The following is a 57,223-nucleotide window of genomic DNA, read 5'->3' on the forward strand; positions in this document are numbered from 1 at the left end:
CCCCCCCCGGACGGCGCCGAGGTGGTCCGGCGGATCGAGTCCGGCGTGACGCCGCAGGACGCCGCCGACTGGTATTTCCGGGAGTACGGCGAGCGGCTGGACATCGAGCACATCGTGGGCGCGCTGGATGAGCTCGGGTTCGTGCGCGCCGCTGGTGACATCGGGACCGTGCCGGTGCGCGGCCGTCGCCTGGGTGCGGCGCTGTTCTCGCCGGTCGCCTGGGCCGGTTACGCCGCGCTGGTCGTCTGGGCGGTGGTGGCCGCGATCCGTTCGCCGGATCTGGTGCCGACTTATCAGGCAGAGCGGGTTGCCGGCGCTGAGCTGATGCAGCATCCGCCGCCGCCCGGGCGGCTCGGCGGGCAGGAGGCCGGCGACGTCGTCGGCGTTCAACGGGCGCAGCGGTAGCGTCGTCACCGGGACGGGCAGATGGGCGAGCGCGTCGGCGAGCCGGGGCGGGCACTGCCCGGAGCGGAAGGCAAGGACCGCGGTCACCGGGCCGTGCGGCGGGTGCCGGAGCACGTAGGCGAGCAGGTCGTCGGACGCGTCATCGGCCCAGTGCACGTCGTCGAGGATCAGCACGATGCCGGTCCGGCGGGCCAGCGTGGCAAACAGGCCGCGCACCCGCCGATGATGCCGGTGGCGACCGTGGCGCGGCAGCTGCGGCGCGGACAGCGTGTCGAAGAGGGCGTCAAGGTCGCCGTGGTCGTCCGGCGCGGCCGAGGCCGCGTCGAGCACGATGCCGTACGGGACCGTACGCTCGAACTCGGTGGCCCGGCCGGTCAGCACCAGCTGTCCCCGGGCGGCCGCCAGCCGGGCGAACTCGGTGATCAGGCGGCTCTTGCCGATGCCCGGCTCGCCGTGCACGACCGCGTACCGTCCGGCCGGTTCCGGCGTGTCGAGGAGCGCGGCGAGCCGGGCGATCTCGGCGGTGCGGCCGATCAGCGGCCGAGCGGCAACGGGCGATGGGGGGCCGGGCACGACGTTCCCCCCGCAGCTCGGTGACTTTTGGTATCCGTGAGATAACAGTGGGTTTGGTTTGGGCGCCAGGCCGCGGCGTAGCATTTATGTTGAATGAGACTTCTGTTGACAGAATGATGTCGATCGATTAAATGCCTGCCGGTAGAACGCCGATCGGCGCTGGTCAGCGGGCGATGCGGTGATTCGTGTAGACCTTTATGGTATGAGGTGCGATGCCTGCTTTGTCGGCGATTACGAATGCCCGGCCCGTGCGTCCAGTGACTAATGCGGACCGATGCCAACGCTCCCGATAACCGGCACCATCCGCTCGGGCCCGGCTCCCGCGGGTGGCCGAGCGCGGGGAACAGTTACTCGGCCTCCGTCCACGCGGTCCGCCCGGCTATAGCTTGGCACCGCAGTCAATGCGAACTACGGCTACGACAACGCCAACCCCATGGTCTTCATCGGCCCTTACGGCACCCGGGTCATCAGCCTCAACGACATCCACGACTTCGCCGACACCGTCAGCGCCGTCGCCGGAGGCGCAGCGCTCCTACTCACCGCCGCCGGAGTCGGCAGCGCCCGCAGCAGGCGTACTCGGCGCAGTGGCGCTCGTAGGAGGTGTCGTTACCGCCGCGACATCCGTCGCATCGGCGTACACCACCTGTACCGCAGGAGGCAAAGGATCCTGTTCCGACGCCATCATCACCGCATCCCTCGACACCGCCGCAGCCTTTTCCCGGTCAGGTACGCCGCCTGCGAGATCAACGCAGCACGCCCCACCCGAACAGCTGCCGGACGCTTTTTCAACAGCTTCTCCGGCGATGGGCGAACTGCGTGATGGTGTATCGATGCGAAGCTCGCTGAGATCACCTCACTGCCAGCGTGCCGGAACTCGCATGCCTGGACGGTGCCGGCCAGCCGTTACGGCCGGAGCTGACCGAGTCGGCAGCGACGGCCTGAACCTGCCACGACTCCGATCTTGTATCTATAATGAGAGCCGACCGGCATCGGGATCGTCCCCACCCCGCCTGTGACTTGAAACACGTGCCTCCGGGGGTGGGGCAGCGTCGGTTGATCGCGTGGTGATCCGGTGGTGATCGAACGTAAGAGCACGACCCAGCACGACGAAACCTTATGCAACACGTTGGCGGTATCGAGCCGCGATCGCGGATATGACTTGCTTGACGCGGCGCGCGGAACCCGCATGACGCAGCAACACGCGCTAACACGAACTTGATATGTGGCAATACGGCCGCGCCTGCGGGTCCTCGAATCACTCTTCGCGTAGAGCATGTAACTACGGATCAGAAGGTTAGGGGTTCGAGTCCCTTCGGGCGCACAAGCATTAAAGGCTGTGATCTGCGGAAACGCGGTCACGGCCTTTTTGCTTTCTCAGGTCCGACTCTGACTGTCCCGCATGATGGGACCGTGGTGATCGGATGGTGATCGCGTGTCGCAGGCGTGTCGATCCCTTTTGGAATTCGTCCGATCGGGCTTTGAATCCATCAATCCTGTGGGGGCATGATGAGCGCCGGAGCCGTGGGCGCGGGAATGCCGACCCAGGTGACTCTGGACGACCTCGCCATGATGGCGGCGACCGATGAGAACCATCGCTACGAGCTGAGCTCCGAGGGCGTGCTGTCCGTCGGGCCATCCGCGGATCCCGAACACGCGCTGCTCGTGTCATGCATGTTCGCCTGGTTCCTGACCAACGGCTACGGCCCGGAGCAGGTGGTTACCGACTGCGGCATCGACGTCGGCGGTGGCCGAGTTCCGGATCTGACGGTCTGGGCTGACGGTATGCCGCCGCGGCCGGCCCGGTCGAGCTATGCCGGCGTGGCGGGTCTGCTGCTCGCCGTCGAGGTGGTTTCCCGAGGCTCCGAGATCGTCGATCGCGTGATCAAGAAGGTGGAGTACGCGAAGGCCGGCATCCCGCGCTACTGGATCATCGAGCGCGACACCGTCGTCACCGTGCACCGCCACGTCCTCAACATCGATACCGGAGAGTATGAGTCTGACGAGAACGGCCCACAGCCGATCACCTGGCTCCTGACCACGGTGCCCGAACTTTCCTGATCTTCGAGGGCGGCGCCGGTGCCCGGCCTGCGACTCGTGCGGGTCGTGCTGGTGGCGGGAGAACGCCGTGGTGATTTTCTCCCGTACCTTGCGGTTACCTATACGCCACCCGGGCGCGAAACGGCCCGAGCTGTCAGATGAGGCGGCGCTGGTCGTGCTCCTGGAAGTGGTCGAGTCGGTCGAGCGGGGACTTGATGAGGTATCCGGCCGGATGCGAGAGACCCTGACAGCCATCCATGCCGGGCGGGCGGCCCGACTCCGCTGACCGCCGCACCGGCGGCTCCCCCCATCGTGCCGCATTGCCGTCCGGCCTGGTGGATGTGGTTTCGGGGCGATGAATAGTGTGGCGGTGCCGGAGAACCTGATGCCCTTGATCTGCTCGCCGTGGCTCTACCTGATCGTCTTCGCCATGGTCACTGTCGACGGGTTCCTGCCGATTGTTCCGTCCGAGGCCGTGGTGATCGCGGTGAGCGCGCTGTCGGCCACCGGATCGCCGAACCTCGTCGCGTTGATCGCCGCCACAATCGCCGGGGGGATCGCCGGTGACCGGATCGCCTACCTGCTCGGGCTGAAGGCCGGCCACCGCGTGACGACCGGCAAACTGGCCGTGGCCAGGGACAAGGCGGGCAAGGCATTGCTGCGGTACGGCGCCGTAGCGATCCTGGTCGGGCGGTTCCTTCCGGGCGGGCGTGCGGCGACCACCTGGACGTCCGGGTCGGTGGCGCTGCCGTTGAGCCGATTCGGTCTGGTCAGCGTGCTGGCAAGTGTGGCTTGGGCGGCTTACATGATCAGTCTCGGCCGTGTGGGTGGTTCGGTGTTCGCCGACATGCCACTTCTGGGAGCCGCGATCGGTCTGGCCCTCGGTACGGTTCTGACCGCCGTTTACGGGCTCGTGGAGAAGCGTCGAAGCCCATCCGGCCCGGCGGATGCCGGCGCCGCTGCGCCGCGGTATCGGGAGGCGTCTTCGGACGCCCGGCCACTGGCTGGCCAATCAGTCGGATAGGTCACTCGATGTGACGACGTCCATTCCTCATGCTGTCGGGTGATAGTCATCAAGGACGAATCCGGGGAACGATCTCCGAACGGACTCTATGTATAGACCGCCCTAAAATTGCGCAAGCATCCTCGGTGAGAGTTCGCCGATTAGTGGGCCGACAGCTCCATGATGGAGGTGGTACGGTGATCGATCTCAGCCGGGCAGTCGTCTCGCTTGGCTGACGAGATCTCATCCAGCCTCCCGGTCGTGGGGCAAAAGTCTGTTTCGGTCCGAAACCTACTCAGGCAGACAAGGTGAACAGTGGAGGAACCTCCGGGAAACTGAAGGATGTGTCACAGTAAATATAGATTGATTGCGTTGCGTTGCCCTGCATATGATTCGCTCATCGACCGGCATAAATCTGCCAGAAAAATGGGGAATTCTCAATGAGTCGCAAAATTCATGCTGCGCGTCTATTCGCCGTTCTGGCGGTCGCGTCAACGGGATCGTCGCCGAGGTCAGCCTGAGCCCGGCCAGTCCCGCATTTGCTTACACCAGGCACGACGGAAACTGTGAGGGCGGGGAAGTCTGTCTCTGGAAGGGCTCTGGTTACACGGGCTGCGAGGACAACTACGGCGGCAACGTCAGCAACTACGCGGGTCGCTACTACGTCGACTGCGCCTCCACGATCCTCAACGACTCCGTCCGCTCCCTGAACAACTACGGAACCTTCTACGACGTCACCGTCTACGAGAACTCCGGGTACAAGGGAGCCGAGATCACCACTGCCGCCGGCAGCAGCCGTGGGGCGAGCCTCGGCGTTCTGCGGGAGGAAATCAGCTCTCACTACTGGTGAGCTGATTCGCTGAGTTAGTTTCTTGAGCCTCCGAGGTGGCGCGAGCGCCTCGGAGGCTCGTTTCCAGGAAAAGGATCGATATGGATTGGCCCATCTGGCGGGTCGGCGCAATGCTGACGGCGGCGATGCTCCTGACGGCCGGTTGTGATGCGGGAACCGAGTCGGCCTCCGGCTCGGAACCTGCCGTGCAGCCCACGACGGTGGTGGATGTGCGCACCCTGACGTTGCCGCTGGACCCCTATCGGCCGGACCGTAAGCAGGAGCGCCAGCTGGAGTACGGCAGGATGCTCCTCGCACTGAAGTGCCTACGGCAGTACGGATTCGACGTCAGTGCGCCGCCGATCGCCAAACCCTTCGCTCTCGCCGTCAACGAGCGGCGGTACGGCGTGACCAGCGAGGCCGAGGTTGCGGTGTACGGCTACCGCCCGCCGTTCGAGGACGGTGAGCGGCCGGAGGAGCCGGAAATGAGCAAGGCGGCGTTGTCGGTGCTCACCGGCAAGGACGTGCAGATCGCGGATGTGCCGGAGGGCGGTTGCCGAGGGCAGGCCAACCGGGAACTCTCCGACGGCCTGGACCCCGATGCGGTCGATTGGGATCTCGCCCAGATGCTCAGTGCCAAATCGCTCAAGCAATCGGAAGCGGACAGTCGTGTGCAGGCCGTTTTCGGGAAGTGGAGCGAATGCATGAAGCGTTCCGGCTATTCGTACAAGAATCCGGACGCCGTGGACGATGATCCGGTGATGAACTCCGGGTCGTTGACCGAGCAGGAGATCAAGACTGCCGTCGCGGACGTGAAATGCAAAAAGGAAGTCGACTTGATCGACACCTGGGTCGCGGTCGACGTCGCCTATCAGAATCAATTCCTTGAGAAGAACGAAGAAGGCCTGGCTGCGTTGAAGGCTCAGTTGGACACCCGCCTTCGCGTAGCAGCCGCCGTGGTGAGTGGAAAATGAACCGAAAAATCATCGCTTCGCTTGTCTCCGGCGTTGCCGCTGTGATGTTCCTGGCGGCCTGCACGGCGAACGAGTCGCCGTCGGCTGACACCGCCCCCGCGGTTCCGGTGCCCGGGCGCGGATTGATTTCGGCGGAAGGCGAACTCGTCAAGAGCTATGCGTCCTGCCTCCGTACCAAAGGCGCAGAGGTGACCGATGTCATCGGCGTCTACGTGGTCGCGAAAAAGGGGTCGGGCGACGGTCTCAAGAAGGCCGACGACGCCTGCCAGGACGAGCGGACGGCTCTCTACAAGAGCCTGGAGGACGGACACGACGTTCTCGACGACGACGGCAACCGCTTCTGGTACTTCGTACGCGGTTGTATGGAGACCGGACTCGCGAGCTATCCGCGAGTCGCGGAAGACCTGCTGGTCGTCGCCGATGGTGACGAGCAGTACGCAAAGGACTTCCGTGAGTGTGTCGAGATCGCACGCGGATGGCCAGGGGAGACGCCCGGTCCCGGACAGTCGGAATGGCCGGTCTATCCGTCGAGGTCCGCCAAAGGCACACCGGGATGAGTGACGCCTCCCGGACGGGTGTCTCGTCTCGGCGCACATGGCTGTTGATCGCCGTTCCGGCGGTCGCAGTGATCATGGGTGGTGGAGGCCTGCTCGCCTCCGCGTTCATCCGTTCACCGGAGGAGCAGCGTGCGGACGCTGCTCCTCCGGTCGCTACCGTATTGACGGCACCGGTGGAGCGCCGGGTGCTCACCAGCACGCTCGTCACCCGAGGCACCGTGGTCGCCGCCAACCAGGTGACCATCACCCCGGTCGTCGAGGAAGCAGCAGCGCAGGTGGTGACCGCGCTGCATGTCAAAGCCGGCGATGTCGTCCGGAAGGGGCAGGTGCTCGCCGCTGTCGCCGGTCGGCCGCTGATCGTTCTTCCGGGAAGATTGCCGGCTTATCGGGATCTCAAGCCGGGCGACAGCGGTTCCGACATCAGTCAGTTGCAGAAGGCGTTCCGAACTCTCGGGTTGTACCGCGGTGGGGACGACAGCGGATACTTCGGGTCCGCAACCAAGAGCGCCGTGAGCAAGCTCTATTCCAACAGCGGATACGACGCGCTACGCACTGACGGCGCCGACGGACGGACCGATGCGAGCGCCATCGCCGGCGCCGAGGACGCGGTGGACGAGGCCGAGGACGCCATAGCCGATGTCAATGCTCAGCTGGCCGCCTCCGGCATCACCGCGACCGAGCGAGCTACGCTCAAACGGCAGAAGGCACGTCTGGTCAAACAGCTCCAACGAGCGCGGGATGCGCACCGGCTGCTGATCGCCACCACTGGACCGTTGCTGCCGCACAGTGAGTACGTGTTCGTGTCGGCTCTACCCTCCCGGGTGGCAGCTGTCTCCGCGAAGGTCGGCGAGACCGTACCGGACCCCTTTCTCACGCTGGCCGTGGGGAAGTTGGCGGTGTCGGTGAAGATTCGACCCGACCAGGTCGATCTTGTTCGTGCCGGCATGGAGGTGGAGTTGGCGTCGGAGACCTTGGGCAAGGAGGCCAAGGGAACGGTGGGCAGTGTCGGCTCACTGGTCAGCGACCCGAAAGGCGTGGAACCCGCCCACCACTTGATGAGGGTGGACGTCGAGGGAACACTCGACGCGTCCTGGGCCGACCTCGAGGTCCGGGTCCGCGTGGTGTCGGCGGAGACCGAGGACGAAGTGATCGTCGTGCCGGTGTCGGCGGTGTCCTCCGGCGCGGATGGAAGGACCACGGTTTCGGTCCTCGCCAAAAACGGCACGGTGACTCGGGTGGAAGTACGAGCCGGCATGTCCGGTGACGGATATGTCGAAGTCGAACCACTTTCGGGCACTCTGTCGGAGCAGGACGAGGTCGTGGTGGGCAAATCCTGATGGACCCCGTCATCACACTGGACGACGTGGGCCTGACCTATCCCGGCCCGCCACCGGTTCGCGCTCTATACGGCGTCGAACTCGAGGTGCAGCGGGGCGAGTACGTCGGTGTGGTCGGTCCGTCCGGATCCGGCAAGTCCACCTTCCTCAACGTCGTCGGCCTCCTCGACCGCCCGACCCACGGCACCTATCTTCTCGATGGCGTCGACGTCTCCACGATCAGCGAGCGTGACCGGACAGCACTTCGTGGCCAGCGCATCGGATTCGTCTTTCAAGCCTTTCACCTCATGCCGTACCGCAACGCCGTGGAGAACGTCGCGTTGGCCACCCTCTATGCGGGCGTCCGCAGAAAGGCTCGGCTGGCAGCGGCGCGGGATGCCCTCGACCGTGTCGGGTTGGCGCATCGGGCTCACGCGCTGACGAACATGCTCTCCGGCGGAGAACGGCAACGGGTGGCCATCGCACGAGCGATCCTTCACCGGCCGAGCCTGCTGCTGTGCGACGAACCCACCGGAAACCTGGACAGCGACAACGCCGCGGCGGTGCTGACCCTCTTGGATCAACTCCACCGTGACGGAATGACGATCATGGTCATCACCCATGACTCCACGGTGGCGGCCCGCGCCGAGCGACTGGTGACGATCCGGGACGGTGCGCTGTGCTGATCCAGCCGTCGCGATTTCGGCTGCGTGATGTCGTCGAGGAATCCATCGCCGGTCTGCTGCAACGACCAATGCGATCCGCTCTGACGATGCTCGGCACCATGCTCGGTGTCGGATCCTTCGTGGCGGTTCTCGGCCTTACCGCCTCCGCGGGCGGCCAGATCGACAAGAGGTTCACCGAGATCGCTGCGACCGAGGTGACGGTCGCGGACATCGGCGTCGTGGGTGCCGCCGACAAGGCGATGTCGTTCCCCGGCGACGCGTCGGACCGGGTCGAGGCGATCAACGGTGTGGTCCACGCCGGCCGGTGGTGGCAGGTCCCGTTGGAGGATCCGACCGTGAGCAGCGCGCTCGGCCTGGACTCCGACAGCGGTGATATCCAGATTCTTGCGATGGATCCGTCGACGATCGATGCGACGCGTCCTGTTCTGGGCCTGGGCCGGACATTCGACGCGTTTCATGTCGGTCGGCACGAGAAAGTCGCGCTACTGGGCTCGGTAGCCGCCGCGAATCTCGGGATCACACGGCTTGACGGGAACCCTGCTGTCTTCATCGACGGAACACCCTTCACCGTGCTGGGAATCGTCGACAGCAACGCCAGGATGCCCGAACTGCTGTTCGGAGTCGTGATCCCGGCGGAGACCGCCCTGGACCTCTACGGGCCGCCGACCGAACAACGGGCCGGAATGTTGATCGAGACTCGCGTCGGAGCCGCCTCTGTCGTCGCGGATCAGGTCCCGCTTGCCCTGCGCCCGAACGCTCCGGACCTCTTCCAGGTAACGGCCGCGCCCGAGCCGAAGGCACTCCAAACCAAAGTCGGTGGCGATCTCGACGTCCTGTTTCTCGCGCTTGCCTCCATCTCGCTCGTGATCGGCGCGATCGGGATCGCCAACACGACTCTCGTAGCGGTACTCGAGCGGACTCATGAGATAGGACTACGCCGTTCGCTCGGCGCACAGCCGCGGCACATCGCCGTGCAGTTCCTGTCCGAGTCGACAGTCCTGGGGCTGCTCGGTGGCATGATCGGGGCCGCCGTCGGCATCGTCGTCGTTGTCATCGCCGCCGTCGTGCAGGGATGGACACCGCTCCTGCAGACCTGGGCTGTTGCGCCGGCCCCTGCCGTGGGCGCTCTGATCGGGCTCCTCGCGGGCGCCTATCCGGCCCTGCGGGCAGCCCGGATCGAACCCGTCGAGGCCTTGCGCCGATGATCTGGAGTTGGCAGCCGTGATCATCGCCTTGGCGTCGGTCGCGCTCACCGTTGACGTCGCGTCAACGTTTCCCCTGGTCGGCGAGGCTCGGCCTGCGGATCGACGGGTCCGTTGCAGGTGTTGCCAGGTCGGTCGGGGTGAACCCGGAATGCAGGTGCTCTGGCCCAGCGGGACCTACCGCGGAGCCGGGCGGAAGGTTTCGGGGGATCTGGCCGCGTTGGGGGTCGGTTGCTGGCATCGTGAGAGGTAGGGATCAAGGACGTTCGGGGGAGTCGTTCGTGACGGACCGGGTGCTCACCGGCATCGAGGGATTGGACGAGATCCTTCACGGCGGCCTGCTTCGGCGGCGGGCATACCTCGTGCGAGGTGGGCCGGGCAGCGGCAAGACAACCGTGGGGCTGCACTTCCTCACCCAGGGTGTCACGGCCGGCGAGCCGACGCTCTTCATCAACCAGGGTGAACCCGAGGACGAGGTACGGGCCAACGCCGCGTCGATCGGCCTGGACGTGAGCGGCGTGAAGTTCCTCGATCTGGCGCCGTCGGGGACGGTGTTCGCCGAAGGCGAGTCCTACGACATCTTCCACCCGGCCGAGGTGGAGTTGGAGCCGACCACCCAGTCGATCGCCGAGGCGGTCCGGGAGGTCCGGCCCACCCGGGTGCTCCTGGATGTGATGACCCAGCTGCGGTACCTGTCGCTGGACCAGACCCACTTCCGCCGGCAGGCGCTGTCGCTGCTGCGTTTCCTGGTCACCTCCGGCGCCACCGTGGTGTGCGTGTCGGAGAGCCAGAACACCGACGGCGACGCTGACCTGCAGTTCATGGCGGACGGCGTGATCCACATGGACAACCGCGGCGGCCTGCGTACGATCGCGGTCTCGAAGTTCCGTGGCTCGGAGTTCGTCGGCGGCGGCCACAGCCTCAGCATCGACGCCGACGGCATGCACGTCTATCCCCGTCTGACCCCGCAGGACCACGGCAAGCCGTTCGTCGCCGAGACCATCTCCTCCGGTGTGCCCGAGATCGACGAGCTGATGGCCGGTGGCATCGAACGCGGTACCGCCACCATCCTCACCGGCCCCAGCGGGGTGGGGAAGACGACGCTGGGCCTGCAGTTCATGAAAGAGGCCGCGGGGCGTGGCGAACGCTCGGTCATCTACAGCTTCGAGGAGGGCGCCGACGCGCTCGCGCACCGCTCGCAGCTGGTCAACATCCCGATCGGCAAGATGATCGAGGCCGGTACGTTGTCCCTGGTGCAGGTCGAGCCGTTGCGCTTCACCGCCGACCAGTTCGGGCACATGGTGCGGGACGAGGTGGAACGCGCCGACGCCCGGATCGTCATGATCGACAGCATCTCGGGGTTCGGGATGTGCATGCGCGAGGACGACCCTCAGGTCTATCTGCACGCGCTGGCGAAGTACCTGCGCAACATGGGCGTCACCACGATCCTGATCAACGAGACCACCAACATCACCGGAGACTTCCGGGCCACCGACAACGAGATCAGCTACCTTGCCGACAACATCGTGTACCTGCGGTACATCGAGATCCACGGCGAGCTGCGCAAGGTCATGGGTGTGCTGAAGAAGCGGATGAGCGACTTCGAGAAGACCATGCGCGAGTTCGAGATCACCAGGTACGGCGTCAAGGTGGGCGGCGCCCTGACGAACATGCGCGGCATCCTGCAGGGCACCCCGACCCTGCTGGAGCCGTCACCGCGATGACATCGGCGCCGGCGCACCGCCGCGAGCACGAGGAGCGCCGGTGAGCCGCATCGGTCTGCTGCTACCCGCCGGACGTAATCGCCAGATCATCGAGGACGCCCTAACCCACAACAACTTCGACATCGAGGTCGTGCCGGCCACCGAGATCAGCACCGCCTCGGTCGACGTCCTGCTGGCCGAACCTCGATCGCTGCTCGAAGCGCTCACCGCGGCGGCCCGGGCCGGATTCGAGGCCGGGTACGCCGACGCCGCGCGGGCTCAGCGGCCACCCATCATGCTGCTCACCCGGGCCGGTGACCGCCCGGCGCTCCCGCCCACGGTGGTCGACGCGGTGGACGAGATCGTCACGGTGCCGGCACCCCAGCGGGAGCTGCTCGACGGCATCACCCGCCTGGCGAGCCGGCGTCAGCAGGTCCATGAGGAACGCCGTCTCATGCGGGAGCACGTCGCCTACATCAGCCACGAACTGCGAACCCCGCTTCAATCCGTGCTGGCGTACGCCGAGATGCTGCACGACGAGAGCCTCGATCCCGACCAGGACGAGCTGCTGGGCAGCCTCATCCGGGGTGGTCAGCGCATGCTCGACCTGGTCAACAAACTGCTCGACGACGGCCGTGCCGAAGCCGGCCACCGGCCCGACTGCACCGCCGTGGTCGACCTCGCCGAGACCGTTCAGGCGGCTCTGGTGGTGGTCCGCCCGCTCGCCGACCAGCGCCGCCTGACCGTCACCGCACGGGTGGCCGCCGATCCGCCGCCATCGGTACGCGCCGACCCGGCCCACCTGCACCAGATCCTGATCAACCTGTTGTCCAACGCCGTCAAGTACAACCGCGAGAACGGCGCGATAACCGTCGACCTGCGCAGCGAGCCGGACCACGTCGAGCTGGACGTCACCGACACCGGAGCGGGCATCTCCGCCGACGAGCTCGAGCAGATCTTCGAGCCGTACCGGCGGCTGCCCGGATCCACGGCCTCCGGCACCGGCCTGGGCCTGCCCTATGCGCGCCTGCTCGCCCAGCGCATGCAGGGCACGATCACCGTCTCGTCCCGTCCCGGAACCGGCAGCACCTTCACCCTCACGCTGCCCCGCGCCTGAGGCTGTTGACTTTCCAGCCGCTGCAAGGTTCAGGATTCCCCCATGGATCCGAACGCCGGGTTGTTGACCATCGGGCAGCTCGCCCGTCGTACCGGGGTCAGTGCCCGGACTCTGCGGTTCTGGTCGAACGAGGAGGCGCTGGTGCCTGTCGCTCGTTCAGCGAGTGGCTACCGGCTCTACGACGCGGACTGTGTGGCCCGGGTCGAGCTGGTGCGGAGTCTGCGGGAGCTGGGGCTCGGGCTGGACGAGGTGCGGCGCGTGCTGAGAGGCCGGGCGACCGTCGCCGAGATCGCCGAAGCGCACGTGGCGGCTCTGGAGGCGCAGATCCGGACCCTCAAGGTCAGCCGGGCGGTCTGGTCCACCGTGTCGAAACGTCAATCCACCGCCGAGGAGGCGACGCTGATGAACCGGCTGGCCCGGCTTTCGGTCACCGAACGCATGCAGATCATCGACGACTTCAAGAGGGAGGTGTACGGCGGTCTCGAACTCGAACCGGGGCTGCACGACCGGATCCGCGACATGCGCATCGACCTGCCCGACGATCCGACCCCGGAGCAGGTGGACGCCTGGATCGAGTTGGCGGGGCTGCTGCAGGATCCGGAGTTCCGCGCCCGGATGCGGGCCTTCCTGGAACTGAACATGCCCACACCGGGGCAGAGTGTCCCGCCCGGAGCCCGGATCTGGTGGGCCCGGCAGGTGGTGGAGTCCGTCGCGCGGGTCCGGGCCGCCGGTGTCGGCCCCGAGGAGCCCGCCGCGGCCGAACTGGTCACCACCCTGTTCGGCGAGGCCGATCTCGGCACCGTCTCGGACTCGCTGGAAGCGGGCCTCGAAGCGGGTGCGGAGCGTTATCGCGGACTGGTCTCGCGGGTTCGTGGCGGGCCCTCCGCGCCCGATGCCACCGCGGATCTGCGCTGGCTGGCGACGGCTCTGCGCCACGCCGCCGGGTAATCCTCAGGGTGACACCGAGAAAATCTGGTCTCTGGAGACTAGACATCCTCACCGAGGCTGGTTAGATTAGGTCTTGTTGACGACAGAGATCTGTAGAAGACGCAGACGTGGCGGACCGAGCGTCAAGCAGGGCCCGGAAGTTCGTGGCTCGCTCGGCAACCGCTAAGAAGTGGAAGTAAGAGCAGGTGGGGCCGGTGCAGGTTCAGGGCTCCGCCTGACGCAAGAAGATCCACCGCACGTGTGCGGGGCCATGAAGTCGCGTGGGGCTCCGACACCGGTGGACAGCACCACCGAGAAATGTAAGAAGAGGAAAGGGAGGGTTTGACGCCGTTGGATCGCCCGCCGTCAGGACGTCAGACCAGTCCTGTGGTGGACACCGTAGTCTCATCGAAAGTGAGGTGGTCTCCGGTCACGCTTACGCGATCCTCGCGCCTGCTGATAGTGGCACGGTGCGGAAAAGAGAACCCGACGAACCTGTCGGTAGATGGTGTTCTGAACCCGTAACCCTGGGCCCCGGCGTCTTCTGCGCCGGGGCCCTCGTTCGTGACGAGGAATGTATGGCCCCACCCAACGACATGTTCAACGACGACGACTACCCCGCCTACACCATGGGCCGCGCTGCCGAGATGGTGGGCGCTTCGCAGGACTTCCTGCGCCGCCTCGACGAGGCGAAACTGTTCACCCCGTTCCGTTCCTCGGGCGGGCACCGTCGCTACTCCCGCTACCAGTTGCGCCTCGCGGCCCGGGCCCGGGAGATGGTCGACCAGGGCACCGCCCTCGAAGCCGCCTGCCGGATCATCATCCTCGAGGACCAGCTCGAGGAGGCGCTCCGGCAGAACCGTGAGTACGAGAGCCGGCACCGGAGCGAAACCGAGTGAAAACCGCGCGGTACGCGCCGGAATCGATTTCTGTGATACGGTGACCGGGTTGCAGTTTTGATTTCCGTAGACGTTTTCGGCGCCTGATGGATTTTACGATCCGTCCGGCGCTTTTTCGTTTTTTGCGTGTCGTTCCCGACGCGGGTGATCAACGCGGCGGCGTGTGGGGCCGCACCGAGCGGTCCCATCAGCCTGCGAAGGAGCAGACATGGTTACCGGCACTGTGAAGTGGTTCAACGGCGAAAAGGGTTTCGGCTTCCTGACCCAGGACGACGGCGGTCCCGACGTCTTCGCCCACTTCTCCGCGATTTCGGCGAGCGGTTTCCGCAGCCTCGAGGAGAACCAGCGGGTGGAATTCGAAATCACCCAGGGCCAGAAGGGCCTGCAGGCCGAGAACATTCGCGTGATCTGATTCTCGATCTTCGAACGGCGGTCCGACTGGTTCAGCGGGCCGCCGTTCGGCATTTCCCCAGCCGGGCCAGGTCCGCCGGAAACCACCGCGCCCCGACTGCAGTCCGTGACGTCGTCGACGACTGGCTCTCCGGCCTGCACGCCGGTGGGGACGACCGGATCGCTTTCACGCACGCCGCCGTCGAGTTGGTCACCAACGCCTTCGAGCACGCCCGCCCGGATTCCGCCGGCACCACCGAGGAGATGCGCTCCGAACTGGACAGATATACCCTGGGACGCACCCATCCGCTGATCGTGGATCTGATCGCGGTCACCCATCTGGCCAGCGCCGCCGTCACCGCGTTGTACCGCACCCCGGCCGGCACCGCACTGACCCTGTACGCGCCGGCGGGCAGCATCGCCCATCACGTCCTGAGCCTGGTAGGCCTGCCGCACGTCACCGACGACCCGCACCACGGGAGCAACACCGGTACCGCATCAGGCGTATGAACGACGGCTACCCGCGTAACGTCGGTAGCTGACTCGACGGTCGAATCCAGGCGGTGGCTCATGGAAGAAGACCGGAATCAACAGGAACTCATCGACGCGGAGATGCGGGACACCCGCCGGGTCGTGCTCACCCAGTTCCGGGAGCAGTTGCGCCTCACACCACAGACGTTGACCACGGCGGATTTCCTGCGGGTGGCCGACCGGCCGGTGGTGCTCACCGCGATCACCATCGCCGCCGGTGCGGTGGCCGGCGGCTGCGTGCTGCACACCGTCCGCCCGGCCACCCGGATCCTGCGGATCGCCCGGCATCACGGGCTGCCGGCCCGGTTCGTGGAGCACTTCGCCTCGGTCGACGAGTCCACCGCCTCGACGTGTGCCGTGGCCCTGCGGACCGGGCTTCCGGTGCTTGTCGACGACGTCACCACCAGCTCGATCTTTCGGGGCCGGGGTACGTTGCGGGTCCTGCTCGACGCCGGTTCCCGCTCGGTGCACTCCTATCCGTTGCGTACCGGCCACGACGCCCTGCTCGGTGTGCTCTGCCTGCACCATCGGGTGGCCGGCCGACATCCCGGCCGGTACGAGCTGGCCGAGGCCGCGTCCCATGCCCTGTCCCACGTCGCGGCCCGCCCGTCCGCGCCGGACCGGACCGAGCCGGATCCGGTACGCCCAGCGATCACCGTCTCGCGGACCGGCGACGTGGTCACGATCGTGGTCCGGGGCACCCTCGACGCCCTCACCGTCCCGGACCGCGCCGCCCGCATCCACGAGACGATCAACGGTCTCGCCGAGGGCCAGGTGCTGATCGTCGATCTGAACGAGATGGACTTCCTGGCCGTCGCCGGCGCCCGTGCCCTCACCGCGGCCGCGGAACTGTGCGTCGCCCGGGGTGTGCACCACTACACGCTGATCGACCAGGACCACATTGCCCGGCGGGTGCTGACCACCCTCCGCATCGCTCCCCGCCTCCGTTTGATCACCGACGCCACACCGGTGCTGGCCAGCCTGCTCCCCTGAGCGGCGCGGCGTACAGCCGACGTACAGCCGAAGTAAAGGCGGCTTCGAATACTCATCTCGAGATCGAAGGACCGCTATCCGGTACGCCGGTGGAGACAAGGATGTGGACCATGCGTGACACCTATCGTCTGGGCGCCGGAGTCGTGGCACTGTGCGCGGCGGTTCTGCTGCCGAGCACGCCGGCTCTGGCCGCGGACAACGGTGGCGGTACGACGGCGGTGGCGTTCGCACCGACCGTGTGCGAGCCGAACTTCAAGGCGTACAAGGTGACGTCGGTGAAGACGCCGTGGACGGTCACCCACGCGTCGATCCACGAGAACTACAGCGGCTCCACCGAGAAGCGGACCGCGAAGGCGAGCAAGCAGACCGTCCTCAAGGCCTCCCTCAGCGTCACCTCGGGTGTCGAGGCCAAGGCCGGGGTGATCTTCGCCAAGGTGGACAGCAAGGTCGAGTTCACCGTCGCGGGTGAGGGCCAGAAGACGAAGTCGTCCTCGGTGACCGTCACCAGCACCATGAAGTCGGGGCGGCGCTACGTCTTCTTCGCCGGCCGCCGCAAGGTCACCGGCGAGTGGACCATGACCCAGTGCAACTCCCGGGGCACCGCGTCGTCGGTGAAGGGCCGTGGCAAGGTCGCCACCTTCGACAAGGTCGAGGGCACCGGCTCGGTGTGGTGCGGCGCCAAGCCGAAGGCCGGCACCCTCGCCGCCAAGGCCAAGAAGCTCTACTGCTGATCGGCTGCTCATTCGTCAGCGGCAACCTGGACCGGGCCGCCGCCGGACACTCCGGCGGCCCGGACATCAGGGGGACAGATGGATCTGCAGCTGACAGGCAGGACCGCGTTCGTCAGCGGATCCCGGCGCGGCATCGGTTACGCGATCGCGAAGGCACTGGCCGCCGAGGGCGCCGGAGTGATCCTCAACGGCCGTGATCCGGTGCTGCTGGACCGGGCCGTCGGGGCGTTGCGTCACGAGGTGCCCGGTGCGTCCGTCCGCGGTCTGGCCGCCGACTTCGCGGTCACCGGGGACGTCGACCGGTTGTGCGAGCAGGTGCCGGACGTCGACATTCTGATCAACAACGTCGGCCTCTTCGAGGTCAAGCCCTTCGACCTGGTCTCCGACGACGACTGGCGGCGCTACTACGAGGTCAACGTGCTCAGCGGTGTCCGGCTGGCCCGGCGGCTGCTGCCCGCGATGCTGGACCGGTGCTGGGGACGGATCGTGTTCGTCAGCAGCGAATCGGGGGTCGACGTGCCGGCCGACATGATCCATTACGGCACGTCCAAGGCGGCGATGCTCGCGGTCGGCAACGGTCTGGCGAAGCTCACCCGGGGCACCGCCGTGACGGTGAACTCGGTGCTGGGCGGCCCGACCTACTCCGACGGCGTCGCCGGCACGGTCCGGGAGCTGGCGGCCGCCCGGGCGATCCCGGAGGAGCAGATGAAGGCGGCGATCATCGGCGCCAACCGGACCTCCCTGCTGGAACGCTTCATCGAGCCGGCCGAGATCGCCGACGCGGTCACCTTCCTCGCCAGCCCCCGTGCGTCCGCGATCAACGGTTCGGCGGTACGCGTCGACGGAGGTGTGCTCACCACCCTGCTCTGACATCCACGCTGCTCTGATCTTCCGGAGTAGCGTGACGGCGTGATCCGATTCGGCGTTCTCGGGCCGGTGGCCGCCGAGGACTCCCGGGGCCGGCCGGTCGCGCTCAAGGGCCCGATGCACCGCGCGGTGCTGGGCCGTCTGCTGGTCGCGCGCCGCCGGGTCGTACCGCTGAATGATCTGATCGATGATCTCTGGGTCTCGCCGCCGGAGGGTGCGGTGGCCGCGGTGCGGACGTTCGTCGCGGCGCTGCGCCGGGCGATCGAACCCGATCGTCCGGCACGGGCTCCGGCGACGCTGCTGGTGACACAGGGCCTCGGGTACGCCTTGCGATGCGAGACCGACCAGGTGGACGCGTGGCGGTTCGAACAGGCCGTCACCGCGGATCCGGGCGCGGATCCGGACCGGCTGGACGAGGCGCTCTCCTGGTGGCGTGGTCCGGCGTACGCCGATTTCCCGGACGCCGCCTGGCCCCGCGCCGATCGCGCCCGTCTCGCCGAGTTGCGCCTGCAGGCCGTGGAGCAGCGGGCCCGGCTGCGCATCGACCGGGGACGCGCCGCCGAGGCCGTCCCGGACCTGGACGAGCACGTCACCGCCCACCCCTGGCGGGAACGGGGCTGGCATCTGCTGGCTCTGGCGCTGTACCGGTCCGGTCGGCAGGGTGACGCGCTCGCCGTGCTGCGCCGGGCCCGGGAGCTGCTCGCCGGGCGGCTCGGGGTGGAACCCGGCGCGGACCTGCGCACCCTGGAGACCGGCATCCTGCGGCAGGACCCGCGCCTGGACGCACCGGCCGAGGACCCGGCCGGTGCGGTGCTGCGGCGGGCCGCGTCCGCCTACGGGCAGGTGGGCGCCGGGGTGCGCCTGGAATCGGCGATCGGGCTGCTGCGCAACCTGGCCGTCACCGGCCCCGGCGGCCTGGAGGTGGCCCGGGAGCAGCGGGCGGCGGCGGTCGCCGCGGCCGAGCAACTGGGCGACCCCGGGCTGACCGCGCGGGTGATCGGCGCCTACGACGTGCCGGCGATCTGGCCGCGCGCCGACGACGCCGGGCAGGCCGCCGGAATCGTCGCCGCCGCCGAACGGGCCCTCGCGGTGCTCCCACCGGACGGCCCCGGCCCGATCCGGGCCCGGCTGCTGGCCACCATCGCCCTGGAATCGCGCGGAACCCGTGACCCTCACCCACCGGACTGCGCCCGGCGGGCCGAGACGATCGCCCGGGCGGCCGACGACCCCGCGCTGCTCGCGTTCGTGCTGAACGGCGTTTTCATGCAGAGCTGCCGGTCCGCCGGTGGATCGGTGCGCCGGGATCGGATCGGGGCCGAACTGATCGGGTTGGCAGCCCGGCACGGGATGGCCACGGTGGAGGTTCTGGGCCGGCTGATCCGGCTCCAGTCGGCAGGCGCGGTGGCCGCTTTCGATCACGCCGACGAGCACGCGCGGGCCGCCGACGACCTGGCCGCCCGGCACGGGATCCCGCTGGTCGGCGTGTTCACCCAGTGGTACCGGGCGCTCCGTGCCGACCTGGCCGAGCGGGTGCCGGTGGAGCGGGCCGAGGCGCTGTACCGGGCCGCGGCGGTCCGATTGGAGAACGCCGGGATGCCCGGCCTGCGCGACGGTCTGCTGCCTCTGGCGCTGCTGGGTCTGCGGCTGCGGCACGGGCTGCGAGCCGACGCGGGGGACGACGACTGGGGGCCGTTCGAGCCGTGGGTGCGGCCGCTGCTCGAACCCGGCCGGATCGTGCTCGCCGAGGTTCCGGATCCGCCCGCCGACCTGCTCGCCGAGGCGATGTGGTGCCTGCTGGGGCGGGCCGCGATCACGGCCGGCGACCGGCCCGCGATGATCCGGGTCCGGCGGGCCCTGACACCCGCCGCGGCGGAGTGGGCCGGGGCGGCGAGCGGGATGCTGACGGTCGGATCGGTGGCTGATCACCTGGCGGCGCTGGACGAGGCTCTCGGATCCGCCGCCGTCTATCCTGGTAGGAGTTGACCAGCCGGACCGCGCCACCGGCCGCCGACGAGACACGTCTCGCCGACGGCCGGGCGGTCCCGATCTGCGACCCCCCGTACCGCCGCAGAGAGGGAGACCGTGACCAGGATGAGGCATGGTTGTCCGCACGTGACCGGGCCGTTGCCTGTCCGTTTCCGCGTACCGGCAGGTCATCGGGGTTGTTCCGATCGTCCTGCACAGGACAACCGACGTGAACACGTGACGGCATGACCGGCCCGGGATCGGCGAAACGGGAGCTGCGGGACCGATTCGCCGAGTTGTACGAGGCCGCCGGGAAACCGCTGTACGCGACGGTCGCCCGGCACACCCGCTTCAACCTCGAGGAAGCCGGAACTCCGGCCGCGAACATCGACAAGCAGCGGATCTCCAGTTGGCTGTCCGCGGCGAACCCGATGACCCCGGACACCTTCGCCAAGCTGGAGGCGTTCGTCGCCGCCCTCGGTGAACTGGCCGGGAAACGGCGGGCCACCGTGCCGACCTGGAGCCAGCAGGACTGGCGGTCCTGCTGGGAGCGGGCCCGGCGACGGCAGCGGACCAGACCCGCCGAGCACCGGGCCGACGGGCCACGCGCCCGCTGGGCTCTGCCGCCGGACACGCTGGCCTTCACCGGGCGTACCGAGGAGATCGATCAGCTCGTCGCGTCCGCCACCGGCGGCGTGGTCTCGATCCACGCCGTCGACGGGATGCCCGGCGTGGGCAAGACCGCCCTGGCCGTGCACGCGGCGCACCGGTTCGCGGACCGGTTCCCCGGCGGCCGGATCTTCCTCGACCTGCACGCCCACACCCCCGGCCAGACCCCCACCGATCCGGCCGACGCCCTGGCCACCCTGCTGACCGCGGACGGGGTCGACCCGCGGTACGTCCCGGAGTCGCTGGACGGCCGGGCCGCGCTGTGGCGGGACCGGTCGGCGGCCAAACGGATCCTGCTGGTGATCGACAACGCGGCCAGCAGCGAGCAGATCAACCCGCTGCTGCCCGGCAACCCGGAGTGCGCGGTGCTGGTCACCAGCCGCCGCCGGCTCGGTGACCTGCCCGGCCGGACCAGGCACGTCACACTGGGTCTGCTGCCGCCGCGACAGGCCCGGGCGATGTTCCTGAGCCAGGCGCCGCGGGCCGCCACCGAGCCGGTCGAAGAGGTCGACGAGGTGGTCGCGCTGGCCGGGCGGCTGCCGCTGGCGATCTCCCTGCTGGCGAAGGTCTACACCGCGCACCGGGTGTGGACGCTCGCCGACCTGCGCACCGAGATCCGGGCCCGGCTGCTGACCCTGACCGCCGAGCACGCCACCGTGGCGGCCGCGTTCGACGTCTCGTACGACACGCTGCCCACCGACCGGCAGGAGTTCCTGCTGCACCTGGCGTTGCACCCGGGCACCGACGTCGACCCGTTCGCGGCGGCCGTGCTGACCGGCCGTGATCTCGACGAGGCGGTGGCGCAGCTGGACGCCCTGCACCGGGAGAACCTGCTGATCGAGGTCGGTTACCGCCGGTACGGGGTGCACGACCTGATCCGCAGCTACGTCGAGACACGGTCCGGTGATCTGCCGGAACGGACCCGGCAGGACGCGCTGAACCGGCTGCTCGACTTCTACCAGCACACCTCCGGGATCGTCAGCCGCCACCTGCTGCCGTACATCCAGTCGTCGCCTGCCGACATCACCCCGGACTGGGCCGGGCCCGAGCTGACCAGCAGCACGTCCGCGCTGGCCTGGGCCCGGACCGAACGCGCCAACCTGCTGGCCGCCCTGGCCGGGGCGCGCACCGGGGATCCGGCCCGGTTCATCGGGTTCGCCGCCAGCCTGGCCGGTCTGCTCCGGATGGACGGCCCGTGGACCGAGACGCTGGCGACATACGAGGCGGCCGCCGCCGCGGCGCAATCCCGGGACGATCGGTGGGCGTACGCGTACGCCCTGCTCTGTCTCGGTGACACCAACCGCCTGCGCAGCGACTACGACAGTGCCGACGCGAACCTCGCGCAGGCTCTTGATCTCTACCGGGATCTGGGCTCGCGCCTCGGTGAGGGCAACACCCTGCTGCAGCTCGGCATGGTGCGGTACTGCGTCGGCGACCACCCGGCCGCGGTGACGCTGCTGGAACAGGCCCTGGAACGGTACGTGGAGCTGGGCGACCGGCGCGGTGAGGCCAACGCGCTGATGAACCTGGGCGTGGTGCGCTACATGGGTTCCGACCTGTCCGGCGCGGTCGATCTGCTGAACCGGTCGCTGGGCCCGTCGCGTGAGCTGAACGACCTGCCGACCACGTCGTCGGTGCTGATGGTGCTGGGGTACGTGTACCGGATCCGCGGCGAGTACGCGGCTGCCGAAGCGGCGCTGACCGAGGGGCTGGCGCAGAGCCGGGAACTCGGCGACCGGTGGCGGGAGTCGAACACGCTGAGCTACCTGGGTGACGTCCTGCACCGCATCGGGGACCGGGCCGGGGCGGCCGAGGCGCTGGCCCTCTCGGTCGAGCGCAGCCGGGAGGTCGGCAGCCGGCTCGGCCTCGCCACCGGGCTGGTCTTCCTCGGCACGCTGCTCCGGGAGAACGGCGATCCCACCACCGCGATCACCACCCTGACCGAGGCCATCGAGCTGGTCCGTGAGCTGGGCATCCGCGGCGGCGAGGTGGAGGCGCTGAACGCTCTGGGCGCGGCGTACCGGGATCTCGGTGACCTGGAGTCGGCCGCCGATCATCACCAGCGGGCCCTGGCTCTGGCCCAGGAGATCGACAGCACCGTCGACGAGGCGCACTCGTACGCCGGGATGGGCCGGACCGAGCTGGCGGCGAACCGGCGGCACCTGGCGGTGGAGCATCTGCGGACCGCGCTGGCCCTGCTCACCAAGGTCGGCGCGGGGGAGGCCACCGAGGTCGCCGAGGAACTCGGCCGGATCGAGACCCTGCCGGATGAACCGGGCGATCGGCGGCAAAAGTGACGAATGCTGTCGTTAACGTGCGGTTATGGCTACCAAGAGAAGACTGGCTCTGATCTGGCTCACCGCCGCTCTGATCGCGCCGCAACCCGCGTTCGCCGCGATGCCGGAACCGGACGACGTCCGGCCCCGCGCCGTCGTGCCCGGGGAGAACGGGCGCATCGCGGTACGCCCGGACGGCAAGGTGTTCGCCACCGTGACCGCCGGGACGGTACGGCAGTGGAGCTCGGTGACCGGCGAATCGGCCGAGCCCGCGATCACCGGGATCACCGGAACGGTCCACGCCCTGGAGTACAACTCGGACGGGAAACTGCTGGCCGTCGCCGGTGAGAGCGGGGTGTCGCTGTGGGAGTCCGACTCCGGGAAACGGTCCGGGACGCCGCTGGTCGGCCACGTCGGCGGGGTGCGCTCGGTGGTTTTCAGCGCCAACGGACTGTGGATGGCCACCGCCGGTGACGACGGGACGGCGCGGGTGTGGGACTCGTCCACCGGGCGGGCGGCGTACACCCTGACCGGGCACACCGGCGGCGTCCGCTCGGTGGTCTTCAGCCGGGACGGGAAACGCCTGGTCACCGCCGGTGTCGACAACACGGTGCGGCTGTGGGATCCGGCCACCGGCCGGGCCGTCGGTGACCCGCTGACGGTGAACCCCGGCCCGGTCTACGCGACGAGTTTCAGCCCCGACGGGCGGCTGCTGGCCGCGTCCGGCGGCAGCAACGTGGTGCGGTTCTGGAACCCGGCCACCGGCGAACCGGCCGGCGAGCCGATCGTCACCAACTCCGGCCCGGTGTACGCCCTCACGTTCAGCATCGGCAAGAAGCTCCTGGCCACCTCGTCCGGCGGGAACCACTCCGTCCAGCTGTGGAACACCAGGACCCGGGAGCCGGCCGCCGCGACCCTGGCCGGTCACACCGGGCCGGTGCGCGCCATGCGGTTCGGCCGGGTCGGGAACCTGCTGGTCACCGGCAGCGACGACGGCACCGTCCGGCTGTGGGACACCGCGACCGGACGGCTGGAGGGCGACCCGTTGACCGGGCACGACGGCAAGGTCTGGGCGCTGCGGATCCTGCCCGGTGGAAAACGCCTGCTCACCGCCGCCGCCGACGGCAAGGTCCGGCTGTGGCGGACCGCCGACGTCACCGCACCGCGCGCAGCCCGGTCGCCGGGAAGATGAGGGACCGCAACGCCGTCTCGGCGGCCGCGTCCGCCGGGGTGACCACCGAGAGCCGCTGACCGGAACCGTCCTGGACGGCCAGCACGTCGTAGCGCACGGTCATCACCCCGGCGGTCGGATGCAGGATGCGCTTGGTGCCGCTGACCCGCTCCTGCACGGTCTGGTCGTCCCACCAGGCCGCGAACTCGGCACTGCGCAGGCGCAGGTCGGCGACCAGGGCGAGGAGCCTGGGGTCGTCCGGGTGCTTGATCAGATTGGCCCGCAGGTTGCCGACGTGCTCACGGGCGATCCTGCTCCAGTCCAGCTGGAAGTCACGGACGCCGGCATCGAGGAAGAGCGGGGCCGCCGTGTTCGTCCCGGCGGCGAAACCCGGGCCGAACAGGGCCGTCGCCGCCGCGTTGTGGGCGAGCACGTCGAACCGGAAATCCACGATCCAGGCCGGGGTGGCCGTCATGCTGTGCAGCAGCACCCGCAACGACTCGCTCGCCGGCGCCGGCACGTGCCGTGCGGGCGGGGCCTCACCCCGGGCGATCAGGTGCAGATGGTGCCGCTCCGCCTCGGACAGCCGCAGGGCCTGCGCCACCGCGTCCAGCACGGCGGTGCCGGGGACACCGACCCGGCCCTGCTCCAACCGGATGTACCAGTCGATGCTGACCGCCGCGAGCTGCGCGACCTCCTGCCGCCGCAGGCCCGGGGTGCGGCGGCGGCCCAGCTCCGGCAGGCCGGCGTCGGCCGGGCGCAGACGCGCTCGTTTCGCCCGCAGGAACGCCGACAGCTCGGGCCGGTTCGTGACTCGGGGCGCTGACACCAGCCCAGTCTGCTCCCCGGCGGAGCCGGTCGTCGACCGGGCAAGGTAGCACTCCGGATACCAGCATCCCGAGGATCTCCCTGGCCGTCGTCACCTGCCGCAGGCTTCTCGGTGTCAGCAGGACACCACCGGAACGGAGCACCATCCCATGACCGTCGCCAACGACCCGTTCGCCCGCCTTCCCCGGGTGCCGGACTTCCAGGTCACCAGCACCGTCGTCACCGACGGCGCGCCGCTCGCCCTGGCGCAGATGTCCGGCGCCTTCGGGATCCCCGGCGGGCAGGACGTCTCGCCCGACCTGACCTGGTCCGGGTTCCCCGAGGGCACCCGGAGCTTCGCGGTGACCATGTACGACCCGGACGCGCCGACGATGTCCGGCTTCTGGCACTGGGTGGTCGCCGACATCCCGGCCGGCGTGACCACGCTGGCCGCCGGCGCCGAACTGCCGGCCGGCGCGTTCGCGCTGCGCAACGACGCGGGCCAGGCCGGGTTCGCCGGTGCGGCCCCGCCCGCCGGGCACGGCGCGCACCGCTACTTCATCACCGTGCACGCCCTCGACGTGGCGACCATCGGGGTGCCCGCCGAGGGCACCCCGGCCTACCTCGGTTTCACCATGGCCGGGCACATCCTCGCCCGCGCGACCATCGTGGCGACCGCGGAGATCCCGCAGGACTAACGCGCCACCGGGGCCACGGCCCGGAGCTCGGCGGTCAGCCGGTTGGACAACTGGATCGCCGACTCCGCCGGGGCCGGCGGCGTGGGCTCGAAGAACGTGACCTTCAGGCGCGGGCGGCGCGGGAAGCGGACGATGTCCACCACCCCGGAGACCGCCGCGCAGACGACGCGGGCCTGCGGCACGGCGTGGGCGAGACGCCCGGCGCCGCTGCGGGCCCGCAACTGCCGGCCCTGGGACCGGGTGCCCTCCGGGAAGATGCCCAGGCAGCCGCCCTGCTCGAGGCACTGGATCGCGGAGTCCAGCGCGCCGGTGTCGCCCTCGCCGCGCCGGACCGGGATCTGGCCCATGCCGTCGAGCACCCGGCGGAGCACCGGGTTCTTCCAGAGCGACGCCTTGGCGAGGGCCCGGATGTGCCGGCGCTTGCGGGCGGCGACGGCGATCACCACCGGATCCCACGCGCTGTCGTGGTTGGCCACCACGATCGTCGCGCCGTGCGCCGGCAGCAGCTCCAGGCCGGTCACTTCGAGGCGGCCCCACCAGCGGACGATCGGTTCCGCCGCGGCCATGACCGCTCGATAGGCCGCCGGGATCCGGCCGGTGTCGTGTTCCATGACTCATTCTCCAACAGGCGCGCGAGTGTTGCCGAGGGGCAGACGGTACGTCTCACGGACGAAGTCCAGGTGCACCCAGGTGCAGATGCCGGTGACGTCGGGGGAGGATCGCACCTGCTCGGCGACCCGTTGCAGGGCCGGCAGCGAGTTGCCGGAGACGGTGCCGATCATGTCGTAGTTCCCGATCGTGGTGGCCAGGAACTCCACCCCGGGAATCTCCAGGATGGTGGCCACCAGATCATCCGAGTAGCCCCGCACGTGCAGGCCCAGGCCCATCGCCATGTTCCTGGTCCGGGCGCCCCGGCGGGTGATCGTCGAGATCCGCATGACCTCCCGCTCCAGCAGCGCCAGGGTGCGGGTACGGGCGGTGGACTCGGAGACGCCGACCGCCTCGGCCAGCTCCCGGAACGGCATCCGGCCGTCGTCCTGCAGCCGGTGCACGATCGCCACGTCGACCTCGTCCAGCCGCATCTGCGCCGGGCGGGCGGCGACCGCGAACGGGCTGCGCAGCACGTCCACGTAGACCAGCGTGCACACCTCGCTGACCGCGTTCGACAGGCGGATCTCCTCCACCGCGTCGAAGAGTTCCCGCTGGTCCCGGGCCCGCAGTTCGACGACGATGTGGTACTCGCCGCTCACCAGCGAGACCAGGGTGACATTGTCGGCCGCCAGCAGGTGCTCGACCACACCCTGGGTGGAACCGTCCACTTTGATGGACAGGTGGCAGCCGACGTCCAGGTCCAGCACGGCCGGGTGGGCCATCGCGACGATCGCGACGTCGCCGCTCTCGCGCAGCTCCCGCAGCCGGGCCCGGACCACCGAGCGGGGCACCCCCAGTTCGGCGGCCAGATCGACGATCGGGGCGCGGCCGTCCCGGCGCAGCAGCGCCACCAGCCGTTCGTTGAGTTCTTCGTGCGGTGAGCCGGTCATCCGGGACGCTCCAGGACTGCACGGGAAAAGATTCTTCGGATCATCGACGATCCGAATCCTTCGCTGATCCGCCGTACGGACGATCAAATGATCGTACAGACGGGTCAGTCCTCGACCGAATCCGTGACGAGGACCGGATATCGCAATGATTCGGAACGCGGGCGAAACAAACGCTACCTAGCGTCACCGGCCACCCCCTCCCGGCGACAAGGAGCGACCTCCGGTGAAGCGCATGATCATCGCCACGGCCACCGCGGCCACGCTGCTCGGCCTCTCGGCCTGTAGTTCCGGTTCCTCCTCCGATTCCCCCGGCGGCTCGGAAGCCGCCGCCGCGGTCAAGGCCCAGGCCACCGCGCCGGAAGGGCTGGTCAAGGCCGGCACCCTGACGGTCTGCATCGACCCCGAGTACGCACCCCTGGAGTACTACGAGAACGGCACCTCCGGCGAGATCATCGGCTTCGACGCCGACGCCGCCCGCGCACTGGCCGGTTACTGGGGGCTCGAGTTCGCCACCCAGGTCACCACGTTCGAGGGCCTGCAGCCGGGGCTCACCTCCAAGCGCTGCGACATCATCCCCGGTGGCCTCTACATGAGCGAGGAGCGCACCGCCGTCCTGGACGGGGTGGCGTACATGCAGACCGGCCCGGCGCTGATCGTCGGCACCGCGGTGCAGACCGACCCGGCCGCCGAGAAGGACCTGTGCGGGCTCACCCTGGTCGGCCAGAACGCCTCGGAGAACCTGACCGAGGCCAAGCGGATCGCCGCCGACTGCGAGAAGGCCGGCACCAAGACCCCGGTGCAGCAGTACCCGAAGACCTCCGACACGGTTCTCGCGGTGATGAACGGCAAGGCCGGCGCCCTGATCGAGACCGACGTCGCCGCCGTCGACATCGTCAAGAAGAGCTCCGGCAAGCTGCGCCTGATCAACGGCTTCTTCCCGCCGAGCACCAAGTTCGGGATGTTCGCCAACAAGGACGCCGCCATCACGGCGCCGCTGGGTGAGGCTCTGAAGGCGCTGCACGCCGACGGCACCCTCGGCAAGATCGCCGAGAACTACGGCCTGAGCACCGACTCGTTGAACGTCTACTGACGTGGAATTCGACTCGACGATCTTCTTCGATCAACTGCTTTCCGAGGCGTACGTCCGGGGAGCCCTGCTCTCGCTCGGTCTGGCCGTCGCCAGCCAGGCCGGGGCCGTGGTGATCGGTTTCGGCCTGGCCCTGGGCAAGTCCTCGAAGTTCGCCGCGGTCCGCTCGGTCTGCACCGGCTACATCTGGTTCTTCCGGGCGATCCCGGCGCTGCTGCTGCTCCTGCTGATGTGGAACGGCCTGCCGCAGCTGTCGCCGGTCTTCCAGCGGGAGTGGTACTCGCCGTTCCTGGCCGCGTTCATCGGCCTGGCCCTGGCCGAGGGCGCGTTCATGGCGGAGATCATCCGCTCGGCACTGATGAGAGTGGACGACGGCCAGCAACTCGCGGCCCGGGCGCTCGGCATGACCCGTACCCAGGTGCTGTTCAAGGTGGTCCTGCCGCAGGCGACCCGGGTGGCCCTGCCGCCGACCGGCAACGAGTTCATCGGCATGGTCAAGTACACCTCGCTGGCCAGCGTGATCTCGCTGCAGGAGCTGCTCACCACGGCACAGATGGGTGTCGCGGTCACCTTCCGGTACGCCGAGTACTACGCCGCCGCCACCGTCTACTACCTGGTGATCGTCTCGGTGCTGATGCTGCTGCAGAACCGGATCGAACGCCGCTTCACCTGGACGTCCACCCCCACCAAGCGGCGGTTCCCCGCGCTGTCCCGTCCGCAGACGCCTGAGAAGGTCCCGGCATGAAGACCCCGCCGCTGCTCGAGGTGCAGAACCTGCACAAGTCCTACAACAACGTCGAGGTGCTGGGCGGGGTCGACTTCACCGTCCAGCGCGGTCAGGTGAAGGCGCTGCTCGGCCCGTCCGGCAGCGGCAAGTCCACCATCCTGCGGATGATCAGCCTGCTGGAGCCCTGCGACTCGGGCACCATCCTGCTCGACGGCGAGCAGATCGGCGTGATCGGTGGCCGGGTCGACGTGCGGCCGGCCCCGGAGCGGATCCTGGCCCGCCAGCGTACGGCGATCGGCATGGTCTTCCAGAAGTTCAACCTCTTCCCGCATCTGGACGCCACCCGCAACGTGATGTCCGGCCTGACCACCGTGCTCAAGGTGCCCAAGAAGGAAGCACGTGAGCAGGCCCTGGAGATGCTCGACCGGGTCGGGCTGGCGGCCCGGGCACACGCCTACCCGTCGGAGCTGTCCGGCGGTCAGCAGCAGCGGGTGGCCATCGCCCGCGCCCTGGTGATGAAACCCAAGCTGATGCTCTTCGACGAGCCGACCTCGGCCCTGGACCCGGAGCTGGTCCGCGAGGTGCTCGACGTGATGGAGAAGCTGGCCTCGGACGGGATGACCATGGTCGTGGTCACCCACGAGATGCGCTTCGCCCGCAGCGTGGCCTCCGAGGTCGCCCTCTTCGACTCCGGCCAGATCGTCGAACAGGCCCCGCCGGACCGCTTCTTCGACGCACCCGAGCACGAGCGCACCCGCCGCTTCCTCGCCCACATGCACTGATCATTCTCGGTAAGGAGATCCACCCGATGAGAGCCGGTCACGCCCTGGCCCTGCTGCTGCGCGAGTACGGCGTCGACACCGTGTTCGGCATCCCCGGAGTGCACACCATCGAGTTCTACCGGGGATTCGCCGAGGCCGGCATCGCCACCCGTCCGGCGCGGCACGAACAGGGCGCCGGGTTCATGGCCGACGCCTACGCCCGGCAGACCGGGAAACCCGGTGTCTGCGCGCTGGTCACCGGCCCGGGGGTGCTCAACGCCCTGACCCCGCTGGCGCAGGCCTGGCACGACTCGATCCCGCTGCTGTACGTCACCGCCACCACCCGCTCCGACCTGCTCGGCCGGGAACGCGGGCCGCTGCACGACATCCGGGACCAGGTGGCCGCGGTCGCCGGGGTCACCGAACACTCGTGGCTGGCCCGGACCGCCGAGGAGCTGCCGGAACTGATCGACCGGGCGTGGACCGCGATGACCACCGGACGCCCGCGCCCGGCACACATCGCCGTCCCCATCGACGTCCTGACCACCGAGGTCGACGGGCCGTTCACCCGGATCGACCGCGCGCCCGCCGCGATCATCGAGCCCGATGACGAGTCGCTCCGCGCAGCCGTCCACCTCCTGGAGCAGGCGACCGCGCCCGCGATCATCGCCGGTGGTGGGGCCCGTGGTGCCGCCGCTGACGTGCGCGCGCTGGCCGAACTGCTCGGCGCTCCCGTCGTCACCACCGGCAACGCCTCCGGGCTGCTGGCACCCGGCCATCCGCTGGCCGTCGGCACGCTGCTGCCGTTCCGGGGCGCGCGGGACCTGCTGCGTGAGGCGGACGTCGTGCTGGCCGTGGGCACCGAGTTCTCCGAGACCGACGTGCTCTACACCGGGCAGGACGTCGAGATCGGCGGGGCGCTGATCCGGCTCGACATCGACACGGCGAACCTGCAGGCGCCGATGCCCGCGAAGGTCGCCCTGCACGGGGACGCGCGGTCGGTCCTCGTACAGCTGCGGGGGTTGATCGGCCGGGAACCGGCTGCGGACGGCGGTGACCGGGCCTCGGCAGCGCGGGCCGATATCGCCTGGACCGATCAGTCGCGCGGGCATCTGCCCTGGCTGGACGCGGTGTCCGCGGCTCTGCCGGAGAACACCGCGGTGGTACTGGACTCCACCCAGCTCGCTTACACCGCCCACCACTACCTGTCGCCGGCCGAGCCGACCGCCTGGACCGCCACCTACGGGCTGGGCACACTCGGCGCGGCGCTGCCGATGGCGGTCGGCGCGGCCATCGCCGAACCGGAGCGGCCGGTGCTGGCGATCGCCGGTGACGGCGGCAGCCTGTTCACCCTCACCGAGCTGGCCACCGCCGTCGACCTGGGCCGGCAGCTGACCCTGCTGATCTGGGACAACCAGGGTTACGGGGAGATCCGCGACTCGTTCGACAGGGCGTCCGCCACTCGGGTCGACACCGAGGTCACCGCTGCCGACCACGCCCTGATCGCGCAAGGATTCGGGGCTCGTGGTGTCCGGGTCGGGTCGCCCGCGGAACTGCGGACGGCCCTCGGCGAGGCGCTGCGGTCCGATGTGGTCACCGTCGTCGTCGCGGCCGGCTTCTGATGGGCACCGATCGTCCATTGGTGCTCCTCACCGACGTGTCCGATATTGATCCGCAGCCCGCCATCGACCTCCTCGAACGCAACGGCTTCGACGTCGAAGTGCTGAAACTCGACGTCGACCCGGTCGTGCCGGAGCGGGCGCGCCGGGCGGTCGCCGCCGTCGGTGGGTACGCGCATCTCGGTACGGACTTCTTTGCCGCTGTGCCCGATCTCGAATTCGTGGCGTTGACCTCGGCCGGGGCCGACATGGTCGACACCTCGGCCGCCGAAAAGCACGGGGTGGAGATCCGGCCGCTGTACGGGGCGGCTACCGAAGAAGTGGCGGTGCACGCTCTCGCCCTGGTCCTGGCCGTGGAACGTGGGATTCGGGTCACCGAGCAGGTGGCGGCGGGGTCGTGGTCGGAGGCGTTCACGCACCTGCCGCGCCGACTCTCCACCTGCACGCTGGGGGTGCTCGGGCTGGGACGGATCGGGGCCGAGTTCGCCCGGGTCGCCCGGCCGTTGTTCGGGCGGGTCGTCGGTTACGACCCCTATGTCCCGGCACCGGATGGGGTCGAGGCCGTCGGGCTCGACCAGTTGCTGGCCGCGAGCGACGTGCTGTCGGTGCACATGCCGCTGTCCGGGGAGACCCGGGGCATGCTCGGGTCCGCCGAGTTGGCGCGACTGCCGCACGGGGCCAGCCTGATCAACGTGTCCCGGGCTGAGATCGTCGACCAGGGGGCGCTGCTGGCGGCTTTGGACGACGGGCGACTGCGTGGGGCCGGGCTGGACGTGCTGATCGGGGAGCCGCCCGCGCTCGACGATCCACTGCGTGATCATTCCCGGACAGTCGTGACGCCGCACGTGGGCTACCTGTCAAAGGGCTCCCTGCGGGTGTACGAGGAGAAACCAGCCGCCACGATCGTCGAATGGTGGCTCACACGTAGTAAGGAACAGTCCCGGTAGTAGTGCCGGGAAGGATGTTCTCGTCGGCGGTCATCGCCTGCCGCCAGGCCTTCCGGAACGGTCGCAGGCCCGGCGCGTCCGGGTCGATGCCGGTGATCCGGATCCCCGGCACCACCAGCCCGAGAACCGCGCCGAGAGCAGCGAGGCCCGGGTCGCCGTGCGCCGGCCATTCGCCGGGGCGTAGCGACCCGGGCTCGATCTCGATCACATCGGGTCGCGCGACAGCCCGGCTGCCCAGTGCGGACAAAGCGGACAAGGTTTCCTTGGCTCGTGGGGCCTGCGATATCCCGGCGAGCCGTGAGGGGCCATCCGCGAGCGCGGCCAGGACGAGGGCGATTCCGGCCAGGCTCGGAGCGGCGCTCAGGTCGTAGGTGATGCCCTCCAGGTGGCCGGACGTGGCGCGGCTGGTGCAGGTCAGGCCCTCGGCGGAGCGGACGACATAGGCGCCGAAGGTGGCCAGGAGATCCCGCAGCACCGGAGCGGCCGGGTCGTCAGCGAGGGCGTCCCAGTTGCGCAGCACGACGGTGCCGGTGGTGACCGCGGCCCCGGCCAGGAACACCGCGGCGTCCTCGACGGTGGGCGCCACCACGACGGGGCCGGCGACCACATCGAGACGGGCACGCATCGGGATCATCGCTTCAGGTGCCGGCCAGGTGGTCATGCGTAGGTCTCCTTCACCACGTCGAGGTGGGTCCAGCTCTGCAGGGAACGGACACCCGGAACGGCCCGCAACCGGGTCAGCGCCCGCGAGGCGTCACTCGGCGACGCGCAGGTCAGCGTGCCGACGAAGTCGGCGGACCCGGTGGTCAGGGCGAGATAGGACATGCCCGGCAGATCGCGCAGCGCCGCGAGCGTCTCCTCCCGGGCGGCCGGAGCGCTGAGCCGGTAACCGACCTGGACCGTGCCGGGCCCCGGCTGCCGCCGCACCCCGATCCGCAGCGCCCCGGTCTTGATCAGCCGCAGCACCCGGCTCCGGGTGGACGCGGTGGTCAGGCCGACCTGCTCCCCCATCGCCGCGAACGAGCGCCGCCCGTCCGCCTGCAACTCGGTGACCAGGGCCCGGTCGATGTCGTCGAGCGGATGGGCCACCTCGGGCCGGGGCAGGTCGAGGCTGGCGTCGCGCACTATGTCCAGGTACTCGTCGAGGTCGACGTCGGCGACCCCGGGCAGGGCGGCCACCGCGGCGACGACGGCCGCGAGGGTTTTCCGGTCGGCGACCCGGACCTCGGCGGAGAGGGTGTGCGCGCCGGCGACGTGCGACACGAACGGCACCTCGGGCCGGGCGCACAGGGTCGCGAGCACGTGGTCGAGCGGCCCGTCGACACGCAACCGCAGGTGGGCGCAGGTGGCCAGGCCCAGCACCTCGGGGTGGACGACGGCCCGCACGGCGACACCGTCGTCGTCCAGCGCGGCCATCGCCTTGCGGACGGCGGCGCTGCTGTGCCCCAGGGAGCGGGACAGCGCCTCCACCGACATGCGGCCGTCGGAGGCGAGCGCGAGCGCCACCGCCTCTTTGACCTCGTCCACCGTCACTTCTGCCCCTTCGTCGAGAGTCTGCTGAGGATCATCCCACGCCCGCCCTGTTTTGAGGAAGACATTTGTTTGTTAAAAACAACCACAGACGCAACTTCTGCTTGCTAAATATCGCTGAACTGCCGTAGAAGTGTTGGCATGAGCTTGACGGGCCACACTTCTTTACGATTCGTCCAGTCCCTATGGGCGATGGAGGACCTTCCGTGGCGTGGTGACCGTTTCTGGACACTGGAGGAGCAGCTCGGCCAACTGGTCGAGGCGGGTTACCACGGTTACGCCGTCGACCTCGGCGCCTCGAAAGCCCCGACCGCCACTGACCTGACCGCCGCAGCCGCCGGCACCGGGTTGACCGCGACGGTGATGGCGTTCGTCCCGGACGAGAAGACGCTCGGCGACGCGCTGCGCTACGCCGCCACGATCGGCGCCGCTGACCTGGTGCTCTGCGCCCAGCACCACACGCTCGACCTGGACGAGGCCGTCGCTCTCACCACGCGCTGGCACGGCATCGCCGCCGCCGAGGGGGTCCGGCTGGAGCTGGAGACTCACCGCAACACGATGACCAACGACATGCGCTTCACCGCGGCGCTCGCCGAGCGGCTGCCCGGGCAGATCGAGCTGGCCATCGACCTGTCGCACTACGTGGTCGGCGCCGAGATCCCGTCCACCCCGACCGCCGAGATCGAGGGGCAGGTCGCGGCGCTGCTGCGGCGCGGCGGATCGGTGCAGGGCCGGGTGGCGTCCCGCTGCCAGGTCCAGTTGCCGCTGCACCACGGTTCGAGTGAGCCGTGGATCGCCCTGGCCCGGCGCTGGTGGCGGGACGCGTTCACGCAGATCCTGCGCCGCCGGCCCGGCACCGACGTGGTCTTCCTGACCGAGCTCGGCACCGCACCGTACGCGATGACCGATGCCGCCGGAGTCCAGGTCAGCGACCGCTGGGACGAGGCGCGGCTGCTGCGCGAGTGGGCCGCCGAAGAGTTCACCCAAGCCTTGAAGGAGAGCGCCCGATGACCACCTACTCGACCACCAGCAGCGGCAACACGATCGTCGACGGCCCGCTGTCGGAACAGACGTACGGCCGCTCGATCCTTCCGGCGGCTGCCTACACCGACCCGCAGGAGTTCGCCCGCGAGCAGCGGATGATCTTCAGTGCCGAGTGGGTCTGGGCCGGTTACACCCACTGGGTCGGCAACGAGGGCGACGTGCATCCGGTCGAGGTAGCAGGCAAACCGCTGCTGATCGTGCGGGACGGCGAGGGCAACGTCAACGTCTTCCACAACTCGTGCCGGCACCGCGGCATGGTGGTCACCCAGGAACCGATCGAGGTCACCCAGCGCATCCAGTGCGCGTACCACTGCTGGTCGTACAACCTGGACGGTTCCCTGGCCGCCGCGCCCTACTTCAACCGGGAGCGCCGGGGCGCGCCGTCGCCGGAGGCCCGGCGGAAGCTGGGGCTGCTGCCGGTGCCGAGCGCGGTCTGGGCCGGCATGGTGTTCGTCAACCTCAGCGACGCGCCGACCCCGTTCGAGGACGTCATCAAGCCGCTGGCCGAGCGCTGGTCGCACATCGACTTCGACCGGCTGCACCTGGCCCGGGAGCGCAAGTTCGACCTGGCGGTGAACTGGAAGCTCGCGGTGGAGAACTTCCTCGACTTCTACCACCTGCCGTTTGTGCACCCGCAGGTCGGACCGGTTGCCGCCTCCCTGGACGTGGACGACGTGGTGATCGACAGCGACGTCATCGTCGGTGGCTGCTACCCGCGCGGCGCCGAGGGCAAGGCCAAGAAGTCCGAGGACGCGCTGCCGTTCATCGGGGACGTGCCGGCCGGCAAGGTGGCGTCCCAGGACATCTTCTGCGTCTTCCCCAACGCGCTGGTCTTCCTGGAGGCCGACTGGTTCCAGGTGATCGCGCTGTCCCCGGCGGCCGCCGACCGGACCGTCGAGCACATGGCCGTCTTCGTCGACGAGAGCGCTGCCGACCCCCGGTTCGCGGAGTCGGTCAGCAGCCTCTGCGACGTGCTCTTCCACGTCAACGAGCAGGACATTCCGTTCCTGTACAAGCTGCAGGCCGGGCGGGCCTCGGACGGCGCGAACCACACCACACTGCTGCCGTCCTGGGACCAGATCACCGCGATGTTCCAGACCGCGGTCGCCGCCCGGATGGGCTACTCGAAGTGAACCGGTACGACGGGGTGGTGATCTCGCACGAGCGGATCACCGGGGACGTCGCGCTGGTACGCGTACAGGCGCCGGATCTGCCTGGTTGGCAACCCGGTGACCACGCTGACCTGGAGCTGGAGAGCGGCCTGGTCCGGCAGTATTCGCTCTGCGGAACCCCGGACGAGACCGGGATCTGGACGTTCGCGGTCCTGTTGCGCCCGGACGGCACCGGCGGTTCCCGGCACGTCCACGACAAGCTCACCGTCGGTGACCGGGTCCGGGTGGCCGGGCCGAAGGCGATGTTCCCCCTCGAAGAGGCCGAGCACCATCTGCTGGTGGCCGGCGGCATCGGCGTGACCCCGATCCTGACGATGGCCGAGCGCCTGGCCGCTCAGGGCAGACCCTTTTCCCTGGTGTACGTGGGACGAGGTCGCGAGCGCATGCCGTTCCTCGACCGGGTGGCCGCCCTGGGCGACGCCGCAGTGATCGTCGACCGTGCACAGTCGACCGACTTCACCCTGAAGACCGTTCTGGATCAGGCCCCGGCGGGTGCCCTGGTCTACGCCTGCGGCCCACCCCGGATGATCGACGAACTGGGTGAACTGGTCACCGGCGGACGCCTCCGGACCGAGTCCTTCGCATCCGCCTCGTCGTCGCCGGTGGCGGACACCGCGGGCGGGGCGTTCGAGGTCCAGTTCGGTTTCGACGGCCCGGTGCGCCAGGTGCCGGCCGACACCCCGATGCTCGACGTGCTGCTCAAGGCCGGTGCCGACATCATGTGGTCGTGCCGGGAGGGCAACTGCGCCAGCTGCGAGACCCCACTGCTGGAGGGCGAGGCCGACCACCGCGACGACATCCTCACCCCCGACGAGAAGGCCGCCCAGAACTGCGTCTTCCCGTGCGTCTCCCGAGCTGTCAGCGGGCGCCTGGTGCTCGACCTGCCCGCCCCCTCGGAAGGCTGAGCGTCATGCCGGTCAGATCAAGAGCATTGACCTTCGACGATCGTACGGGTGAGAAGCCCCGGGTCGTCGACGTTCTCGTCGCGGAACCCGGCCCGGGACAGATCCGGGTCCGGATGACCGCCGCCGGCATCTGCCACTCGGACTTGCACACCGTCAACGGCGACTGGCCGATGGGCCGCCGCCTGGTGCTGGGTCACGAGGGTGCGGGCGTCGTCGACCGGGTCGGCCCGGGTGTCGACGGGCTCGCCGCCGGGGACACGGTCGCCCTCAACTGGTACGTGGCCTGCGAGTCCTGCCCGCCCTGCCGCCAGGAGAAACCCTGGCTGTGCACCGGTTCCCCGGCCCTGGAGAACCAGCTGCCCGACGGCACCACCGCGACCCGCGACCCGGCCGCGGACGATCCTGAGGTCTGGCCGTTCCTCGGCGTGGGCGCCTTCGCCGAGTACGCCGTGGTCCCGGCGACCGCGGCCGTGCGACTGCCGTCCGAGGTTCCGCCGCGGGTGGCCGCGCTGATCGGCTGCTCGGTGACCACCGGCTACGGCGCGGTGAACCTGACGGTACCGGTGCGGAGCGGCGACGCGGTGGTGGTGACCGGCTGCGGTGGTGTCGGCCAGTCGATCATCGTGGCCGCCGCCGACGCCGGAGCCGATCCGATCATCGCCGTCGACCGGTCCGCGGCCCGGTTGGAGGCCGCCCTCTCCCTGGGCGCCACCCACGCGATCCTGGCCGACGGCAGCGAGGTCGAGCAGGCCCTGGCTGTCTGCCCGGACGGCGTGGCGTACGCCTTCGACGCCATCGGTGTCCCCGACGTGGCGGCCCGCGCACCCCGTTTCCTGCGGGCCGGTGGCACCGCCGTCCTGGTCGGGATGCCCGCGATCGCCGCCACCGCGCCGATCGACACCTGGGACGTCGTCACCCGCGGCCTGACCGTGGTGGGCTGCAACTACGGCTCGGCGGTGCCGGCCCGGGACTTCCCGCTGATCGCCGAGGCCTACCTGGCCGGCCGGCTCCCGCTGGACCGGCTGGTGGGGGACTCGGTCGACCTGGACGGCGCCGCCGCCGCGATCGGCGCACTGGGCGCCGCGGTCGGCGGCCGCACGATCGTGGTCTTCCCGGACAGGGCCGGTGCCGCCCCGGACCAGCGCGGGTAGTCGAAGACAAAACCGGCGTCGAGGAGCCGGCCGGGAACGACCCGCCGGCTCTTCAGCAGCAGCTCGGTGTCCGACCGCAGGGCGAACGCGCCGATCTCGGCCATCACCCTGGTGGCGGGCAGTCCGAACGGCATCCGCCAGGCCGACCGCAGCTCGCGCATGAACTCCCGCTGCGGCAACGGCTCCGGTGCGGCCAGGTTCACCGCGCCGGTGATCTCCTCGTGCTCGATCAGGAAGCGGACCGCCCGGACGAAGTCGTGTTCGTGGATCCACGAGACGTACTGCCGGCCACCCGCCACCGGCCCGCCCAGCCCGCACCGGACGAGACCGCTGAGCACGTCGAAGATGCCGCCCCGGTCCGGGCTCATCACCATCGCCGCCCGTAGCGCGACCTTGCGGGTGTGCGGGGTGGCGGCCTTCTCCTGCTCGGCCTCCCAGTTCCGCGCGATCCGGATGCTGTACTCCCAGTAGCCGGGCACGCCGGGCTCGTCGCCGCCGATCACTCCGGTCAGCTCGTCGTTGGGAGCGTCGAAGCGGTGCGCGTAGATCGTCACGGTGCTCATCTGCAGCCAGACCCGCGGCGGTCGCTCCGCGGCGGCGATGGCCGCACCGACCACCCGGGCCGAATCCACCCGGGAGTTCATCATGGCCGCCAGGTTCGCCTCGGTGTACCGGCAACTGACACTGTGCCCGGCCAGGTTGATCACGACGTCACTGCCGTCGATCTCGGCCGCCCAGTCCGCCTCGACCGGGCCGGCCTCGACCGGGCCGGCCTCGCCCGTCGCGCTGGCCGGCCCCCGCCGCTCGCGCCGCCCGTCGCCGAGGGTGGACCCGTCCCAGTAGACCTGCCGGGGTCCGCGCGGGGTCCGGGTCAGCACCACGACCTCGTGCCCGTCAGCGGTCAGCGCCCGCTCCAGCATCGTTCCCACCTGCCCGGACCCACCCGGTATGACGATCTTCATCGTGCCCTCCCCGCCGTGTTGAGCAGTCGCTCAAATGAAGGGTAGAGCCTTTTGAGCAATCGCTCAAGATGATCCGCGCGACGGGCGGCCGCGTAGATCGGGACAGAGGTCGCGCTGAAAAGATTTTTTGCCGGGGTGAACCTATTTGGGAGCGCTCCCGTATTGCTGGTCGCAGGTAACTGGTGAAGGCATACGGGAAGGCACAGGGGCACCATGAACAGGTCCCGTTTCAACAAGTCTCGCTCGAACACGCGCCGCTGGCAGGTCGGTGCCGTCGGTGGCGTCGCGGTCGCCCTTGTCGGCGTCGGGCTCGGCGTGGCGTCGGCGGCGGAGGCCGTGCCGACGGTCAACTGCCCGACGGTGCGGATCAACGTGGCGGTGCCGGCTCAGGCGCAGGCCGAGGTGCAGAGCAACCTCCAGCTGCTGAACACGCAGATCAACGAGGCCAACACCCGGATCAAGAACACGGTCGGCCAGGGTGGCCCCGCCTTCATCCAGAACGCCATCCTCGGCCCGCTGGCGGACAAGCGGTTCGCGACCATCAACCGGATGGAGACCGCGATCGGCCGCAACGCCGCCAAGCCGGACCTGAACGCCGAGGGTCTCAAGACCTGTTCGCTGAACCAGAACGGTGGCGCCTCCGCGGCGCAGCCGACGGCCGTGGCCACCGGCTCCGCGAACGCGGGCAACAACGCGGGCGGCAACAACAACGCGGGCGGCAACGCCGGTAACGCCGCCAACAACGGTGTCGGCGTGATCAGCTGCCCGGTGGTCAACGTGAACGTGTCGGTGCCGGACTCGGCCGCCGACGAGGTGCGCCGCAACCTGGAACTGCTCAACACCCAGATCGCCGAGTCCAACACCCGGCTGAAGAACAGCGTCGGCCAGGGTGGCGCCGCGTTCGTGCAGAACGCGATCCTCGGCCCGCTGGCCAGCAAGCGGTTCGCGACGATCAACCGGATCGAGACCGCGATCGGCCGCCGCTCCACCAAGCCGAACCTGAACGCCGAGGGTCTGCAGACCTGCAAGGTGATCACCAGCGGTTCCGCGCAGGCGCAGAGCACCCAGGTCAAGGTCCTGACCGCCGCTGAGGTCGCCGCTTCGGCCGGCAAGATCAGCTGCCCGGCGGTGAACGTCAACGTGGCGATCCCGGCGCAGGCCGCCGCCGAGGTGACGCGCAACCTGGACCTGCTGAACACCCAGATCGCCGAGTCGCAGAAGCGCCTGGAGACCTCGGTCGGCCAGGGTGGCGCCGCGTTCGTGCAGAACGCCATCCTCGGCCCGCTGGCCAGCAAGCGGTTCGCGACGATCAACCGGATCGAGACCGCGATCGGCCGCAACGCCGCCAAGCCGAACCTGAACGCCGAGGGCCTGCAGACCTGCACGGTCGTCAAGTAACGCGGGTCACCACCCGGCAAGACAAACCGGATCTCCGGGCGCCCCGCACTGGCGGGGCACCCGGAGATCTGTCGTTCTCCGCCGGTCGACGACAGACCGAAGCGGGTCGGCGCCGGCCGAAGCGGACCGGTGGCGGTCGAAGCGGACCGGCGCCGGCCGGAGCGGGTCGGCGCCGGTCAGCGGCGGCCGAGGCCGCCCAGCTGCGACACACTGTTCGCCGCGGTGGCGGTGCCGCCGCCGTTGGTGTTGCCGTTGCCGAACTGCGTGTTGCCCACGTTGTTCAGGATGATCTGGTTGATCACCGAGATGTTCGAGATGTTGACGATCGAGTTGCTCGACTGGCTGTTGGAGGTCGACCGGCCGGGCCGGTTGTCCTGGCCCCGGGACGGCTGCCGGTGGTCGTTGCGGTCCCACGAGTTCCCGCGGTCCCACGAGTTGCCGCGGTCGTTGCGGTCCCACGAGTTGCCGCGGCCACGGTCGTGGCGGTCCCAGGAGTTCCCGCGGTCCCGGTCGTCGTAGGACTGGCCGCAGCAGGGGCGGCCGTGGTCGTTCGGGGAGGCGGCAGCGGCGGGGCCGGCGAGGGCCAGACCGGCTCCGGCAGCGAGCATCAGACCGGCGGTGTAAACGGAGACTCGACGCATGGTGATGCTCCTTAAGGGTGAAAAGTCGCGATATAGGCCGTTGCTTGGTAAACGACGCTCAGCGCGGGAGGACGTAAATTTCGCGCTCAAAATGACGGTTTTCTCGTAACTTGCGAAATGTCGCCTTTAGGGTGATCACCACGATTCCCGGACGTTATACCGGTGGGCTGGAGACGGCGAAGGGGGCGGGCCACAGTGGCCCGCCCCCTTCGTACCAGCGAAAGAATCAGTTGACCTCGGCCAGATAGGCGCTGGCTTTCTCCGGATCCACGAACCAGTTGAGGAAGTCGTTCGGGTCCACGAATCCAGCCGCGAACCGGCGGGCGATCCGCTCGTTCTGCGAGGCGGCGCCGAGGATCTGCTGCACGTGCGGGGGCAGCGGCTGCAGCATCGCGTTGGTCCAGCCGGTGACCGCCTGGCCGTGCGCGGTCCAGAAGCCCTCGAACGTGCCGGTCATCCACTGCTCGTCGAACGGCTGGTCACCATGGGCCAGGATCGCCTTCAGGTAGTGGTCCGCCGCCTTGGCCGCGGTGTTGCTGCCCTGACCGGTGATCGGGTCGTTGGCGATCACCACGTCGGCGAGCCCGAGCACCTTGCCGCCACCGGGCAGGTGCGCGACCGGCTGCCGGACGGTCGGCGTGTACCGGCCGTGCAGAGTGGACTTCGCGTCGGTGAGCCGCACGTTCGCCGCCCGCTCGTAGACCCACGGCAGGTTCTCCCGGATCAGGCCCAGAGTGAGCGCCAGGTGCTGCTCGGGCGCCATCCGGCCGCTGTGCCCGGCCCACCGGTCCAGCGGGCCACCCGGGACGGCCTCCCAGAACAGGATGTCGCACGGCCCGGTGTGGGTCAGGCCGGGGATCACGAACAGTTCACCGAGGCCCGGTACGGCGTGGAAGCCGACGTGCGGGACCGGCCACTGCGGGTCCGGCTCCAGACCGTGCACGTAGGCGACGGCCAGTCCACGCTGCGGCTCGGTGTACGGCGACCGGCTCGGATCCCGGTCGAACATCGCCACCAGATCACCCTTGCCGGCCGCGACGATCGTCAGGTCGTACCGCCCGAGCTGGGTCAGCGCGTCCAGATCCTGCGTGGTGACCGCGTTGTAGATGACGTCGACGCCCCGCTCCTCGGCCTCCTGCAGCCAGCGGGCCATCTTGATCCGCTGGTCGGTGGACTGGCCGGGCCTGTCCAGCGGTGCGGTGATCTGCAGGGCGAGCTGTCCGGGCGGGGCGGAGAGCGCGACCCGCAGCCCGTTGATCGGCGGGGCCTCGTTCTCCCAGAAGTTCAGGCCGTACGCGCGTTCGGTCTCCAGCGACAGGTCGAACATCGCCTGGGTCGAGGTGACCCAGCCGTTGCGGATCTCGTCGGGGGTGCGCGCCGACATCAGGGTGACCTCGTAGCCCTCGGCCCGCAGGCTGAGGGCGAGCTGGAGACCGGCCTGACCGGCCCCCACGATGAGAATGTTGCGCACGGCTTGTGCCTCCTGTGTGCCGGGGCCGGTTCACGACCGGCCCCTTATCCGACGGCCTGTTTCGCCGCGTGATCTACGACGGTGAGCAGGGCCTGCGCTACGTTGCGGGCGCTGCGGATGTCCGCGGCGATCAGCGGGACGTGCGGCGGAAGGGTCAGCGCCTCCCGCACTTCGGAGAGCTCGTGGGTGGCCACGCCGTGGAACAGATTGACGCAGACGATCCACGGTACGTCCGCGTCGTTCTCGAAGTAGTTGACGGCGGCGAACGAATTCTCCAGATGGTTGGTGTCGACCAGCACCAGGGCGCCGACCGCGCCCCGGACCAGGTCGTCCCACATCGGCCAGAACCGGGGCTGACCCGGTGTGCCGAACAGATAGAGCACCAGCGCCTCGTCGATGGTGACCCGGCCGAAGTCCATCGCCACCGTGGTGGTCACCTTGTCGATGCCCGGATCGAGCCTGTCGATCTGCGCGGCGGCCGCGGTCATCCAGGACTCGGTGCGGATCGCCGGGATCTCCGAGATCGCCTCGACCGCGGTGGTCTTCCCGACGCCGAAGCCACCCGCGATGACGATCTTCGCCGAGGTCATCGACTCGGTGGCGACGGCGTCAGGTGAGTCGGACCAGGCCTGCACGGAGTCTCTCCAGGAGCGCTAGATCTTGCGAGGGTCGGGCGTCGTGCACCACCAGCTGACCGATCTTGAGCAGGTCACCGATCAGCACCCGGGTCAGACCGAGCGGCAGCCCACAGCTCGCCGACAGCTCGGCCACCGAGCACATCCGGCGGGCCTGCTCGTACAGCGTCCGGGACGCCGGGGCCAGACTCGCGGCGAGCAGCGGGTCGTACCGGTTGCCGGTGGACACCAGGGTGTGGATCAGCAGCGGATTGCGGCTGCTGGTCCGCCCGCGAGCGGTCATGTAGGGGCGCACCTTCCAGTGCAGCCCCGGCCTTCGGGCCATGAGGGGGACTCCGATCAGCGTGCCGGTGCGGGAAGGGTGTTCTGATGCAGCGCGTTCCGGGTCTCCGGGGTCAGCGCGTGCCCCACGGACTGGCTGAACGTGGTCATCGCGTACCCGAGATGTCCGATCTGGGTCTGCGGTTTCGCCGACACCAGCAGCGCCGCGACGAACTCGCCGGACGGGTCCTCGATCCGCAGGAACGCCAGGTGCCCGTGCGGGTAGCGGATGCTCAGGTTCTCCGGGGCGCCGAGCCGGAGCAGGCCGCCGAGCTGACCGGTGATCCCGAGGAACCCGGCGGCCAGCGCCGCCACACTCTCCGCGTGCTCCCGGCTCAGGTGGCCGGACGAGGCGAGCTGCAGCCCGTCGGCGGAGACCAGCACCACCGCGGTGATCGTCGGTACCTCGCGGACGAGTTGGCCGATCAGCCAGGAGACGTCCGGCTGGCCGCCGTCGGCGGTGGATCGGTAGTCGGTCATAACGGTCCTTCGGTCTGCCTGGGGAGCACGATGCTGGTCGGGGTCACAGCGCCGGCTCCGTTTCGGTCGGCGGTCCTGGCGCGGTCGGCGGTCTTTGCGCGGGCGGCGTCGACACCGGCGTTGAAGTCGGCGGCGTCGTCGTGCCAGGCGGTGTCGTGGTGGATCCCGTCGACGGCCGGCGGCGGGGGCGGGTCGGCGCCGCGGACGCTGGCCGGCACCCGGCGGGGCATCGACGGTTTCACCGCCGGCAGCGCCATGGTCACGTCGTTGCCCGCGAGCGGCCGGACGTCGTGGCTGATCGGAGCGGTCTCCGAGGCGAACGGCCGGGGCGCCTCACCGAGCAGGCCCGCGCCGATCAGCAGCATCGCGACCGTGCCCCGGGGCTGCCGCGGCACCAGCCGGACCCGCAGCCCCGGATGCCGGTGGGTGAGCACGGCCGCCACCGACAGGCCCAGGTGCGCGGGCCGCAACTCGTCCGGCGCCGGACCGGGCTCCGCCAGCAGCTTCTCGATCCACGGCATGTGCGCCGGGTTCAGGCCGATGCCGTTGTCCTCGACCCGGATCACCACGTCGCCCTCGCCGGTCAGGTGCGCGGAGATGGTGACCGGCTCGGTCGGCGGGGAGTAGCGGTCGGCGTTGTCGATCAGCTCGGTCAGGATGCGGATCACGTCGTCAGCGGCGGACGCGGCCACCGCGAAGTCGGCGATCGACCCGAAGTGCAGGCGCTCGTAGTGCTCGACGGCGGCGCCGGCCGCGTGCGCGATGTCGTGCAGCGAGGTGATCTGCTGATCCGGGTCGTCCAGCGGCTCGCCGGTGAGGACCCGCAGGTTCTCGGCGAGGCGGCGGACCCGGGTGACCGAGTGGTCGATGCGGAACAGGATTTTGCGCCGTTCGGTGTCCTGCTCCCGGAATTCGGCTTCCCCGATGTGGTGGACGGCCTCCCACGTAAGAGTGAGCAGCCGGAGGGCGAACTCGCCGGCGACGGGACGCCAGGGATCCGGTTTCTCCGCCACCTCTCGCACCGGGGGAGCCGCCGGCGCCGGCGGGTCCACCACCACCGGCTGGGATTGATGCTTGCGGCGCCACCAGTGAGTCCAGCGGCCCGCCCCAGGCATCTATTTCTCCCCCATCAGCCTTCTGTCCTACCGAAGCGGAAGAAGATCACCGAATACGAAGTCTGTACCGTACCCGCCGTGTTGCCGAGATGGCTATCCGTCATCTTGGCGACGCCGGACCGCCTCGCCGAGAGGGAGAATCCAAAGATCCACTATGGAGACGAAGGTGCGGGATCAGTCGTACGTAGGCGACCATGCCGATCACTTCGATCAATGTCTGCGTGACCACCACCGCGGCGGCGCCGGCCAGATGATCGGGTAACGCCAGCGCCAGCGGCAGCACGACAAGCGAGTTCCGGGTGGCGCCGGAGAAGACGATCGCCCGCCCGGCCGGCACGTCCAACCGGAACACCCGGGCCACTCCCGCCCCGGCGAACGCCATCACCACCAGGAACGTCACGAAGAACGGGACCGCGCCGAGCACTCCGGCCCGCAGGTCCGGCACCTGCGAGGCGACCACGGTGAACAGGGTGACGGCCATCAGCGGGACCATCGCCGCCGTCGCCACCCCGCTGACCACCACTCCCGGCCGGTGCCGCCGGGCCCAGGCCTGGGTGAGCCAGGCCAGCGCCAGCGGGATCACGATCAGCACCAGGAACGCTTCCAGGAACGGGCCGCTGTCGATCTCGCCGGCCAGCTCCGGGCCGAGGAGGACCGGCAGCAGCAGCATCTGGGCGATCAACAGCAGCGGCGTCGCGGCCAGCAGCCGGCGGCTGTCCCCACCGGCCAGGCCGCTGAACACGATCACGTAGTCCACACACGGGGCCAGCAGCACCAGCAGCACTCCGGCCCGTACCGCCGGATCGTCCGGAAGGAACACCGACATCGCCGCGACCACCAGCGGCACCACCACGAAGTTGACCGTCAGCGCCGCCGCCAGGAAACGCCCGTCCCGCAGCGACCGCACCAGATCCGCCGCCGGGACCTGCAGGAACGTCACGAACAGCAGCAGACCCAAAACCGGATTGATGGCGTACGCCAACCCGGTGCCCGCCCCCGGAAGAGCCCAGCCGAACAGCGCCCCGGCACCGATCGCGGCGAGGTAGACGGCGACCTGATGTCGCTCCAGCGTCTCCGTCACGTATCTCTCCGTAAAACGTGCCGCGAAGAGACGTGACCGGCCCGGAACGCCCCGTCGGCGACGAACATGATCGCAACGCCACGGTACAGCGACGGAAACGAGGAACCACCATGAAGAAGCTGCTCATCGGCGCCCTGACCGCCGGCATCGTGCTCGCCCCGCTGGGCCTGAGCACCGCCGCCTCGGCTGCCGCCGCCGACCCGATCCTGCAGGGCAAGCGGCAGGTGGTGATCAAGCCGATCCCGTCCTTCGAGTCGATCGTCGCCATCGACAGCAAGGGCCGGCTCAACCTGACCGACGGCGAGGCCAAGTTCGGCCTGTTCGTGCTCAGCCCGGTCGGCAAGAAGTTCCAGATCAAGACCGCGAAGGCCGGTGATGGCAAGAAGGCGGCCTGCATCGGCATCAAGAACAACGGCAGCAAGTCCCTGACCGCGGTCGCCACCAAGTGCGACAAGACGCGGGCGGGCCAGCTCTTCACCATCACCAAGCAGAAGGCGAAGGACAACGGCCGCCCCACCTACGCGATCAGCAACAACAGCGCGTTCCTCCAGTACTTCCCGAAGTCCGGCCTGATCGCCGAGGAGCTGGGCGACGCCCCGCTGGTGACCACCTTCTCCTTCGTCGACAACGGCAAGGCCCCCAAGCTGGGCTGAGCACCGCGGCGAAACGGCGGCCGGTCCCGGACTCCCGGGGTCGGCCGCCGTTCGCATGCAACCCGGCGAGTGGGTTTCACGTATAGGGGGCGACCTGAACCGAAGCGGGATGAATGGAAGGCGGTGACCGGGTGAGACGGGACTCCGAACGGGAACGTGAGTTCACCGAGTTCGTGACGGCACGGCGCGCTGTCCTGGTACGTACGGCCACGCTGCTGGTCTCCGGAGACACGGCCAAGGCCGAGGACGTGGTACAGACAGCCCTGATCAAGCTCTACCTGGCGTGGGCGAAGGTGCGGCCGGAGACGGCGGAGGCGTACGCGCGGAAGTGTGTCGTCAATGCCGCGACCGACGAGCACCGCAGCCTGTTCCGCCGCCGTGAGCAGGTGCGCGCGGTGCTGCCGGAGGTGGCCGTCGACGCGCACACCGGCGAGGACCGGGTGATGCTCGGGCTGCTGGCGACCCTGCGGCCGAGCATGCGGGCCGCTGTCGTGCTCCGGTACGTCGAGGGGTTCAGTGTCGCCGAGACCGCCGCGGCGATGGGCTGCACCGAGGGCAACGTCAAGAGCCAGAGCGCTCGTGGCCTGCAGCGTCTCCGCGAAATCCTTCCCGCCCCGCTAGCTTTGAGATAAGGACTGACTCGTGACCGAAGTACAGGACATCCTGCGTAACCTCTCCGTTCCGGACGGCCAGGACGGCCCCGAGATCGTGGCCGCGGACGTGGCCCGTGGCCGGCGGGCGGCGACCCGTCGCAGTCGTCTCCGGTTCACCGTCGCCGGCGCCTTCCTGGCGGTCGCCGTCGCGGCCAGCGTCGGCGTCGGGCAGTACGGCGGTTCGGCCGGCCCGTCGCCGCTCGAACTGGTCGCCTACACCGGTGAGCAGCCGGCCGGTTTCCAGGTCAGCACGGTTCCGGACGGCTGGCGGGTCGTCTCCTCCGACGAGTCGGCGTTCGTCGTCGAGCCGCCGGCCCGCGCCGAGCGCCCCGAGGACGCGCTCGGCGGTGTCAACTACCACGGCCGGATCGTGGTCATGCTCCAAGGCGGCTCGCACTTCCCGGAGGAGTCGCCGGTGGAGACGGTCGACGTCAACGGGCGCTCCGGGAAGCTGGGCCACCCGCTGGAGGCGCCGGGCGAGCTGTCCGACACCCGCTGGCTCTTCTTCCCGGACGCCGCCGGGAAGAGCGTGAACGTGCAGGTGCCCGGCGATGTCGGGCTCAGCGACGAGCAGCTCGTCGACTTCGCCGAGGGCATCACCGTCACCGGCGACGTGGTCGAGATCAAGGGCTGACCGCGCAGGTCAGGAGGCCTCGGAGCCGTCGGAGATCACCATCTCCGAGTGGTCCATCAGGAACTCGGGGAGGGCGTCCTTCGACGTCGCCTCGAACAGGGCCCGGGTGTCCTCGGTGACACCCTCACCGCCGGAGACGCCGGCGAAGGTGCCGCCGTTGGTCCGGATCGGGATGAGGTCGGCGGCGGCGACACTCTTCAGGCCGAGGATGAAGTTCTCCACCGGCACGCCGTGGGTGTCCATCTTCAGCGACTTGCCGGCGGCGGCGAGCAGGCTCGACACCTTCGTCGGGTTGCCGATCACGCCGGCGCTGCTGGCCTTGGTGGCGATGGCCCGCAGCAGCTGCTGCTGGTGGCGCTGCCGGTCGTAGTCGCCGTTGGCCGAGTGGCGCAGCCGGGAGAACTCGAGGGCCTCCCACGGCTCCATCTCCCGGCAGCCCTTCTTGAACCACAGCGCGTTCTTCGGCGGCGAGGTCGGGTCGGCGCCCTTCGCGTACTCGACCTTGCCGTTGTTGACCACGTAGTGGCTGGACCACATGTCCTTGTCGACGCAGAGCTGCACCCCGCCGAGGGCCTCCAGGATGCCGCGGAACCCGTCGAAGTCGATCACCATGACGCCGTCGAACTCGATGCCGGTCAGGTCGTGCACGGCCTTGGTGGCGAGCTTAGCGCCGCCCTGCCAGCCGCGTTTGTCGGCCGACCCGTACATGTAGGCGGCATTGATCTTGGTAGTGGCGCCGGTGAAGTTCATCGACTTGTCCGCCGGGATCCTGGCGATCGTGTCCCGCGGGATGGAGATCATGAAGGCCCGGTCGCGCGCGGCGGTGATGTGCAGGACCAGGATGGTGTCGGACCGGGACGCGATGCCCTGTTCCTCCCAGCCCTGCCGGGAGTCCAAGCCGAGCAGCAGCATGTTCAGCGCGCCGGCGGGCAGCTCCCCGGTCTCGGCCCTGGTGTTCGACCCGCCCTCGGCGGCGAGCACGCTCGACGTGGTCTGCACGTTCGACGTGAGCTGATTCAGCAGATAGCGCATCGCGACGAAACTGCCTGCTCCGGCCATCATCAGGACGACGCCGAAAACGGTCAGGAGTCGGGCCCACAACGGAGAGCGACGAGCCGTGCTGGATTTCGCCATCGGCAGGCTTTCCTCCTCGTGAGAGCCCTCCGGGAGCGTGTCCAGCCGAAGCGGCGCGTAAATAGATATATGGGCGGTGGTGCGGCCGTCAACAGTAGATGAATCACGCCACCCCGGGCCGTGGGCAATTCGGCGAGGTCATTGTCAGTGGATCCCCAGGAGAGTCATAGGGTTCGTTGAGCGAATTGCCATGAAAAGTTCACGCAAACGCGAGCTGCTTCCGAAAGGTTGCCGTCCGGGCGATATTGAGACATTCGCCATTCCCTTGCTCCCGCACTGCACCTTTTCGGCCTCTTGTACGTCGAGGTATCGAGTGGAGGAGGGACGCGATGCGAGAGGTTCCCGCAAAGGTCGTGGCCTGGTTCCGGAGATGGCCACGATGGTCCCGGCGGGCGCTGGCGACGGTGATCGTGGCGCAGCTGGTGCTGGCCGCGGCGGCCGCCGGGTACGTGGTGAGCGTCGACCTGCCACCGGACCCGGTACCACCGCAGGCCTCGGTGCTCTATTACCGCGACGGGAAGACGGTTCTCGCCCGGATCGGGCCGACCGACCGCACCGACATCACCCTGAACCGGGTTCCGCTCGGCGTCCGGCAGGCGTTCATCACCGCCGAGGACCGCGGGTTCGTCGACCACTACGGCGTCTCGGTCCGGGGTCTGCTCCGGGCCCTCTGGTCGAACGTGGTGAGCGACAGCGGTCAGGGCGCCTCCACGATCACCCAGCAGTACGTGCGCAACGCGTACCTGACGCAGGAGCGCACGGTCAGCCGCAAGGCCAAGGAGGCGGCGCTCGCGCTGAAGGTGGAGAGCCAGTTCTCCAAGGATCAGATTCTCGAGCGGTACCTCAACACCATCTATTTCGGGCGCGGCGCCTACGGCATCGAGGCGGCCGCACACGCCTACTTCGGGACCTCCGTCGATCAGCTCACCACGTACCAGGGCGCGATCCTCGCCGCGATGGTCAAGGACCCGACCCGGGGCGACCCGGCGGTGGACCCGAAATGGACCAAGGACCGCTGGCAGTGGATCCTGCGGGCGATGTCCGCCGAGGGCCTGGTGCCGGCCGACGCGGCCGACCGGGAACCGTACCCGGCCGTCGCCCCGCAGTCGGTCACCGCGGCCACCATCGGCGGCCCGATCGGCCTGATCACCGACCGGGTCGAGGACGAACTGGTGGCCTCCGGGCTCACCCGTCAGCAGGTCCGCACCGGTGGTCTGAACATCGTCACCACCCTCGACGTCGCCGCGCAGGACTCGGCCACCGCCAGCATCGGCAAGGCCCTGGCCGGGCAGCCGAAAGAACTGCGGACCGCGCTGGTGGCGATCGACCCGGCCGACGGCGGGGTGCGCGCCTACTACGGCGGTGACCGGGGCCGTGGGTTCTACGACGACGCGCTGGCCGCCCGGCCGCCCGCCTCCACCTTCAAACCGCTGGCCCTGGCCGCGGCGGAGGAGCTCGGGATCGGCTTCGAGTCGTTCTACAACGGGCTCTCGCCCCGGCTGTTCGCCGACCGGGGTGGCGCGCCGCTGTTCAACAAGGACAACCTGCAGTGCCCGGTGTGCCCCCTGGACATCGCGATGGTGCACTCGCTGAACACGCCGTTCTACGCTCTGGCGGAGAAGGTCGGCCCGAACCGGATCCGGGACCTGGCACTACGGCTGGGCGTGCCGGAGAAGTACGGCGACCAGGCCACCATGGTCGACCTGAAGGGTGAGCTGACGCCCGGCAAGACCCGCGCGGACATCGCCCTCGGGCGGTACGCGGTCACCCCGGCCGACCTGGCGAGCGCCTACGCCACGCTGGCCGGCGGCGGCACCCGGACCGATCGGCACTTCGTCCAGTCGGTCACCACGGCCGGCGGCACCGCGCTGCACGAGCACACCGCGAAGGGGAAGCGGGTGCTCGACAAGGCGGTGGCAGCCGACGTCGGCTCCGTGTTATCGCAGGTGGTCGAGGAGGAAGGCCGGGTGCCGGGGCTCGACGCGGCGGCGAAGACCGGTTCCCAGCAGTACGGCAGCACCCCCGACTCGTCCGACGCGTGGACCGCCGGATGGGCGTCGGGGCTCGCCGCGGTCGTCTGGGTGGGGCGCGAGAAGCCCGGGCCCATCCGTACGAAGAAGGGCCAGGCGATCAACGGCGACGGGATGCCGTACGACATCTTCAAGGGTTTCCTGTCCGGGGCCCTCGAAGGGCGGGAGACGACGGTTCTCCCGGAGGCGCAGCACGTGGGGCGCCCGGACATGGGCGATCTGGAGACGATCGAGGGCGACATCAAGCGGGTGCCGGGCTGGATCTATCAGGGCCCGCAGAAGGGTGACCTGGTCGACCGGTCGCTGGCGGTCGGCACGTGGGCCGAGCGGACGTCCCGGCTGGACGGCGTCTTCGCCAAGTACACCTCCTCCGGCCTGGACTTCTCGGTCTCCTTCGTCGATCGCAAGACCGGGCAGCGGTACGACTACCGGGGCGACCGTGAGTTCGAGACGGCGAGTGTGGTGAAGCTGCAGATGCTCGCCGCCCTGATGCTGAAGGCGCAGGACGAGGACCGGGATCTGACCAAGGCGGAGCAACGGCAGGTCCGCAAGATGATCGTGGCCAGTGACAACGACGCGGCGGTCAAGGTCTACGCCCGGGTCGGCGGGGCCTCGGGGCTCCGGCAGAAGCTGAAGCGGCTCGGGATCGACGACACCGACCCGAACACCCGGTTCGGTTTCACCACCACCACGGCGAACGACCAGATCCGGACGATCGAAGCGCTCACCAAGGCCGGCGGCCCGCTGAGCCAGGACGCCAAGGGTTACATCCTGGGCCTGATGTCCCAGGTCAACGCCGATCAGACCTGGGGTGTCAGCGCCGCCTCGTTCCCCGTGAGCAGACCGCCCAGAAGAACGGCTGGGTGTCCCGGTCCACCGAGGAGAACCGGTGGATCATCAACAGCACCGGCCGGATCACCGGGGAGAAGACGGACGCCGCGATGTCCGTGCTCTCGCACGGGCACGAGGGCCAGCCGGCGGGCATCGCGACGGTCGAGCAGATCGCCGCGCTGACCCGCAGCTACCTGGGCTGGTGACAGCGAAGCGGCTCCCGGTGGACGCCGGGAGCCGCATCGCGGAGGTGGATCAGTTCGAAATGATCCGGTCCTTGCCGGGGCCGCCGATGATCTTGTCGTTGCCGGGGCCGCCGTACAGGATGTCGTTGCCGTTGCCGCCGTGCAGAACGTCGTTGCCCGCGTCGCCGGCGATCACGTCGTTGCCGCCCCGGCCGTTGATGTAGTCGTTGCCGGGCCCGCCGACGAGCTTGTCCGCGCCCGAGCCGCCGAGCAGGGTGTCGTTACCGGTGTGGCCGTCGGCGTACATGTAGACCCCGGTGGTGTTGACGACCTTGTCGTTCTTGTCCCCGAGCAGGACGCTGATCTCGGTCGGCTTGCGGGCGACCGTGCACTTGACCTTGGTCTTGCCGCCCTTGACCGCCTTGCACCCCTTGCCCGGCCGGAGCGCGACCCGGTCGTCCAGCGTGATCGTCCGGCCGGAGATCGTGATGACCAGCGAGTTCGCCTGGGCGCGCCCGGCCACGAACTGCACGATGGTGTTGTTCCTGCCCAGCACCTCGGCGTAGCCCTTGGCGGGTGCCGGCACCTGCGCCTGTGCCGGTGCGGCGAACAGCGTCGTCATCGCGGCGGCCGCGCCGGCGATCGCCAGAGTCTTGCGGTTGAACAGGAACATCGTGGTCTCCCCCGTGGCTTTCTTCGTGCTGACATCTGGTGCGATGCGGCGCCCGGGCACCTGGTTCGGGGATCCGGATAACGGATCGGTAACGGCGAAAATCGGTAGGCTGAGCCGGTGACTCTCGCTGATCTGCGTCGTTCCCTGCACGGCCATCCCGAGGTCGGGCTGCACCTGCCCCGCACCCAGCAGACGATCCTGGACGCGCTCGACGGCCTCGGCCTGGAGATCTCCACCGGCCGGGAGCTCACCTCGGTGACGGCGGTGCTCCGCGGCGGCCGCCCGGGCCCGGTGGTGCTGTTGCGCTCCGACATGGACGGTCTGCCGATCACCGAGGCGACCGGCCTGCCGTTCGCGTCGGCCACCGGCACGATGCACGCCTGTGGCCACGACCTGCACATGGCCGGTCTGGTCGGGGCGGCCCGGCTGCTGGCCGGGCAGCGGGACGAGCTGCCCGGGACGGTGGTGTTCATGTTCCAGCCGGGTGAGGAGGGCTTCGCCGGCGGCAGGATCATGATCGAGGAGGGGGTGCTCGACGCGGCGGGCGAGCGGCCGGTCGCGGCCTACGCCGTGCACGTCGACTGCACGACCGCCGCCGGGCGGGTGGTCACCCGGCCGGGGCCGATCATGGCGAGTGTCAGCAGCATGGATGTCGAGGTGACCGGCACCGGCGGGCACGCGGCGCATCCGCACAGTTCCGTCGACCCGGTGCCGGTTGCCGCCGAGATCATCCTGGCGCTGCAGTCGTTCACCGCGCGCCGGGTGCCGGTCGCGGACCCGGCGGTCGTCTCGGTGACCAGGCTGTCCTCCGACTCGCCGGCGAGCAATGTGCTGGCCCGCACGGTGCGACTGGGCGTGAACATCCGGTCGCTGTCCCGGACCACCCTCACGCTGCTCCGCACCGAGCTGCCGAAGCTGGTCACCGGGATCGGCGAGGCGCACGGCTGCACGGTCGAGACCGATTTCATGGACGCCTACCCGGTCACCGTCAACGACCCGGCGGAGACCGCGGCGGTCCTCACCGTGCTCGACGAACTCTACGGCGACCGGGTGGAGCGGCTGTCGTTCCCGGGCATGGCGTCCGAGGACTTCGCCTACGTGCTGGACGAGGTGCCGGGCACGATGGTCTTCCTCGGGGCGCAGCCGGCGGACGGCACGACCGGGCCGATGCACTCCGATCGTGCCGTCTTCGACGACTCCCGGCTGGACGAGCACGCCGGGCTCCTGGCCGAGCTGGCGATCCGCCGGCTCCGGCGCTGATCACCAGCCGCCGACACCCGCCAGCACACGCTCCACCGGGACCGGTTTGCCCAGGTGGAAGCCCTGACCGAAGGGCACCCCACAGGCGATGAGCGCGTCCTTCTGGGCGGCCGTCTCGATCCCTTCGGCGATCACCGTGCAACCGTGCTGTTCGGCGAACTCGACAAGCGCCCGGACCGCGGCCTGCCGGGCGGTCGAGCTCTCCAGCCCCGGCAGCGTCTCCATGCCGAGTTTCAGCACGGCGGGGCGCTGCGACTCGATCAGGGACAGGGTCTCGTAACCGGAGCCCTGGTCGTCGACGGCGATCCGGATGTCCCCACCGAGCTGGCCCGGCGTGGGCGACGGTGCGGTGCCGACCTCGACGACCACCGGGCGGCGGGCGCCGGCCAGCAGTGGCGCCAGCTCGTCCGGGCGGGCCAGCAGGTCGGCGGAGACGTTGACGGCGAGCCAGGTGCCGTTCGGCAGCGACGCCGACGACGTGACGGCCGCCTGCAGCAGCGCGGCGTCCAGGGCGACATGCATGCCCCGTTCGGCGGCGGCCGCGAGACTGTCCCGCGGGTTGCTGCCGTCGGCGAAGCGGGTCAGCGCCTCGTACCCGACGACGTGGCCCTTGGCCAGCTGGTAGATCGGCTGGAACACGGTGAAGAAGCTGAACTCCTCGAACAGGTGCGCCCGGCTGGACGAGGCGCGGTCGGTCGTCCAGCCGCCCGACTCGGCACGCTGCAGCCGCACGGTGACCTGGCCGGCGGTGGCGCCGTGCTCCTGCCGGTAGTGCAGCACCTGCGCCCAGTCACCGACGGCGGGGGTTTTCGGCGCCTTTTCAATGACCCGGGGCTTTCTGACACCGACGGGCCGGACCAGCCAGTCCTTCAGGTGGGTCAGCAGGTCGACGATCGTGTTGCCCGGGCCCACGAACGCGATCATCGCGTACGCCGACAGGGTCAGGTTCAGGGTGGCGAAGACCAGGTTGTTCCACTGTCCGAGCTGGACGTCACGCCACACCGTGTAGACGCAGAACACGATCAGGGCCAACGGCAGCAGCAGGTACGACGAGGCCGCGGTGGTCCGGTCGCGGACCTTCGGGGTCCGTTTGAACGCGCTCTTCTCCCCGGTCAGCAGCTGCAGCAGCGAGGCGATGCTGCCGGACATGTTGACCGGCAGCAGGATCAGGTTGAAGCCGTAGATGCGCAGCATGTCCGAGCGTTTGTAGCCGAGGTGCTTCAGGTCGGCGGCCATCATCAGGAAGTACGGCACCGAGACGAGCAGCAGGATCGGGTTGAGCAGTTCGGCGTTGAACGGGTACGCCAGCATGATCAGCAGGCACACCGAGCTCCAGAAGATCGAGGCCATGTAGTTGACCCGCAGGAAGTACTCGCCGAAGCGGTTCTTGTCCTCGCGCTTCGATTTGGCCCGGAACTGGTCCTTGAGCCGGGACAGCATCAGCAGCCCGCCGTTGGCCCAGCGCTGCCGCTGGATGCAGAGCGATCCGAAGTCCGGCGGGGTCGCGCTGTAGGCGAGGCGTTCCGGGTAGTTGTGCAGCGACCAGCCCCGGACACCCAGGTCGATGGTCGATTCGGTGTCCTCGATGACCGTACGGTCCTGGATGTATCGCTTGATCTCCCAGTCACCCTCGTACGAGGTCTCGCAGATCTCGTCCAGGGCCTTCTTGCGGAGTACGGCGTTCGCACCGACCCAGAACGTCGCCCCGTAGTGGGTCATGCCCTGGTGCACGATGTACTGGATGTCGGTGGTGGCGCCGGAGATCCGCTCGATCCGGGTCGCCGAGCCGGGATAGGCGCTGTACGGCGTCTGCGCCACCGCGTGCCGTTCGAAGGCGCCCTGTTCGAGCAGGTGGACCAGGCGCAGCGCGTACTCCGGGAGGAGCACGCTGTCCGCGTCCAGGGTCAACACATAATCCGGGTTCGGTACGACCAGATCGGCGCGGTTCGGGCCGGCCGTCACCAGCGCGGTCCCGAGCGGGGTGGAGACCTCCTGGTACGCCCCGCCCATCAGCCCGATGTAGCTGTTCAGGTTCATCGCCTTGTTCGGCTCGTGCGACAGCGACACGTACTTCTTGCGCTCGAAGCTGGTGACCGTCACGTCGAAGATGGCGATCAGCCGCTTGTGCAGCTGGTTCATCCGGGCGATCGGCAGTGTGGCGTGCTCGTCGGCGCCGGTGTTCAGGGCGCCGGCGATCTGCGCCAGGTCGGCGGCGAGCGGGTGCAGGATGTGCTCGACGAAGAACGTGTCGGTGTGGTCGACCATCTCCTGCCGGGCGCCGAGGTCGTGGAGCCAGCCGGAGGCGTACTCGTACTCGACGGCCAGCCGGCGCATGTCCTCCAGCGTCACCAGGTACCCGCCGCGCAGGCGGACCTGCTCGTCGAAGCTCGCGTAGGCGGCCGACACCCGCTGGTGCGGCACCCGCAGCTCGGCGTCGATCAGGGCGGGCAGGGCCCGGGCGGCCAGCAGCATGTCCCGCGCGCCCCGGGTCTTCGGCTGCCGCGGGTCGTCGATCAGCAGGGTCACGCGCAGGCCGGGGTACTCCTGCAGGGCGGCCGACAGCAGCGTGGTGCGGTTGGTCCGCTCGTCCTCCTGATATGACGGGACCAGAACCGTAACGCTCGGCGTCTTCCCGCCGATGAACTCGTCGAGCATGATCCGCGGCGCCCGCTGATGACCGCGGGACCGGTAGAAGTAGCCGATCCGGGTGATCAGGTAGGCGATCGCGGAGGCCGCCAGCCCGGTGACGACGAGCATGTACACGATCGCCTCGATCGCCAGTTTCACGCTGTGGGCGTGGCCGGCGATGAACTGCTGGATGACCGTGTAGGTGATGTAGCAGGCCCAGACCGTGATGGTCACCACGATCGCGAGGCGTCCCCGGGTGATCCGGCCTTCGGATATCGGGGGCGGGACGATCGGATGAGGGTCGGTCCTCTTGTCGGACCCCCATTGTCGTTTTGCATCCCGCTTTCGATGGTCCGCCGGTGCGCGTGACATGTGTTTTAGGGCCCTTCGGTGCCGATTTGCGACGGCACCGAGAGGCGGTGCCCGGCGGGAATTGTCATAGCGGAATCACCATCTGACGCTCCGTATTCCGGATTGGACAGGTGGATCTTGTGTCTGCCCCGTGGTCCGCCGTTCGCCCGATCGCAAAAGTCGTCACAGTGCGCAAGCGTTTGACGACTCATAAATGAAAGGGCGTATCGTGCGGCCGGAGATCGACCCCCTTGCCGACCCTCACTGGCAGGAGCCG

At 69.2% G+C, this 57,223-nt stretch carries 53 protein-coding genes and 1 pseudogene (1 of these 54 cut by a window edge); 37 read left to right on the forward strand and 17 right to left on the reverse strand.

Annotated elements, in window-relative coordinates:
• Positions 1-978: AAA family ATPase (locus Aco03nite_RS32500; RefSeq protein WP_203801730.1), on the reverse strand; the 978-nt coding region annotated here is incomplete at its 3' end.
• A 1,503-nt stretch (positions 979-2,481) separates the two neighbouring features.
• Here Aco03nite_RS32500 and Aco03nite_RS32505 point away from each other — a divergent pair.
• The 20 genes from Aco03nite_RS32505 (at position 2,482) to Aco03nite_RS32600 (ending at position 23,842) form a co-directional block, all read left to right on the forward strand.
• Positions 2,482-3,036 (forward strand): Uma2 family endonuclease, encoded by a 555-nt coding sequence (locus Aco03nite_RS32505; RefSeq protein ID WP_203801732.1) that lies wholly within the window; start codon positions 2,482-2,484, stop codon positions 3,034-3,036.
• Between the two features lie 334 nt (positions 3,037-3,370).
• On the forward strand, positions 3,371-4,039 hold the full coding sequence (locus Aco03nite_RS32510) for a DedA family protein (protein ID WP_203801735.1): 669 nt from the start codon (positions 3,371-3,373) through the stop codon (positions 4,037-4,039).
• 367 nt (positions 4,040-4,406) lie between these two features.
• A complete protein-coding gene (locus Aco03nite_RS32515) occupies positions 4,407-4,868 on the forward strand; it encodes a peptidase inhibitor family I36 protein (protein WP_203801738.1) in 462 nt (153 codons plus the stop codon).
• Positions 4,869-4,948: 80 nt separating this feature from the next.
• Entirely contained in the window at positions 4,949-5,821 is an 873-nt protein-coding gene (locus Aco03nite_RS32520) for a hypothetical protein (protein WP_203801740.1), read from the forward strand.
• Entirely contained in the window at positions 5,818-6,378 is a 561-nt protein-coding gene (locus tag Aco03nite_RS32525; RefSeq protein ID WP_203801742.1) for a hypothetical protein, read from the forward strand. The genes Aco03nite_RS32520 and Aco03nite_RS32525 overlap by 4 nt, the downstream gene beginning before the upstream one ends.
• A gap of 44 nt (positions 6,379-6,422) precedes the next feature.
• Positions 6,423-7,715: an efflux RND transporter periplasmic adaptor subunit gene (locus Aco03nite_RS32530; RefSeq protein WP_203801744.1), complete on the forward strand. Its 1,293-nt coding sequence runs from the start codon at positions 6,423-6,425 to the stop codon at positions 7,713-7,715.
• Positions 7,715-8,380, forward strand: coding sequence for an ABC transporter ATP-binding protein (locus tag Aco03nite_RS32535; RefSeq protein WP_203801747.1), 666 nt, complete (start codon positions 7,715-7,717; stop codon positions 8,378-8,380). Before Aco03nite_RS32530 ends, Aco03nite_RS32535 begins: the two co-directional genes overlap by 1 nt.
• Positions 8,374-9,585, forward strand: coding sequence for an ABC transporter permease (locus Aco03nite_RS32540; protein WP_203801749.1), 1,212 nt, complete (start codon positions 8,374-8,376; stop codon positions 9,583-9,585). Before Aco03nite_RS32535 ends, Aco03nite_RS32540 begins: the two co-directional genes overlap by 7 nt.
• 278 nt (positions 9,586-9,863) lie before the next feature.
• Positions 9,864-11,306 carry an ATPase domain-containing protein gene (locus Aco03nite_RS32545; RefSeq protein ID WP_203801752.1) on the forward strand — a complete coding sequence of 481 codons (1,443 nt, stop codon included), beginning with the start codon at positions 9,864-9,866 and terminating at the stop codon, positions 11,304-11,306.
• A 40-nt stretch (positions 11,307-11,346) separates the two neighbouring features.
• Complete coding sequence (locus Aco03nite_RS32550; protein WP_203801756.1) at positions 11,347-12,402, forward strand: sensor histidine kinase; 1,056 nt, start codon at positions 11,347-11,349, stop codon at positions 12,400-12,402.
• A gap of 42 nt (positions 12,403-12,444) precedes the next feature.
• Entirely contained in the window at positions 12,445-13,350 is a 906-nt protein-coding gene (locus Aco03nite_RS32555) for a helix-turn-helix domain-containing protein (protein WP_203801758.1), read from the forward strand.
• A gap of 557 nt (positions 13,351-13,907) precedes the next feature.
• Positions 13,908-14,228: a MerR family transcriptional regulator gene (locus Aco03nite_RS32560; protein WP_203801760.1), complete on the forward strand. Its 321-nt coding sequence runs from the start codon at positions 13,908-13,910 to the stop codon at positions 14,226-14,228.
• A gap of 208 nt (positions 14,229-14,436) precedes the next feature.
• A complete protein-coding gene (locus Aco03nite_RS32565; protein ID WP_203801762.1) occupies positions 14,437-14,640 on the forward strand; it encodes a cold-shock protein in 204 nt (67 codons plus the stop codon).
• Between the two features lie 185 nt (positions 14,641-14,825).
• Positions 14,826-15,128, forward strand: coding sequence for an STAS domain-containing protein (locus Aco03nite_RS32570; RefSeq protein ID WP_203801763.1), 303 nt, complete (start codon positions 14,826-14,828; stop codon positions 15,126-15,128).
• 60 nt (positions 15,129-15,188) lie between these two features.
• Positions 15,189-16,142 carry a GAF domain-containing protein gene (locus Aco03nite_RS32575; RefSeq protein WP_203801764.1) on the forward strand — a complete coding sequence of 318 codons (954 nt, stop codon included), beginning with the start codon at positions 15,189-15,191 and terminating at the stop codon, positions 16,140-16,142.
• 110 nt (positions 16,143-16,252) lie between these two features.
• A complete protein-coding gene (locus Aco03nite_RS32580; RefSeq protein WP_203801765.1) occupies positions 16,253-16,873 on the forward strand; it encodes a hypothetical protein in 621 nt (206 codons plus the stop codon).
• A gap of 78 nt (positions 16,874-16,951) precedes the next feature.
• A complete protein-coding gene (locus Aco03nite_RS32585; protein ID WP_203801767.1) occupies positions 16,952-17,743 on the forward strand; it encodes an SDR family NAD(P)-dependent oxidoreductase in 792 nt (263 codons plus the stop codon).
• A gap of 39 nt (positions 17,744-17,782) precedes the next feature.
• Entirely contained in the window at positions 17,783-19,723 is a 1,941-nt protein-coding gene (locus Aco03nite_RS32590) for an AfsR/SARP family transcriptional regulator (protein WP_239145629.1), read from the forward strand.
• 227 nt (positions 19,724-19,950) lie between these two features.
• Positions 19,951-22,671 (forward strand): ATP-binding protein, encoded by a 2,721-nt coding sequence (locus Aco03nite_RS32595; RefSeq protein WP_203801768.1) that lies wholly within the window; start codon positions 19,951-19,953, stop codon positions 22,669-22,671.
• Between the two features lie 25 nt (positions 22,672-22,696).
• Entirely contained in the window at positions 22,697-23,842 is a 1,146-nt protein-coding gene (locus Aco03nite_RS32600; RefSeq protein ID WP_203801769.1) for a WD40 repeat domain-containing protein, read from the forward strand.
• Here Aco03nite_RS32600 and Aco03nite_RS32605 read toward each other — a convergent pair.
• Positions 23,805-24,650 carry a helix-turn-helix transcriptional regulator gene (locus Aco03nite_RS32605; protein ID WP_203801771.1) on the reverse strand — a complete coding sequence of 282 codons (846 nt, stop codon included), beginning with the start codon at positions 24,648-24,650 and terminating at the stop codon, positions 23,805-23,807. The genes Aco03nite_RS32600 and Aco03nite_RS32605 overlap by 38 nt on opposite strands.
• Positions 24,651-24,798: 148 nt before the next feature.
• Here Aco03nite_RS32605 and Aco03nite_RS32610 point away from each other — a divergent pair, with 148 nt between their 5' ends.
• Positions 24,799-25,326, forward strand: coding sequence for a YbhB/YbcL family Raf kinase inhibitor-like protein (locus tag Aco03nite_RS32610; protein WP_203801773.1), 528 nt, complete (start codon positions 24,799-24,801; stop codon positions 25,324-25,326).
• Here Aco03nite_RS32610 and Aco03nite_RS32615 read toward each other — a convergent pair.
• Both Aco03nite_RS32615 and Aco03nite_RS32620 read right to left on the reverse strand, forming a co-directional pair.
• Complete coding sequence (locus Aco03nite_RS32615) at positions 25,323-25,937, reverse strand: lysophospholipid acyltransferase family protein (RefSeq protein ID WP_203801775.1); 615 nt, start codon at positions 25,935-25,937, stop codon at positions 25,323-25,325. The genes Aco03nite_RS32610 and Aco03nite_RS32615 overlap by 4 nt on opposite strands.
• Before the next feature lie 3 nt (positions 25,938-25,940).
• Positions 25,941-26,867, reverse strand: a complete 927-nt coding sequence (locus Aco03nite_RS32620) for an Lrp/AsnC family transcriptional regulator (protein WP_203801778.1) — start codon at positions 26,865-26,867, stop codon at positions 25,941-25,943.
• 232 nt (positions 26,868-27,099) lie between these two features.
• On the opposite strand from Aco03nite_RS32620, the gene Aco03nite_RS32625 reads away from it, so the two are divergent.
• The 5 genes from Aco03nite_RS32625 to Aco03nite_RS32645 are packed head-to-tail and all read left to right on the forward strand — an operon-like array spanning position 27,100 to position 32,008.
• Positions 27,100-27,957, forward strand: a complete 858-nt coding sequence (locus Aco03nite_RS32625; RefSeq protein ID WP_239145648.1) for a transporter substrate-binding domain-containing protein — start codon at positions 27,100-27,102, stop codon at positions 27,955-27,957.
• A gap of 1 nt (position 27,958) precedes the next feature.
• Positions 27,959-28,699: an amino acid ABC transporter permease gene (locus tag Aco03nite_RS32630; RefSeq protein WP_203801782.1), complete on the forward strand. Its 741-nt coding sequence runs from the start codon at positions 27,959-27,961 to the stop codon at positions 28,697-28,699.
• On the forward strand, positions 28,696-29,463 hold the full coding sequence (locus Aco03nite_RS32635) for an amino acid ABC transporter ATP-binding protein (protein ID WP_275415926.1): 768 nt from the start codon (positions 28,696-28,698) through the stop codon (positions 29,461-29,463). The genes Aco03nite_RS32630 and Aco03nite_RS32635 overlap by 4 nt, the downstream gene beginning before the upstream one ends.
• 26 nt (positions 29,464-29,489) lie before the next feature.
• On the forward strand, positions 29,490-31,064 hold the full coding sequence (locus Aco03nite_RS32640) for a 5-guanidino-2-oxopentanoate decarboxylase (protein ID WP_203801784.1): 1,575 nt from the start codon (positions 29,490-29,492) through the stop codon (positions 31,062-31,064).
• 20 nt (positions 31,065-31,084) lie between these two features.
• Complete coding sequence (locus Aco03nite_RS32645; protein WP_203801796.1) at positions 31,085-32,008, forward strand: NAD(P)-dependent oxidoreductase; 924 nt, start codon at positions 31,085-31,087, stop codon at positions 32,006-32,008.
• Here Aco03nite_RS32645 and Aco03nite_RS32650 read toward each other — a convergent pair.
• The gene (locus Aco03nite_RS32650; protein ID WP_203801799.1) at positions 31,980-32,669 is read right to left on the reverse strand and encodes a carboxyvinyltransferase; all 690 of its coding nucleotides are present in this window, start codon (positions 32,667-32,669) and stop codon (positions 31,980-31,982) included. The two genes, Aco03nite_RS32645 and Aco03nite_RS32650, sit on opposite strands and share 29 nt — an antisense overlap.
• On the reverse strand, positions 32,666-33,541 hold the full coding sequence (locus Aco03nite_RS32655; protein ID WP_203801802.1) for an Lrp/AsnC family transcriptional regulator: 876 nt from the start codon (positions 33,539-33,541) through the stop codon (positions 32,666-32,668). The genes Aco03nite_RS32650 and Aco03nite_RS32655 overlap by 4 nt, the downstream gene beginning before the upstream one ends.
• 189 nt (positions 33,542-33,730) lie before the next feature.
• On the opposite strand from Aco03nite_RS32655, the gene Aco03nite_RS32660 reads away from it, so the two are divergent.
• From Aco03nite_RS32660 to Aco03nite_RS32675, 4 genes and pseudogenes are all read left to right on the forward strand, one after another.
• On the forward strand, positions 33,731-34,549 hold the full coding sequence (locus Aco03nite_RS32660; protein WP_203801805.1) for a hypothetical protein: 819 nt from the start codon (positions 33,731-33,733) through the stop codon (positions 34,547-34,549).
• Entirely contained in the window at positions 34,546-35,715 is a 1,170-nt protein-coding gene (locus tag Aco03nite_RS32665) for an aromatic ring-hydroxylating oxygenase subunit alpha (RefSeq protein WP_203801808.1), read from the forward strand. The genes Aco03nite_RS32660 and Aco03nite_RS32665 overlap by 4 nt, the downstream gene beginning before the upstream one ends.
• On the forward strand, positions 35,712-36,659 hold the full coding sequence (locus tag Aco03nite_RS32670) for a PDR/VanB family oxidoreductase (protein WP_203801811.1): 948 nt from the start codon (positions 35,712-35,714) through the stop codon (positions 36,657-36,659). Before Aco03nite_RS32665 ends, Aco03nite_RS32670 begins: the two co-directional genes overlap by 4 nt.
• A 5-nt stretch (positions 36,660-36,664) precedes the next feature.
• Positions 36,665-37,621, forward strand: a pseudogene (locus tag Aco03nite_RS32675) (alcohol dehydrogenase catalytic domain-containing protein); the annotation flags it as partial.
• Positions 37,622-37,650: 29 nt separating this feature from the next.
• Here the strand turns inward: Aco03nite_RS32675 and Aco03nite_RS53330 are convergent.
• Positions 37,651-38,772 carry a TIGR01777 family oxidoreductase gene (locus Aco03nite_RS53330; RefSeq protein ID WP_239145630.1) on the reverse strand — a complete coding sequence of 374 codons (1,122 nt, stop codon included), beginning with the start codon at positions 38,770-38,772 and terminating at the stop codon, positions 37,651-37,653.
• A 213-nt stretch (positions 38,773-38,985) separates the two neighbouring features.
• Here Aco03nite_RS53330 and Aco03nite_RS32680 point away from each other — a divergent pair, with 213 nt between their 5' ends.
• A complete protein-coding gene (locus Aco03nite_RS32680; protein WP_203801816.1) occupies positions 38,986-40,170 on the forward strand; it encodes a hypothetical protein in 1,185 nt (394 codons plus the stop codon).
• A gap of 176 nt (positions 40,171-40,346) precedes the next feature.
• Here Aco03nite_RS32680 and Aco03nite_RS32685 read toward each other — a convergent pair whose 3' ends face one another.
• The 7 genes from Aco03nite_RS32685 to Aco03nite_RS32715 all read right to left on the reverse strand — a co-directional run bounded on the left by Aco03nite_RS32685 (position 40,347) and on the right by Aco03nite_RS32715 (position 45,914).
• Positions 40,347-40,811, reverse strand: a complete 465-nt coding sequence (locus Aco03nite_RS32685; RefSeq protein ID WP_203801819.1) for a hypothetical protein — start codon at positions 40,809-40,811, stop codon at positions 40,347-40,349.
• Positions 40,812-41,037: 226 nt separating this feature from the next.
• On the reverse strand, positions 41,038-42,282 hold the full coding sequence (locus tag Aco03nite_RS32690; RefSeq protein WP_203801822.1) for a styrene monooxygenase/indole monooxygenase family protein: 1,245 nt from the start codon (positions 42,280-42,282) through the stop codon (positions 41,038-41,040).
• A 44-nt stretch (positions 42,283-42,326) separates the two neighbouring features.
• On the reverse strand, positions 42,327-42,872 hold the full coding sequence (locus Aco03nite_RS32695) for a GTP-binding protein (protein WP_203802045.1): 546 nt from the start codon (positions 42,870-42,872) through the stop codon (positions 42,327-42,329).
• A 19-nt stretch (positions 42,873-42,891) separates the two neighbouring features.
• Positions 42,892-43,200, reverse strand: coding sequence for a DUF742 domain-containing protein (locus Aco03nite_RS32700; RefSeq protein WP_203801825.1), 309 nt, complete (start codon positions 43,198-43,200; stop codon positions 42,892-42,894).
• Between the two features lie 56 nt (positions 43,201-43,256).
• Positions 43,257-43,718 carry a roadblock/LC7 domain-containing protein gene (locus Aco03nite_RS32705; protein WP_203801828.1) on the reverse strand — a complete coding sequence of 154 codons (462 nt, stop codon included), beginning with the start codon at positions 43,716-43,718 and terminating at the stop codon, positions 43,257-43,259.
• The gene (locus Aco03nite_RS32710; RefSeq protein ID WP_203801831.1) at positions 43,715-44,731 is read right to left on the reverse strand and encodes a sensor histidine kinase; all 1,017 of its coding nucleotides are present in this window, start codon (positions 44,729-44,731) and stop codon (positions 43,715-43,717) included. Before Aco03nite_RS32710 ends, Aco03nite_RS32705 begins: the two co-directional genes overlap by 4 nt.
• Before the next feature lie 202 nt (positions 44,732-44,933).
• Positions 44,934-45,914 (reverse strand): arsenic resistance protein, encoded by a 981-nt coding sequence (locus tag Aco03nite_RS32715; RefSeq protein ID WP_203801834.1) that lies wholly within the window; start codon positions 45,912-45,914, stop codon positions 44,934-44,936.
• Positions 45,915-46,024: 110 nt separating this feature from the next.
• Between Aco03nite_RS32715 and Aco03nite_RS32720 the strand changes: the two genes are divergently transcribed.
• The 3 genes from Aco03nite_RS32720 (at position 46,025) to Aco03nite_RS32730 (ending at position 47,854) form a co-directional block, all read left to right on the forward strand.
• The gene (locus Aco03nite_RS32720; protein ID WP_203801837.1) at positions 46,025-46,567 is read left to right on the forward strand and encodes a hypothetical protein; all 543 of its coding nucleotides are present in this window, start codon (positions 46,025-46,027) and stop codon (positions 46,565-46,567) included.
• A gap of 131 nt (positions 46,568-46,698) precedes the next feature.
• Positions 46,699-47,199, forward strand: coding sequence for a sigma-70 family RNA polymerase sigma factor (locus Aco03nite_RS32725; protein WP_239145631.1), 501 nt, complete (start codon positions 46,699-46,701; stop codon positions 47,197-47,199).
• A 10-nt stretch (positions 47,200-47,209) separates the two neighbouring features.
• Entirely contained in the window at positions 47,210-47,854 is a 645-nt protein-coding gene (locus tag Aco03nite_RS32730; protein ID WP_203801843.1) for a hypothetical protein, read from the forward strand.
• Positions 47,855-47,863: 9 nt separating this feature from the next.
• On the opposite strand, the gene Aco03nite_RS32735 is transcribed toward Aco03nite_RS32730, so the two are convergent.
• Positions 47,864-48,988: an LCP family protein gene (locus Aco03nite_RS32735; protein ID WP_203801846.1), complete on the reverse strand. Its 1,125-nt coding sequence runs from the start codon at positions 48,986-48,988 to the stop codon at positions 47,864-47,866.
• Between the two features lie 329 nt (positions 48,989-49,317).
• On the opposite strand from Aco03nite_RS32735, the gene Aco03nite_RS32740 reads away from it, so the two are divergent.
• A complete protein-coding gene (locus tag Aco03nite_RS32740; RefSeq protein ID WP_239145632.1) occupies positions 49,318-52,032 on the forward strand; it encodes a transglycosylase domain-containing protein in 2,715 nt (904 codons plus the stop codon).
• Between the two features lie 72 nt (positions 52,033-52,104).
• Here the strand turns inward: Aco03nite_RS32740 and Aco03nite_RS54255 are convergent, their stop codons facing one another.
• Positions 52,105-52,707, reverse strand: a complete 603-nt coding sequence (locus tag Aco03nite_RS54255; RefSeq protein WP_275415927.1) for a calcium-binding protein — start codon at positions 52,705-52,707, stop codon at positions 52,105-52,107.
• A 117-nt stretch (positions 52,708-52,824) separates the two neighbouring features.
• On the opposite strand from Aco03nite_RS54255, the gene Aco03nite_RS32750 reads away from it, so the two are divergent.
• Positions 52,825-53,967: a M20 metallopeptidase family protein gene (locus tag Aco03nite_RS32750; protein ID WP_203801852.1), complete on the forward strand. Its 1,143-nt coding sequence runs from the start codon at positions 52,825-52,827 to the stop codon at positions 53,965-53,967.
• Here the strand turns inward: Aco03nite_RS32750 and Aco03nite_RS32755 are convergent, their stop codons facing one another.
• Positions 53,968-56,832, reverse strand: a complete 2,865-nt coding sequence (locus Aco03nite_RS32755; RefSeq protein WP_239145633.1) for a glycosyltransferase family 2 protein — start codon at positions 56,830-56,832, stop codon at positions 53,968-53,970.
• Positions 56,833-57,160: 328 nt separating this feature from the next.
• Between Aco03nite_RS32755 and Aco03nite_RS32760 the strand changes: the two genes are divergently transcribed.
• Positions 57,161-57,223, forward strand: the 5' portion of a protein-coding gene (locus tag Aco03nite_RS32760; protein WP_203801856.1) for a chitinase. The gene runs 1,515 nt beyond the window's last position; the window shows 63 of its 1,578 coding nt (coding positions 1-63); the start codon lies at positions 57,161-57,163; the stop codon falls past the right edge of the window.

Source organism: Actinoplanes couchii, from assembly GCF_016862075.1.
GTDB classification, from domain to species: domain Bacteria; phylum Actinomycetota; class Actinomycetes; order Mycobacteriales; family Micromonosporaceae; genus Actinoplanes; species Actinoplanes couchii.

Coding starts and splice junctions, on each gene's coding strand:
- Aco03nite_RS32505 (WP_203801732.1), top strand. CDS start 2,482: ATGATGAGCGCCGGAGCCGTGGGCGCGGGAATGCCGACCCAGGTGACT.
- Aco03nite_RS32510 (WP_203801735.1), top strand. CDS start 3,371: ATGAATAGTGTGGCGGTGCCGGAGAACCTGATGCCCTTGATCTGCTCG.
- Aco03nite_RS32515 (WP_203801738.1), top strand. CDS start 4,407: ATGATTCGCTCATCGACCGGCATAAATCTGCCAGAAAAATGGGGAATT.
- Aco03nite_RS32520 (WP_203801740.1), top strand. CDS start 4,949: ATGGATTGGCCCATCTGGCGGGTCGGCGCAATGCTGACGGCGGCGATG.
- Aco03nite_RS32525 (WP_203801742.1), top strand. CDS start 5,818: ATGAACCGAAAAATCATCGCTTCGCTTGTCTCCGGCGTTGCCGCTGTG.
- Aco03nite_RS32535 (WP_203801747.1), top strand. CDS start 7,715: ATGGACCCCGTCATCACACTGGACGACGTGGGCCTGACCTATCCCGGC.
- Aco03nite_RS32555 (WP_203801758.1), top strand. CDS start 12,445: ATGGATCCGAACGCCGGGTTGTTGACCATCGGGCAGCTCGCCCGTCGT.
- Aco03nite_RS32560 (WP_203801760.1), top strand. CDS start 13,908: ATGGCCCCACCCAACGACATGTTCAACGACGACGACTACCCCGCCTAC.
- Aco03nite_RS32565 (WP_203801762.1), top strand. CDS start 14,437: ATGGTTACCGGCACTGTGAAGTGGTTCAACGGCGAAAAGGGTTTCGGC.
- Aco03nite_RS32575 (WP_203801764.1), top strand. CDS start 15,189: ATGGAAGAAGACCGGAATCAACAGGAACTCATCGACGCGGAGATGCGG.
- Aco03nite_RS32580 (WP_203801765.1), top strand. CDS start 16,253: ATGCGTGACACCTATCGTCTGGGCGCCGGAGTCGTGGCACTGTGCGCG.
- Aco03nite_RS32585 (WP_203801767.1), top strand. CDS start 16,952: ATGGATCTGCAGCTGACAGGCAGGACCGCGTTCGTCAGCGGATCCCGG.
- Aco03nite_RS32595 (WP_203801768.1), top strand. CDS start 19,951: ATGACCGGCCCGGGATCGGCGAAACGGGAGCTGCGGGACCGATTCGCC.
- Aco03nite_RS32600 (WP_203801769.1), top strand. CDS start 22,697: ATGGCTACCAAGAGAAGACTGGCTCTGATCTGGCTCACCGCCGCTCTG.
- Aco03nite_RS32610 (WP_203801773.1), top strand. CDS start 24,799: ATGACCGTCGCCAACGACCCGTTCGCCCGCCTTCCCCGGGTGCCGGAC.
- Aco03nite_RS32615 (WP_203801775.1), bottom strand. CDS start 25,937: ATGGAACACGACACCGGCCGGATCCCGGCGGCCTATCGAGCGGTCATG.
- Aco03nite_RS32620 (WP_203801778.1), bottom strand. CDS start 26,867: ATGACCGGCTCACCGCACGAAGAACTCAACGAACGGCTGGTGGCGCTG.
- Aco03nite_RS32625 (WP_239145648.1), top strand. CDS start 27,100: ATGATCATCGCCACGGCCACCGCGGCCACGCTGCTCGGCCTCTCGGCC.
- Aco03nite_RS32635 (WP_275415926.1), top strand. CDS start 28,696: ATGAAGACCCCGCCGCTGCTCGAGGTGCAGAACCTGCACAAGTCCTAC.
- Aco03nite_RS32640 (WP_203801784.1), top strand. CDS start 29,490: ATGAGAGCCGGTCACGCCCTGGCCCTGCTGCTGCGCGAGTACGGCGTC.
- Aco03nite_RS32650 (WP_203801799.1), bottom strand. CDS start 32,669: ATGACCACCTGGCCGGCACCTGAAGCGATGATCCCGATGCGTGCCCGT.
- Aco03nite_RS32660 (WP_203801805.1), top strand. CDS start 33,731: ATGGAGGACCTTCCGTGGCGTGGTGACCGTTTCTGGACACTGGAGGAG.
- Aco03nite_RS32665 (WP_203801808.1), top strand. CDS start 34,546: ATGACCACCTACTCGACCACCAGCAGCGGCAACACGATCGTCGACGGC.
- Aco03nite_RS53330 (WP_239145630.1), bottom strand. CDS start 38,772: ATGAAGATCGTCATACCGGGTGGGTCCGGGCAGGTGGGAACGATGCTG.
- Aco03nite_RS32680 (WP_203801816.1), top strand. CDS start 38,986: ATGAACAGGTCCCGTTTCAACAAGTCTCGCTCGAACACGCGCCGCTGG.
- Aco03nite_RS32685 (WP_203801819.1), bottom strand. CDS start 40,811: ATGCGTCGAGTCTCCGTTTACACCGCCGGTCTGATGCTCGCTGCCGGA.
- Aco03nite_RS32695 (WP_203802045.1), bottom strand. CDS start 42,872: ATGACCTCGGCGAAGATCGTCATCGCGGGTGGCTTCGGCGTCGGGAAG.
- Aco03nite_RS32700 (WP_203801825.1), bottom strand. CDS start 43,200: ATGACCGCTCGCGGGCGGACCAGCAGCCGCAATCCGCTGCTGATCCAC.
- Aco03nite_RS32705 (WP_203801828.1), bottom strand. CDS start 43,718: ATGACCGACTACCGATCCACCGCCGACGGCGGCCAGCCGGACGTCTCC.
- Aco03nite_RS32720 (WP_203801837.1), top strand. CDS start 46,025: ATGAAGAAGCTGCTCATCGGCGCCCTGACCGCCGGCATCGTGCTCGCC.
- Aco03nite_RS32735 (WP_203801846.1), bottom strand. CDS start 48,988: ATGGCGAAATCCAGCACGGCTCGTCGCTCTCCGTTGTGGGCCCGACTC.
- Aco03nite_RS32740 (WP_239145632.1), top strand. CDS start 49,318: ATGCGAGAGGTTCCCGCAAAGGTCGTGGCCTGGTTCCGGAGATGGCCA.
- Aco03nite_RS54255 (WP_275415927.1), bottom strand. CDS start 52,707: ATGTTCCTGTTCAACCGCAAGACTCTGGCGATCGCCGGCGCGGCCGCC.